This window comes from Nocardioides sp. (genome assembly GCF_014360585.1).
Classification (GTDB): domain Bacteria; phylum Actinomycetota; class Actinomycetes; order Propionibacteriales; family Nocardioidaceae; genus Nocardioides.
On record NZ_JACIXG010000024.1, the window covers coordinates 1 to 56,849 of the forward strand.

The window sequence follows — 56,849 nt, forward strand, 5'->3', positions numbered from 1 at the left end:
GGAAGCAGGCCGACGGCTCGCCCGTCCTGGTCGGCGTCTACCTCTCCGCGATGGCGGTGATCACCCTGATCTCGCTGCTGATCGGCAAGGAGACCAGGGACATCGCGCTCGAGGAGACGCAGGAGAAGGCCACCGCCTGAGGGTCTAACGTGGCGGGGTGCCCGTCAGGATCCTCTCCGCCGCAGACGTACGCAGCATCTTCACGCCCCGCCTCGCGCTGGAGTCCCAGCGCGAGGCGTTCACCCGGCTGGGAGCCGGGGAGGCCGTCCAGCCTCCTCGGCTCCTCGTCCCGGGGCCGGACGCGTCGGTCTCGTTCTGCTACTCGTCTCGGATCGCCCCCGACGCCCCCGCGGTGAGCAAGTTCGGCAGCGTCAACCCGGCCAACGCCGCCCGCGGCCTCGGCGCCGTGCACTCGGTCATCACGGTCCTCGACCCCGAGACCGGCGCACCACGCGCGATCATCAACGGCGACAGCGTCACCGGCCTGCGTACGTCGGCAGCGACCACCCTCGCCATGCAGCAGGTCGCACCCGACGCCAAGAGCATCCTCGTCGTCGGCACCGGCGCCCAGGCCCGCGCCCACCTCGACGCCTTCGCAGTGACCCACCCCGACGCCGAGCTCCAGATCCACGGCCGCAACCGGGCTGCCGCCGCCGAGCTCGCCGAGTCCCATCGCGCCACTGCGAAGCACGATCTGGAACCAGCCGTACGCAGCGCCGACATCGTCGTCCTCTGCACCTCGTCCCTCGCCCCGGTGATCGAGGACGCCTGGGTCACCGACGGCACCACCGTGGCCAGCGTCGGCTCCTTCGCTCCCGACCGCGTCGAGCTGCCGCCCTCGCTTCTGGGGCGCTCCACGGTCCTCGTCGACCATCGCCCGTCCGCGATGACCGACTCCGGCCCGGTCGTCGACGCCATCGCCTCGGGGCTGGTCACCCCCGACCGGATCACCGACCTCGGCGCGCTCCTGACCGGCGCCGACACGCTGGACCGCGCCCCGGCGGACGTACTCGTCTATCTCTCGGTAGGCGTCGGCGTCCAGGACGCCGCCGCAGCAGAAGTGATCCTGGCCGCTGCCGAGGCGCGAGACGCAGGCACCCAAGCCCACCTCTCCTGACCCCTCGACCGCGAGAGGTCAATTTCTGATCCGCCGCGTCAGCGCGGCGTCAGGAATCGACCTCTCGGCGTCAGATACCGACTACTCGGCGCCAGTCTCTGACTTCTCGGCGGCCAGGGCTGCGGTCACCACGTCCAGGAGCGGGAGGTCGGCCAGGTCGGCGCGGGTCACCCAACGTACGTCGTCGGTCGTGCCGTCCTGCTCGACCACCCGGGGCTCGGCACCATCGGGAACGGAGGCGGCGAAGATGAGGTGGACGCCGTGGAACTCCTCGTGGCGGCCGTTGGGGGCGGTGCCGACGACATTGACGTCGTGCACGTCGAGCAGCTCACCCACCTCGCAGGTGAGACCGCACTCCTCGGTCACCTCGCGCTCGAGCGCCTTGCGCGGATGCTCGCCGAAGTCGAGCCCGCCGCCCGGGAGCGTCCACGAACCCGAGTGGTAACCACGCGGCGAGATCCGGGTGAGCAGCACAGCGCCGTCCGTCGGCCGGGTGATGAAGGCGTACGCAGCCAGGCGCTGGTTGCGGGTCGGCTCGTGCATGTCGAGGGCATCGGTGACCAGCGGAGACGTCGGGATCTCACCGCTCGTGACGGCGGCCAGCGGCACCCAGGCCGCCTCGGCGGTGGAGCCGTCGACCTCCATCGTCTGCGGCGCGGGGGCGTCATGGGGCACCCAGCCGTCGTAGACGATCCGGATGGCGTGGGAGTTGACCCGCCGGCCCAGCCGCCAGGCCTTGGCCTGGTGAACGGAGTAGACCCGGGCGTCGACGCCGATCTCGACCGGCACCCCCGCCTCCTCGTAGACCTCACGCACGACCGCGTCACGCGGGTCCTCGCCGTGGTCGATGCCGCCTCCAGGGAGCGTCCACCGCTCCTCCGGCGTCACCTTCTCCGAGAGCCGGCTGAGCAGGATCTCCGGCTCCTTGCCCGCGCCGGCCCGGATGATGACGGCGTACGCCCCCACCCGCTGCACCTGCGGAAGCTTGCGTCGCCGCCCACCGCGGCCCCGGTTTCGCGTCGCCATCAGCTGAACGGGGGTCGGGAGTCGAGAGCCAGCGAGCGGCGACCGGCCCAGCGCCACACCTTGGCGGCCCGGTCACGGTCCTCGTCGGTGACCAGGTTGCCCATCCACCGCAGGGCCAGCGTCATCAGCCAGTCGGACCGCATCCCCGCAGGTCCGAGGGTGGACACCAGGCGCGGGTGGGTCGCGATCCCGGCCAGCCGGCGGGCGGCGGAGAACGCCTCCCCGTAGTGCTCACGCAGGGTCGCCGGCCAGGCCGTGGCCAGGTCCTCCCCGGCGACGATTGCGTCGGCGACCATCCGCCCCGTCTCCAGGCCGTAGTCGATCCCCTCGCCGTTGAGCGGGTTCACACATCCGGCGGCATCGCCGATCAGCGCCCAGTTGGCACCGGCAACACCGGAGACCGCACCGCCCATGGGCAGCAGCGCGGACTTCTCCGCCCGCAGCTCGCCCTGGAGGCCGAACTCTTCGCGGCACTGCTCGGTGTAGTGCCTCATCAGCGGCTTGATCGCGACCTCCGCGGGCCGCTTGGAGGTGGCCAGCGCACCCGCGCCGATGTTCACCTCGCCCGAACCCCCAGAAATCGGACCCAGCGGGAAGATCCAGCCATACCCCGGCAGCGCCGCACCGGACTCGTCACGCAGCTCGAGGTGGGAGGAGATCCACTCGTCATCGGCCTGGTCGGAGGCGATGTAGGCCCGCCCGGCGACGCCGTAGACGGTGTCGCGGTGCCACTCCCGGCCCAGCACCTTGCCCAGCGGCGAGCGCACGCCGTCGGCGACCACGACCGACCGGCAGGTGACCTCGTGCCCGCCCTCGAAGACCACTGCCGCGATCCGCTCGCCGTCCCACCGCACATCGACCGCGCGTACGCCGTCGACCGCCGTCGCGCCGGACTTGATCGCCACGGTGCGCAGGTGGTCGTCGAGCTCGGTGCGCGGCACCGCCGACCCCCAGGAAGGCAGCGTGCCGCCAGGCCAGGGCAGGTGCAGCGTCTGGCCGAACCCGTGCGCCCGCAGGCCCTTCGAGACCGGGTGCGCGCGCAGCCAGTCCTCCAGCCCGAGCCGGACCAGCTCGTGGGTCGCGCGCGGAGTCAGCCCGTCGCCGCAGGTCTTGTCACGCGGGAAGACGGCCGCGTCGGTCAGCAGGACATCGACCCCGGCACGCGCCAGCCAGGCCGCCGCGGCCGAACCCGCGGGCCCCGCCCCCACGACGAGCACGTCAGCTGACTGCGGAAGGGACGAGGTCATGCGCATATCTTCCCAGAACCGGCCAACGGACCACGAAAGAACCCTCACCTCAGCCCGAACCGAGCCCCTGCTAGGTTATTGCAAGTTCTTCGCATTAGATCCTGGCAGTGAGCTCGGAAGGCCCCCACGTGCACGACCCTCTCGGCGTACACCGCCGTCGCCGGCGCGCGACCATCTGGCTCCTGGGCCTCCTCGCGGCCACCGTGGCGACGATCGTCGTCGCGGTCGGGCTCGGCGCTGCGTACGTCAGTCCGGGGACGGTCGCCCAGATCCTCGGCCACCATCTCCTCGGCCTCCCCGAGGCAGGCTGGAAGGCCACCGAGGGGGCGATCGTGTGGAAGGTACGCCTCCCCCGCGTGCTCCTCGGCGCCCTGGTCGGCGCCGGCCTGGCCATCGCCGGCATGGCGCTGCAGGCGATGGTCCGCAACATGCTCGCCGACCCCTACCTGCTCGGGATCAACTCCGGCGCCTCCAGCGGCGCAGCGGCGGCGATCCTCTTCGGCGCGGGCACCGGGCTGGGGGCGTACGCCCTGCCGGGCTCCGCGTTCGTCGGCGCCCTGGCGGCGTCCTTCCTGGTGTTCGCTCTCGCGCGCAGCGGCGGCCGGGTCACCTCGCTGCGCCTGCTGCTCTCCGGTGTCGCCGTCGGCTACCTGCTCTACGGCCTGACCAGCTTCCTGATCTTCGCCTCGGGCTCGGCCGAGGGCGCGCGGTCGGTGATGTTCTGGCTGCTCGGCTCCCTCGGCCTGGCCCAGTGGAACGGCCTGCTCGCGGTGGTGGCGCTCGCGGTGATCGCCACCACGCTCCTGCTGACCCTGTCCGGCCGCGGCCTCGACGCGCTGGCGATCGGCGACGAGACCGCCCACACCCTCGGCATCTCTCCCGACCGCTTCCGCACCCTGCTGCTGATCATCGTGGCGCTGACCGTCGGCGTGGTCGTCTCGGCCGCCGGCAGCATCGGCTTCGTCGGCCTGGTCGTACCGCACCTGGCCCGTCGCGCCGTCGGTTCCGCCCACGCCGTGGCCATCCCGGCGGCCGCCCTCATGGGCGCGATCCTGCTCGTCTGGGCCGACGTGCTCGCCCGCGTCCTCCTCCAGCCCCAGGAGATCCCGATCGGGATCGTCACCGCGCTCCTGGGCGCACCGTTCCTCATCGTCCTGATCCGGCGTTTCTCGGCGCGCGACGTCTGACCACCACCCCATCACCAGGAGCCCCGACATGATCCGTCCCATGATCGCCACCGCAGCGCTCTTGCTGGCCACGACCACCGCGTGCGGCGCCGGCGCAGACGCGGCCGGCGACGAGGCCGCCGCCGAAGGCTTCCCGATCACCATCGACAACTGCGGCGCCGAGGTCAGCCTCGACGCCCCACCGGAGCGCGTCGTCATGCTGAAGAGCGCCGCGGTGCCCTACCTGCATGCTCTCGGCGTGATGGACCGGGTCGTCGCCCGGGCCGGTGACTACCCCGCCGACTACTACGACGCCGAGACCCAGGCCGAGCTCGACGACATCCCGCTGCTCACCGACGAGATGGACACCAGCGGTCACCTGCAGATCTCCAAGGAGGTCGTGATCGGCGAGGAGCCCGACCTGGTCCTCGGCGAGGTCGAGAACCTGTCCCGCGACACCCTCGACGCCGTCGGCATCGACCTCCTCGAGGAGCCGGCGATGTGTGCCGAGGGCGTCGCAGACCCCGGTTTCGACGACGTCTACAGCCAGCTGGAGACCTACGGCGAGGTCTTCGACCGCGAGGACGAAGCCGCCAAGGCCGTGGCTGACCTGCGTGAACGCGTCACCGAGCTGGAGGCGAAGAAGGTCGGCGAAGGACGCACGGCCGCGGTCCTCTACCCCACCGTCGGCGGCGGGGTGACCTACGCCTACGGGACCAGGTCGATGGCCCACCCCCAGCTGGAGGCGGCCGGCTTCGAGGACGTCTTCGCCGACGTCGACGAGCGCGTCTTCGAGGTCTCGACCGAAGATCTTCTCGAGCGCGACCCCGACGTGATCATCCTGCTCCACAACACCGGCGACCCGAAAAAGGTCGAGGAGTCGGTCACCCAGCTCGCCGGCGCCGAGGATCTCACCGCGGTCAGGAACGGCGACGTGATGGCGCAGCTGTTCAACTTCACCGAGCCTCCCTCGGCGCTCTCGGTCGACGGTCTGGAGCGGATCATCGAGAGGTTCGACCAGTGATCGAGGCCGGCGGCCTGTCCTGGACGTACGGCGCCACGACCATCCTCGAGGACGTCGACGTCGCCTCCCACGAGGGTCGGGTCCTGGGTCTGATCGGGCCCAACGGCAGCGGCAAGACCACCCTGCTCCGGCTGCTCTACGGAGCGCTTCGCGGCAGCGGCACCGTCGAGATCGACGGCGACGAGCTCACCGGGCTCCCTGCGAAGGAGGTCGCCCGCCGACTGGCGGTCGTCGTCCAGGAGTCCGGCACCGCTGACCCAAATTTTTCGGGCGCCCTGACCGCCGGCGAGATGGTGCTGCTGGGACGCACGCCGCACCTGTCCGCCTTCGCCAGGGCCGGCGGGCACGACCTGGAGATCGCCGCGGAGTGCCTCGAGCGCGTCGGCGGGACCCACCTCGGCCCACGCTCCTTCGCCGCCCTCTCCGGCGGCGAACGGCAGCGGGTGCTCATCGCCCGGGCGCTGGCCCAGGAGGCGACCCATCTGCTCCTCGACGAGCCGACCAACCACCTCGACATCCGCTACCAGCACGAGATCCTATCCCTGGTGCGCAAGCTCGGGACGACGGCGATCGTCGTGCTCCACGACCTCAACCTGGCGGCCCGCTACTGCGACGACCTGGTGCTGCTCGACCGGCGCGGCGTCGCCGCCCGCGGCACGGTCGACGAGGTGCTTCGCCCCGAGATCCTGGAGCCGGTCTACTGCATCGGCGTCGAGCGGCTCGAGCTGCGCGAGGAGATCCACCTCCTCTTCCACCCGTTGGGCTGAGCTCAGACCTCCGGGTCCGCCTCGATCCGTGTCTCCGGCGCGGTCTCGTCATCCGGGTCGACGCCGGGAAGATGCGCCTCCCAGAGCTCGACGTCCATCACGTAGAGCCGCAACGACGCCTCCCCGCGCAGCTGCTCGGGCCGAAACGCCCGGGCCGTCCCGATCAGCCGGCGGAACGCCACCGCGCAGCGCTTCTCTAGCTCGAAGTCGGGCACCTGGCGGGCCATCCCGGTGACGTACGCAGCGCTCGCCCCGGAGCCCGGCGGCACCGAGGAGTCGAAGATGACCCCGGCCACGCGCGGATCGCGGAGGATGTTGCGGGAGTGCTGGGCGTCGGGAGCCGAGACCCAGTAGAGGGCCCGGTAGCCGTCGTGCGAGAAGTAGACCGGCGACGTTCGCGGCCGTCCGTCGGGATCCGATGTCGCCAGCACCAGGTAGGCGACTTCGTCGACGATTCCACGGACGTGTCTGTCCAGATCAGCTGCCATACCCCTGAGGGTAGGCGACTTCGCCCGCGCTGCGCGCGGTCAATCTCGCGCGCAGCGCTCGACCTCGTTCACCCTCGTCTCAGCTGCGCCCCTTGTACGCGCGCGGCAGCTTGAACCCGTGCTGTGCCAGCACGTCGCGGAGCACGTCCGGCTTGTCGGTGATCAGTCCGTCGATCCCGAGGCCGATCAGGTGCTCCATCGTGGCCACGTCGTCGACCGTCCACGGCACGACCGCCATCCCGCGGGCGTGGGCCGCATCGACCAGCTCCTGGGTCGTGAACGGCACGTAGCCCGGGTCGGACACCGAGCCGCCCTGCGGATCCCCGTGAACAGGCGAGACCGCATCCGCTCCGAACGAGTCCGCGGCCGCGACGTACCGTTCCTGGAGCGATCCCTCGAAGTCGTCGATGTCGATCCCACCCAGCCACGGCGAGGCGCCCGGCTGTCCCTGCTGGAGGAACTGCTGTCCGTTGGTCAGCGCGACGATCGGCAGCCGCGGCTCGACCTCCCGGACCCGCTTCAGCGCACCCCAGTCGAAGCTCTGGATGGTGACCTGGTTACGAATGTGCGCCCGCCTGATCTCGGCCAGGACGGCGCGCACGAACTGCTCGCGCGGCGCAGTCTGCTCCGGCGCCCCTGCCTCGACCTTCGTCTCCACATTCAGCTCGACCTGGCCGGCGTGGTAGCTGTTGACCAGCGCGAACACCTCCGAGAGCAACGGCATCCGCTCCCCCGGCGACAGCTCCTGTCCGGGGAACTGCGGCTGTCGCATCGACCCACAGTCGATCGTCCGCACCTGGGCGAGCGTCAGGTCCTTGATGTAGGTCCGGTTCGGGACGTACGGGAACTCGGGGTCGCCAGGGAAGGCGGGCTCGGTGTCGACGCACTTGGCCGGGTTCGGGTCCCGATCATGCGTCACGACCGCGTAGCCGTCCTCGGTGATCTGCACGTCGAGCTCGAGGGTGCTGACCCCCAGCTCGAGCGCCCGCGCGAAGGCGGGCAACGTGTTCTCCACCGTCAGCGCGACGCCACCGCGATGCGCCTGGAGGTCGAAGGTACGCGGATCGTTCGCGGCGTACGCCGGTGTGCTGATCGCACTCGCCAGGAGCGCGACGGACACGAGGAGGCCTGCTCGGACACGTCTCATGCCCGCCAGGATCCCGCAGGCGGATGGCCGCTAGTGGAACGCGCGATGAGACAGGAGCGACACGTTCTTGTCCGCACACCCGGTCGTCTCGTGACGGACGAACTGGGAGTCGTAGGAATCCGGCACGTAGACCCGGAACCCGTCCACCTTGGTCGGCTTGCACTTCGAGGCCGGATAGTTCTCGGCCGTCGACTCCGCGACCTCGCTGACTGCCACCTGGCCGGGCTTCATGATCACCGTGCGCCACGAGCCCTTGCGGACCGCCGGCGCACCGATCTGGGTGCCGTCGTCGCCACCGACGTACGAGAGCCCGCCGAAGCCACCCAGGGCACAGGCACGGTCGGAGACGTTGGTCAGCGTGATCTCGCCGAACCGCGACCCCGCGCCCGAATCGGTCGCACGATAGCCGGCCTTCAGGTCGGCGTTGGTGCACTTCGGGGTCGACGGGTCTGCCGCCGCAGGCTCAGAAGAATCAGATGACTCAGTCCTCACCGGCGAACCCCCCGTGGCCGCCGGTGAGGACTGAGACGGGGACGGTGAGCTGCTCGCCCGGGTGGGATCCACGGTCCCGGAGGCAGATGGTGACGAGTCGACCGCCCCATCGTTCGTCGACGCGCAACCTCCCGCCGCGAGCACGCCGAGGATCCCGATTCCGACCAGCACCAGTCGTACGCGCAGCATCTTCGCTCCTCGAGTAGCAGATGCGGCCAGATGAACCCAGCCAGAAACTCATCGTCCCACCCCTGAGACGCGTGGCCCGGCCGGTTCGTTGCGTCGAGCCACGAAGAAATTTTCGCAGCCTCGAAAAGACCGAAGGCCCCGCCTCCGAGGGAGGCGGGGCCTTCAGCTGACTACTGGATCACGACTGGTAGGAACCAAAGTCGAAGTCGTCCAGCGCGACGGCCTGGCCGCCGGTGTTGCCGAACTCGTAGTCGTAGTTGTCGTAACCGGTGACGGAGTACGCCGCGGCGCGAGCCTCGTCGGTCGGCTCGACCTTGATGTTGCGGTAGCGCTCCAGGCCGGTGCCGGCCGGGATGAGCTTACCGATGATGACGTTCTCCTTCAGACCGCGCAGCGAGTCGGAGCGGCCGTTGATGGCAGCGTCGGTGAGGACGCGGGTGGTCTCCTGGAAGGAGGCCGCCGACAGCCAGGACTCCGTAGCGAGCGAGGCCTTGGTGATGCCCATCAGCTCCGGACGACCCGAGGCCGGCTTGCCGCCCTCGGAGACCACGCGCCGGTTCTCCGACTCGAAGTCGATCCGGTCGGCCAGGTCGGACGGCAGCAGGTTGGTGTCCCCGGACTCGAGCACCGTGATCCGGCGCAGCATCTGCCGCACGATGATCTCGATGTGCTTGTCGTGGATGGACACACCCTGGGACCGGTAGACCTGCTGGACCTCGTCGACGAGGTGCTGCTGCGTCTTGCGGACACCGAGGATACGGAGGACCTCCTTGGGGTCCGGCGTACCGACGGTCAGCGGCGAGCCGACCTCGACGTGGTCGCCGTCGCCGACCCGCAGACGCGAGCGACGCGAGACCACGTACTCCATGACCTCGGAGCCGTCGTCGGGAGTGACCAGGACCTTGCGGGCCTTGTCGGTCTCCTCGATCTCGATGCGACCGGCGACCTCGGAGATCGGCGTGACACCCTTCGGCGTACGCGCCTCGAAGAGCTCGACGACACGCGGCAGACCCTGCGTGATGTCATCGGCCGAGGCCACACCACCGGTGTGGAACGTACGCATGGTCAGCTGGGTGCCGGGCTCACCGATGGACTGGGCGGCGATGATGCCGACCGCCTCACCGATGTCGACGAGCTTGCCGGTGGCCAGCGAGCGGCCGTAGCACTTGGCACACGTACCCGTGCGGGCCTCACAGGTGAGGACCGAACGGACCTTGACCTCGGTGATGCCGGCGCGAACCAGCTCCTCGATCTTGACGTCACCCAGGTCCTCGCCGGCGACGGCGAGAACCTCGCCGGTCGACGGGTGCTCGATGTCGACCGCAGCCGTGCGAGCGTACGCAGCGGTCTCGGCGTTGTCGTCCTTGATGACGACGCCGCCCGTGTCGACCCCGATGACCTTCGGCAGACCGCGCTCGGTGCCGCAGTCGTCCTCACGGATGATGACGTCCTGCGAGACGTCCACCAGACGACGGGTCAGGTAACCCGAGTCGGCGGTACGCAGCGCGGTGTCGGCCAGACCCTTACGAGCACCGTGGGTGGAGATGAAGTACTCCAGGACGGAAAGACCCTCGCGGAAGTTCGACTTGATCGGCCGCGGGATGATCTCGCCCTTCGGGTTGGCCACCAGGCCTCGCATGGCGCCGACCTGGCGGATCTGGTTGAAGTTACCCGAAGCGCCCGAGGTGACCTGCATGAAGATCGGGTTCTTGCGGTCGAACGCCGCCTCCATGGCAGCACCGACGACCTTGGCGGCCTCGGTCCAGATCTCGACGAGCTCCTGACGGCGCTCCTCATCGGTGACCAGACCACGCTCGAACTGCTTCTGCACCTTGGCAGCCTGCGTCTCGAACGTCTCCAGGATCTCGGCCTTGTTCGGCGGCGTGGTGACGTCGTCGATGGAGACCGTGACACCCGAACGGGTGGCCCAGTGGAAGCCGTTGTCCTTGAGCGCGTCCAGCGATGCCGCGACCTCGACCTTGGTGTAGCGCTCGGCCAGGTCGTTGATGATCGCGCCCAGCTGCTTCTTACCGACCTCGTAGTTCACGAAGGGGTAGTCAGCCGGCAGGGTGTCGTTGAAGATCACCCGGCCCAGCGTGGTCTCGAGCACGAGCGGGTCGCCCGCGGCCCAGCCCTCCGGCACGTCGTAGCCGATCGGCGGGACGATGTCGTCGAGACGGATCTTGATCTTCGACTGCAGCGTGATCTCGAGGTGGTCGAAGGCCATGATGGCCTCGGCCGGGGACGAGAACGCACGACCCGCACCGACCTCGTCCTCGCGGTCGGAGGTGATGAAGTAGAGACCGATGATCATGTCCTGGGTCGGCATGGTGACCGGACGACCGTCGGACGGCTTGAGGATGTTGTTGGTCGACAGCATCAGGATGCGAGCCTCGGCCTGGGCCTCCGCCGACAGCGGCAGGTGGACAGCCATCTGGTCACCGTCGAAGTCCGCGTTGAACGCGGTGCAGACCAGCGGGTGCAGCTGGATGGCCTTACCCTCGATCAGCTGGGGCTCGAAGGCCTGGATGCCGAGGCGGTGCAGGGTCGGCGCACGGTTCAGCAGAACCGGGTGCTCGGTGATGACCTCTTCGAGGACGTCCCACACGACCGGGCGGGCCCGCTCGACCATCCGCTTGGCGGACTTGATGTTCTGAGCGTGGCTCAGGTCCACCAGACGCTTCATCACGAACGGCTTGAACAGCTCCAGGGCCATCTGCTTGGGCAGACCGCACTGGTGCAGCTTGAGCTGCGGACCCGACACGATGACCGAACGGCCGGAGTAGTCGACGCGCTTACCGAGCAGGTTCTGACGGAAACGACCCTGCTTGCCCTTGAGCATGTCGGAGAGCGACTTGAGCGGGCGGTTGCCCGGCCCGGTGACCGGGCGGCCACGACGACCGTTGTCGAACAGCGAGTCGACGGCCTCCTGCAGCATCCGCTTCTCGTTGTTCACGATGATCTCGGGGGCACCGAGGTCGAGGAGACGCTTGAGGCGGTTGTTGCGGTTGATCACACGACGGTAGAGGTCGTTGAGGTCGGAGGTCGCGAAGCGGCCACCGTCGAGCTGCACCATCGGGCGCAGGTCCGGCGGGATGACCGGGACGGCGTCGAGCACCATGCCGGTCGGCTGGTTGCCGGTCTTGCGGAAGGCGTCAACGACCTTGAGGCGCTTGAGCGCACGGACCTTGCGCTGACCCTTGCCGGTGGCGATGGTCTCGCGCAGGTTCTCGACCTCGGCCTCGATGTTGAAGTCCTCGAGACGCTTCTGGATCGCCGTGGCGCCCATGTGGCCCTCGAAGTACTTCCCGAACCAGGTCTTCATCTCGCGGTAGAGCAGCTCGTCGCCCATGAGGTCCTGGACCTTCAGGTTCTTGAAGGTGTCCCAGACCTCGTCGAGACGGTTGACCTCACGCTCGGTGCGGTCGCGCAGCTGCTTCATCTCGCGCTCGGCGCCGTCCTTGACCTTGCGCTTGACGTCGGACTTGGCGCCCTCCGCCTCGAGCGCGGCCAGGTCGGTCTCGAGCTTCTTGGCGCGGTCGTTGATCGCCACGTCGAGCCGGCTGGTGAGCATCTTGCGCTGCTGGTCGACCTTGGCCTCGAGCGAGGACAGGTCGCGGTGACGCGCGTCCTCGTCGACCGAGGTGATCATGTACGCGGCGAAGTAGATGACCTTCTCCAGGTCCTTCGGCGCGAGGTCGAGCAGGTAGCCCAGCCGCGACGGAACGCCCTTGAAGTACCAGATGTGGGTCACCGGAGCGGCGAGCTCGATGTGGCCCATCCGCTCGCGGCGTACCTTGGAGCGGGTGACCTCGACGCCACAGCGCTCGCAGATGATGCCCTTGAAGCGCACGCGCTTGTACTTGCCGCAGTAGCACTCCCAGTCCCGGGTGGGACCGAAGATCTTCTCGCAGAAGAGGCCGTCACGCTCGGGCTTGAGCGTGCGGTAGTTGATGGTCTCAGGCTTCTTGACCTCGCCGTGGCTCCACGCGCGGATCTCGTCCGCGGTGGCCAGGCCGATCTTGAGCTGATCGAAGAAGTTGACGTCGAGCACGATGGCTTCCAGTTCCTTCGTTAGTTCTTGGAAAGTTCAAAGGGGACTGAGGGAGGGAGGTACGCCGAGGCGTACCTCCCGCTCGTCAGACTTCCTCTACGGAAGAGGGCTCGCGACGGGAGAGGTCGATGCCGAGCTCCTCGGCGGCGCGGAAGACGTCTTCCTCCGCGTCACGAAGCTCGATCGCCGAACCGTCCTGGCTCAGCACCTCGACGTTCAGGCACAGCGACTGCATCTCCTTGACGAGAACCTTGAACGACTCCGGGATACCCGAGTCGGGGATGTTCTCGCCCTTGACGATCGCCTCGTACACCTTCACACGGCCGGGCACGTCGTCGGACTTGATGGTGAGGAGCTCCTGCAGGGCGTAGGCGGCGCCGTACGCCTCCATCGCCCAGACCTCCATCTCACCGAAGCGCTGGCCACCGAACTGGGCCTTACCGCCGAGCGGCTGCTGGGTGATCATCGAGTACGGACCGGTCGAACGCGCGTGGATCTTGTCGTCGACCAGGTGGTGCAGCTTCAGGATGTACATGTAACCCACGGCCACCGGCTCCGGGAACGGCTCGCCGGAGCGGCCGTCGAAGAGGCGGGCCTTGCCGTCGGTGCCGACCACACGCCGACCGTCCCGATTGGGGAGGGTCGCGCTGAGCAGACCGGTGATCTCGTCCTCACGCGCACCGTCGAAGACCGGGGTGGCCACCTTGGTGCCCGGGTCGGCCTTGTCGGCGTGGATCTTGATCAGGCGCTGCTTCCAGGCGCTGTCCTCGGGGTCCTCGGAGAGGTTGAGGTCCCAACCCTGCTTGGCGAGCCAGCCGAGGTGGAGCTCCAGGACCTGTCCGATGTTCATACGACGCGGGACACCGAGCGGGTTGAGCAGGACGTCGACCGGGGTGCCGTCCTCCATGAACGGCATGTCCTCGACCGGCAGGATCTTCGCGATGACGCCCTTGTTGCCGTGACGGCCGGCGAGCTTGTCACCCACGGAGATCTTGCGCTTCTGCGCCACGTAGACCCGAACCAGCTGGTTCACGCCCGGGGGCAGCTCGTCGCCCTCCTCACGGTCGAAGACGCGGACACCGATGACGGTGCCCTCCTCGCCGTGCGGAACCTTCATCGAGGTGTCGCGGACCTCGCGCGCCTTCTCACCGAAGATCGCGCGGAGCAGGCGCTCCTCCGGGGTCAGCTCGGTCTCGCCCTTCGGGGTGACCTTGCCGACGAGGATGTCACCGGTGGTGACCTCGGCGCCGATGCGGATGATGCCGCGCTCGTCGAGGTCGGCCAGCATCTCCTCGGAGACGTTCGGGATGTCCCGGGTGATCTCCTCCGGGCCCAGCTTGGTGTCGCGAGCGTCGACCTCGTGCTCCTCGATGTGGATCGAGGTGAGGTAGTCCTGCTGCACCAGACGCTGGGAGAGGATGATCGCGTCCTCGTAGTTGTGGCCCTGCCACGACTGGAAGGCGACCAGGAGGTTGGCACCCAGTGCCATCTCGGCACCCTGGGTCGCCGGACCGTCGGCCAGCGGGGAGCCGACCTCGACCCGGGCGCCCTCGTCGACCAGCGGCTGCTGGTTGACGCAGTTGCCCTGGTTGGAGCGCTCGAACTTCGCCAGCTTGTAGCTGGTGTAGGTGCCGTCGTCGTTGAGGGTCTCGATCAGGTCGGAGGAGACCTCCTTGACCACACCGGCCTTCTTCGCGAGGAGCACGTCACCGGCGTCGACAGCCGCGCGGTACTCGATGCCCGTGCCGACCAGCGGCGAGTCGCTGCGCACCAGCGGCACCGCCTGACGCTGCATGTTGGCGCCCATGAGCGCACGGTTGGCGTCGTCGTGCTCGAGGAACGGGATCAGCGCGGTCGCGACCGACACCATCTGGCGCGGCGAGACGTCGATGTAGTCGACCTCGTCGGCCAGGAGCTCGGAGACCTCACCGTCGCGCTGGCGGACCAGCACTCGCTCGGTCGCGAACTTCATGTTCTCGTCGACGGCCGCGTTGGCCTGCGCGATGACGTAGCGGTCCTCGTCGTCGGCGGTCAGGTAGTCGATCTTGTCGGTGACGACGCCGTTCTCGACCTTGCGGTAGGGCGTCTCGACGAAGCCGAACGGGTTGATCCGGCCGAAGGAGGCCAGCGAACCGATCAGACCGATGTTGGGACCTTCAGGGGTCTCGATCGGACACATCCGGCCGTAGTGCGACGGGTGGACGTCTCGGACCTCCATGCCGGCGCGGTCACGGGAGAGACCACCCGGGCCCAGAGCAGACAGACGCCGCTTGTGCGTCAGACCCGCGAGCGGGTTGTTCTGGTCCATGAACTGCGAGAGCTGCGAGGTGCCGAAGAACTCCTTCAGCGCAGCGACCACGGGACGGATGTTGATCAGGGACTGCGGCGTGATCGCCTCGACGTCCTGGGTCGTCATCCGCTCACGCACGACGCGCTCCATACGAGCAAGACCCGTACGCAGCTGGTTCTGGATCAGCTCGCCGACCGTACGCATCCGGCGGTTGCCGAAGTGGTCGATGTCGTCGGCGGCGACGTCGGTGACGCCGGCCGGCATCTCGAGCTGCGCACGCCCGTCGTGCAGCGCCACGATGTACTTGATCGTCGCGACGATGTCGTCGACGGTCAGCGTCTGCTGGTCGAAGGCCTCGGTCAGACCGAGCTTCTTGTTGACCTTGTAGCGACCGACCTTGGCGGTGTCGTACCGCTTCGGGTTGAAGTAGTAGTTGTTCAGCAGCGTCTGCGCGGCCTCACGCGTGGGGGGCTCGCCCGGGCGCAGCTTGCGGTAGATGTCGAGCAGCGCGTCGTCCTGAGCGGTGGTGCTGTCCTTCTCCAGGGTCAGCATCATCGACTCGTACTCGCCGAACTCCTCGCGGATCTGCTCGTTGGTCCAGCCGAGGGCCTTGAGCAGCACGGTGACGTTCTGCTTGCGCTTGCGGTCGAGGCGAACGCCGACCAGGTCGCGCTTGTCGATCTCGAACTCGAGCCAGGCACCGCGGCTCGGGATCAGCTTGGCGGTGTAGATGTCCTTGTCGGACGTCTTGTCAGCGGTGCGCTCGAAGTAGACACCCGGGGACCGGACGAGCTGCGAGACGACGACGCGCTCGGTGCCGTTGATGACGAAGGTGCCCTGTTCGGTCATGAGCGGGAAGTCACCCATGAAGACCGTCTGGCCCTTGATCTCACCAGTGTCGTTGTTGGTGAACTCCGCCGAGACATAGAGAGGCGCGGAGTAGGTGAAGTCCTTCTCCTTGCACTCCTCGACGGTGTACTTGGGGTCGTAGAAGACAGGGCTCTCGAACGAGAGGGACATCGTCTCCGAGAAGTCCTCGATCGGGGAGATCTCCTCGAAGATCTCCTGCAGACCGGACTTGTGAGACACGTCCTCGCCCGCTGCTTCGCGGGCGGCGACCTGCTCCTGCCAGCGCTCGTTACCGATCAACCAGTCGAAGCTGTCGGTCTGGAGGGCGAGGAGCTTGGGAAGCTCGAGAGGCTCTGAGATCTTTGCGAAAGAGATGCGGCGAGGGGTGGAGTCACCCGACGAGGTGCGCGCGGCCAAGAGGAATCCTTCGACAAGGTTCGCAGGTGGATTCGCAGCACGCCGACCACCGAACAGCCACCGGGCAGGCTGAGGGGCATATGAAGGCATGCGCAAAGCGCCATCGTACGCTATAAAAGCGCACTTCACAACACCGGGCCCAGTTAATAGTCCGGCGTACCTTCATTCACACCTATGGCGCCCGAGCTTCGGCGTTGGTGGTGCACTGCCTTGTCGAGCATCGCGGATGATCATGCGCCCCATCGGCACCCTGGGTCAAGCGTTCGAGCCAATCGGTCCGCCTCCCGGGAAGTTGTTCCAATCACTTGACAGGTAGCGCAAAGGCACGGCTGACCGGCCCCGATGAGGCCCGACGGCGAGCTAGTCCTTGCTGGGACGCGTCTCGACCTTGTCGACCAGCCACTCGTCGTCGACCTTGGCCATCGTGAGCATCGCGTACTCCTGATAGCCGATCGGGGTGCTCCGCTGGGCGTTGGTGACCTGGCGGTCGACCAGCACCAGGACCTGCACGGTCTCCTCGGAGACCCGGATGACGCCGGCGTCGACCGGCGGGAGCGTCTTCACCACGGTCTTCGTCTCGGGGACGTTGTCGACGAGCACGGCGAAGAGACGGTCGTAGTCCTCGCGGTAGTCCTTCGTCATCACCTCATGAGCCTTGCTCTTCGACTCGTCCATCTTGCTGTGGTCGTAGGAGAGCAGCGGGACGACGGCCTTCTTCGCCGCCTCGAGCGCTTCGCCGCCCTGCTCCTCGACCAGGAGCTTGTGGTTGCGGGAGATCTCCTTGCCGACCGCGCCCTCGACCGTGCTGGTCGTGACGTTGTTGTTGGAGACGGTGACGACCTTCTCCTGGCCGAAGAAGACCACCCCGGCGGCGACGACCGCGGCCAGAGCCAGGACGCCGGCGGCGGCCAGCCCCCACGTCGGGAGCACCGGCAGCGTACGACCGGCGGACTCCTTCACGTCGGCGTCAGCGTCGTCTGCGTCTGCGTCGTCGGCGTCCGGCTCCGGCTCGTCGTGTACGTCGGCGATCGCCCCTGCTTCGACGAAAACGGTCTCGTCGTCGAGCGCCTCCGCGTCCTCGTCGACCGCTGCCTCGTCGGTCGCTGCCTCGTCGGTCGCTGCCTCGTCGGTCGCTGCCTCGTCGGTCGCAGCTTCCTCGCGAGCGGCCAGCTCAGCGTCGTACGCAGCCCGCTTCTCCTCGTCCAGCAGGACGGCAGCGGCTTCGTTGAGGGTGCGGAAGCGACGGTCGGTCGGATCCAGATCGGCGATCGCGGCCTTCCACGCCGCGCGGATCTCGTCGGTGGCGGCGTCGGGCTCGACGTCGAGCAGGTCGTACCAGGTGGGCTGGCTCATGCCGGCACCTCCGTAGAGAGAACCCAACGATACGGAGCCGCCGGCATGTTGAGCCCGTGATTCACTCGCTGACGCTCGCTCATGGGGTCACCCCTTCGCTGGGCTCCGTGGTGGGAGCCTCCTCGGCCGGATACCAGTCGTCGACCAGCCACTTCCCGTTCTGCTTCACGAGCTCCACCTCGGTCCGGGCGAGCTGGCGTGCCGCCTCGACACGCTCCTCGGATCCCTCGGACTTCGGGTAGCTGATCGCGAGCTCTGCCACGACCAGCACGGTCGCGCTGTCCTCGTCGAGGCCGGCGACCGCAGTGCTGTGCACCTCGCTGGTGCGGCCGACGCTCTGCTGGACGACGGTGGCCTCGGCGAAGGCGACGTTGCTCAGGAAGTTCTTCTCGAACTTCGGGGTGAGCAGCTCACCGACCTGCTCGCGATACTCCGGCATCGTCTTCTTGTCGCTGCCTACGTCCTCGGGCCCGTAGGTGTTGACCCGTCCGACGAACTTGTCGGCCGCGGCCCTCACCTGCTCCCGCTGGCTCACCACGGACTCGTCGGCTCCGCGGGTCAGCTGCCAGCCGACGTAGCCGACGGCAGCGAGGATGACGGCGACCAACAGCGCCAGGATGCCCCAGCGGAGCTGGTTGGTCCGCTTGTCGCTCGCCCGGTCGGACGTAGCGCCGGTCTCCGCGTCGGGACCGGGATCGGTCGTGGTGCTCAAAGGATCACTTTTCCTGTAAAGGTGGCGGTCAGTCGCTCGGCGAGGAGCCAGTTCCGAGCATCATCACCGTACGCCGCCGACGGATCGGTCGATGCGGCAGCACTCCGGGACCCCGAGTCCGTGCGGCGGCGTGGCGGTCGGCTGGTCCGGCTACTCGGTCTCCATCGGCTGGAGGTAGAGCCACTTCCAGGCGTCGTCGCCGTAGGAGGACGGAGCCGCGGTCGAGACCGAGGCGTCCTCGGTGTCGCTCCAGGTGAGCTCGCCGGTCTTCGGGTCGAAGGTCGCGATCGAGCCGGTCTCACCAGCAGCCGCACGCGGCAGCTGGCTGGAACCGCGAGCGTTCGACTTGCTCGGGTCCTCGGTGCAGGAGACCTCCGTGTTGAACGGACGGCTCTCCAGATCCAGCGGGCTGCGCTTCTTCGTGCTCTCGTAGCCCTGCTTGCACGGCGTCTGGCTGGTCAGCGCCATCCCGAAGTGGGCCTGCGCCAGGCCGGGGTTGCCGACGTCGACGACCGCGAAGCTGCCCTCGACGACGGTCGGGAAGATCGAGAGCAGGTGCTTGAGGCCCGGGAGGTTCTTCCGGACGACCTTGCCGGTCACCAGCACCTCGTTGAGGAGCTCGCTGATCTCGACCTCGTTCTGCTCGAAGAACTGCCGCAGCTCGACGGAGCTGGCCGAGCCGCTCTCGATCAGCTTGATCAGGTCCTGGTTGGAGCCTGCCAGCGTGCCGGTGAACAGCTCCAGGTCGGACGCGAACGACTTGATCGCCGAGCTGCTGTCCAGCTGTCCCTGGAGGACGGTGTTGCTGTCCCGGATCAGCTGAGTGGTGAGCTCGAAGTTCTGGTCGGCGGTCTCCACGAAGGCGGTGCCGGTGTCGATGATGGTCTGCAGGTCCTGACCGGTGCCGGCGAAGCTCTTGCCGAGCTCGTCGACGGTCGTCGTGAGCGCCTTCTGGTCGACGGAGTTCACCGTCGTGGCGACGTCCTCGAGAAGCTTCTCGGTCGGCAGCGGCGTGGTCGTGGCGGCGCGGGCGATCTCCGACCCGTCCTCCAGGTAGGGCTCGCCCTTCGACTGCGGCTGCAGCTCCACGTACTGCTCACCGACTGCCGACCGGTTGCCGACCACGGCGAGGCTGTCGGCCGGGATCCTGTCCTGCCAGTCCTTGTCGATCTTCAGCGTCACGTCGACACCGGTGCGGTTGAGCACCAGCTCACCGACCTGGCCGATCTTCACGCCTCGGTAGTCGACCTCGGCATCCTCGTAGATGCCGCCGGACTGGGCGAAGTGGGCGACCACGACGTAGTGGTCCTTGATGAACAGGGACCCCAGGCGGGCATAGCGCGCACCGACGAAGCTGACCCCGACGAGGGTGATCAGCAAGAAGACCATCAGCTGCATCTTGGTCCGGCGGGTGATCATGAGACGCCCTCCTGGTGGGTGTTGCTCGAGGTGCTCAGCGCCGGGATCATCAACGAGGTAAGACCGGGGTCGAGCTCCTTGCTCAGCTCGTCGTACGTCACCGCGTGCGTCCCTGGGGTCGCACCGGCACGGCAGAACAGCATCAGGACGCACCCTGAGCCCTCTTCAGCGGTGCTCCCGCCGCCGTTGGGCGTGGCCAGCCCGAGCCCGAGGAGACCTTCGAGGGTCTTCCCGATGGATCGGAGCAGGCCTGTCACGCACTCCGCGGGCGCGTCCGACTGTCCGGTCAGCGCCTCCTGGCAGGTGTCGATCGCACCGGCCAGCCCGCCCTCGTTGCAGACGTTCGTGAGGTTGTTGAGCCAGTCGAGAGCGGTCTTCTCGTCGGGGAGGGTCTTGATATGGCGGTTGATCTCATCGAGGCCCCAGCAGGCGGTGTCACCGAGCCGCGGCGCGTTCTGGAGCAGCGTGTCGAGGTTGAGGTCGACGGTGACGTCGAGGTTGACGAAGTCGCCCTGGTGCAGGTTTCGGGCGGTCTGCGGCGAACCACCGACGGCCGCGTCGACGAACGGGTAGGTGAGGATCGTGTTCATCGACCGGACGAAGTCGTCGCCGGAGTCGGCCAGGTTCGAGAGGACCGGCTGAAGGTCCTTCACGATGCCGATGGTGTTGTCCTTGGACGCCCGGATGACGCGTACGCCGGTGTCGCCGAGCTGTTGGAGGGCCTCGAGCATCTTGACCAGATCGGCGCGCTGCGTATCGATGCTCGAGATCGCCGAGGGCAGCTCGTCGAGCGCGGCATCGATGGAGCCCATCTGTGCGTTGGTGGCCTTCGCCAGCGCATCGAGCGCCTCGATGGCCGCGACGATCTTCTCCTTGTTGTCGTCGAGCTCGCGCGCCAGCTGCTCCACCTGGCGAAGGACGGAGCGGGCCGCGTCCTCCCGACCGGCGAGCGCCTTGTTGAGCTCTGTCGAGATCGTCTTCAGCTGGGCTACGCCGCCGCCGTTGAGCAGCAGGCTCAGCGCACTGAAGACCTCTTCGATCTCCGGGTTGCGGCCGGTCTGCGACAGCGGGATGGTCGAGCCGTCGTCGAGCTTGGTCGGCTCGGGCTCGGCGGGACGCTCGAGGGCGACGAACTTCTCGCCGAGCAGCGAGGTCTGCTGGATGGAGGCCCGCGCGTTGCTCGGTAGGTTGACGTCCTTCTTGAGCAACATCTCTACGGTCGCGACGCCGTCATCGAGCCAGACCTTGTCGATCTTGCCGACGTCGATGTCCTCCAGCTTGACCGTCGACTGCGGCACCAGGTCGAGGACGTCCTGGAACTGTGCCGTCACCGAGATCGCGTCGTCGCCGGCGTCCACGCCACCCGGGAGCGGGAGGTCGTAGACGGAGAAGGTCCCGCAGCCGGTCAGCACCATGGCTCCGGCGATCACGCCGACGAACGTCTGGACGGCGCGCTTCATCGTGGTCCGCACAGCCCTCTTCGGATTCCGCTTCGGCATCATTCCTTCACCTCCACCAGGCCGCCGAGCGACATGTCGTAGGGGACCCCGTAGGACGAACCGGTGCCGAGACCGATCGCGGCGGACCGGTTGAGGCCCGGCAGCTGCCGGATCTGGGAGCAGGTCTCGGCGCTGCTGCCGTTCGTCGCCTGGTCCACGAGGCTGCACAGGAACGACGCCGGGTTCTCGAGGATCTCGTCGAGAACCATGGTGATGTTGGCGTTGGTGTCGAGCGTGCCGGTCTCCGGGTTGTAGGCCAGACCCAGGTTGTTGAGCGCCAGCGGCGCCGTCCGGAGGCTCTCGTCGAGCGCCTTGCGCTGCCGCACGAGCACCTTCGCGATCCGGTTCAGGCCCTGGATGTCCTCGCGCAGGATCGCCTTGTTCTCCCTGACGAACTGGGTCACCTTGGTCAGCGCCACCGAGAGGTTCTTCATCGACGCGGCGAGCTCTTCGCGCTCGCCCTCGAGCATCGAGGAGACCTCCGCGAGGGCTTGGGCGAAGTCACGTACGGTCTGGTCGTTCTCGGCGAGGGTGCCGACGAAGCCCTCGAGCTGCTCGGCGGAGTTGAAGAACTGCTCGTCGCGGTTGTCGAGCGTCTTGGTCAGCTTGCCGAGGTCGCCGACGGTCGAGTTGATCTTCTCGCCCTGCCCGCCGAGGTTCTTCGCGGTCTGCTGCAGCAGGTCGGTGAGGGCGCCGTTCTTGTTGGCGCCGTCCGGGCCGATCGCGACCACCAGGTCGTCGACGCTGGAGTAGATCTGGTCGAGCTCGACCGGGACCGAGGTCTTGGCGGTGCTCAGCACCGCGCCGTCGGCCAGCTTCTTCCCACCGTCGTACGCGGGGGTCGCCTGGACGTAGCGGTCACCGACGATCGAGGGCGAGATGACGACGGCCTTCGCGTCTGCGGGCAGGTGAACGTCGCGGTCGTACGTCATGGTGACCTTGACGTCGGTGCCGTTCGGCTCGACGTCGGTCACCTTGCCGACAGCGACACCGAGCACCCGCAGGTCGCTGCCCTCGTAGAGCGAGACGGTGCGCGGGAAGTGCGCCACCAGCGTCTTCTCGCCGGTGTCGCGCACCAGCGCCCACACTCCGACGCCGAGGACGAGCGCGCCGATGATGATCGGGACGATGATCTTGTTCATGCCGCCACCTCCGTAGCGCAAGCGCCAGGATACGGACGCGGCGGCATGAAGGGCCTCAAGTTCATTCGCTGACGCTCACTCATGGGGTCCTCCCTCCTGTGAGAGCCGGGACGGGAGGCATGTTCTGGATGTAGGTGTCCCACCAGGGGCCGTTGCCCAGGGTGTTGTTGAAGACCTTGTAGAACGGCGCCAGCAGCTGCAGCGACTTCTCCAGGCTCTCCTCGTTCTTCGTGAACACGTCGAGGATCACGTCGAGGCTCTCGAGCGCGGGCTTGAGGTCGGCTCGGCTGTCATCGACCAGCTGGGAGAGCTCCTTCGAGAGCTGCTGGGTGGAGATGAGCAGGTTGTGGACCGCCTCCCGACGCTCGACCAGCGCCGTGAAGAGCTGGTTGGCGTCGTTCATCAGGGTGATGAGGTCCTCGTCGCGCTCGTCGAGCACCTTGGTCACCCGGTCGAGCTGGGTCAGGAGCGACTCGATGCGCTCGTCCTTGGCGGCCAGGTTTCGCGAGAGGTCCGAGACACCGGTGAGAGCGGCCTGGAACTCCTCCGGCGTCGACCGGGTCAGGTCGGCGAGGGTGGTGAGCGCCGCAGCGAGCTGATCCTTGTCGATGTTGGCGGAGGTGTCGGCCAGACCCTCGAAGGCCTCGACGACGTCGTAGGGAGACTCGGTGCGGTCCACCGGGATGGTCGCGCCCGCCCGCATCTGGCCCTCGCCGGCCGGCTGCAGCTCGAGGAACATGTCACCGAGCAGCGTCTTCACCCGTACGCCGGCCCCGGAGGTCTCGCCGAAGTTGACCTTCTCGCGGATCTTGAAGCCGACCTTGACCTGGTTGCCGTCGAGCTCGATCGAGTCGACCTTGCCGACCCGGACGCCGGCCACCCGGACCTCGTCGCCGGTCTTGAGACCACCGGCCTCGGAGAAGTTGGCGTAGTAGGTGGTGCCGCCACCGATCAGCGGCAGGCTGTCGGCCTTGAAGGCCATCACCATCAGCATGACGAGGACGGCGATCGAGACGGCGCCGATCTTGACAGGGTTACGTTCACGGAAGGGAATCATCCGAGGTTGCACCTCGCTTGACCGGGCTTGTAGAGGTCGATGAACTGGTCCTTGCCCTCAGCGTCTCGGATCGTGCCGCGCATACCGCAGAGGTAGAAGTTGAACCAGCCGCCGTAGGTTGCCGTCGCACCGATCTTGTCCAGCTTGATCGGCTGGAGCTGGAGGGCGTCGTCGAGCTGCTTCTTGTCCTTGGCGACCTCGTCGGAGAACCGCCGAGCCTCGCGCAGGTCATTCAGCAGCGGGTCCTTCACCTCGTGCACCAGGTCCGCGGTCTCCACGGAGAGCGCCGAGATCTGGTCGAGCGACCCGAGGATCGCCTCGCGGTCGTTGTTGAGCCCGCCGACGAAGTCACGGAAGGTCACGATCAGCCTGGAGAGCTCCTTCTCCCGGTCGCCCACGTGCTCGAGCACCTCGGTGAGGTTGTCGATCAGGGCGTTGATGATCTGGTCCTTCTCGGCCAGCGTCGAGGTCAGCGAGGCCGTGTGGGAGAGCAGGCTCTCCAGCGTGCCGCCCTCGCCCTGGAAGACCTGGACGATCTCGTAGGAGAGGGTGTTGACGTCGTTGGGCGACAGCGCCTGGAAGAGCGGCTTGAACCCGTTGAAGAGAACCGTCAGATCGAGCGCCGGATGAGTCTGTCCGACCGGGATGGTCTGGCCCTCCTGCATCGCCGACGCGTCGCCCACCAGCTGGTTGGTCAGCGCGAGGTAGCGCTGACCGATCAGGTTGCGGTACTTGATCGTCGCCTCGGTCGTGGTCGCGATCTGCTGCGCGCTGTCCACCGTGAAGGTGACCACTGCGGTGCGCGCGTCGTCGGAGATCTCGATGCCCTTGACCGAGCCGACCTTGACCCCGGCGATGCGTACGTCGTCGCCCTTGTTCACGCCGGTGACGTCGGTGAAGACCGCCTTGTACTCATCGGTCCGGCCGAACGTGACGTTGCCGATCGTGATCGCGAGCAGAGCGGTGGCCAGCGTCGTGACGATGATGAAGACGACCAGCTTCCAGAAGTCCTGGAAGGTCTTGGCGTCGAAGAGCTTCGTTGCGCTCATTCGTAGCTCACCTCCGCTCCACGCGCGGCCGGACCGAGCATGAGCGCGCCGAGGTCGGGGACCTCGTCTGCGCTCATGCCCATCCCAGGGGCGAACAGCTCGTTGATGACATCGGCCTCGGCCGACGTACCGACATAGGACAGGGCCGAGTATTCAGTCGACCCGGTGGCGGAGCGCATGACGCCCTTTCCGGTGGGCTCGTCGACGCCGTCGTCCTTGTTGGGGAACGGGGCGAAGGGCTTGTCCTGGTTCCACGACGCGTTCGGGAGCTCGCCGCACTGGGGACCGCTGTCCTCGCCGTAGCGTGGCTTGTCCTTGGTCGAGTACGGACGGGTCAGGTGCGGGATGGTCTCCAGCGTGATGTGGACGGTGTAGTTGCGGAACACCTCGGTGAACTCGTCGGTCAGGATGTCCATGCCTCCGATCAGGCAGGGGAACATCGGCGCGTAGCGGGCCAGCGCCTGGGTGACCGGCCGGCCGACCTCACCGAGCTGGATCAGCGTGTCTTCGTTGTCGTCGAGGAACCCGTCGGCAGTGTTCGAGAAGGCCGTGACGTCGGTCAGCATCTTGTTGAGCTGCACCTCGCGGTCCTCGAGCGTGGTCGCGGTGACGATGGAGTTGCGGAGGATCTGGCCGATCTCCGGCAGCACGGCCTGGTAGGTGCCCGAGACCTCGGTGGCGAGCTCGAGATCCTCGATCAGCGCCGGGATCTCGGGATTCAGCCGCTTCAGGTAGGAGTCGAGGGTGTCGAGCGACTCGCCGAGCTTGTCGCCACGGCCCTCGAGCGCGGTGGCGAGCGCGTTGAGCGTGTTGTTGAGATCGGCCGGCTGGATCGTCCGCAGCAGCGGGTAGAGGTCACGCAGCACGGCCTGGACCTCGGTGGCCATCTTCGTCTTCTCGATGACGGCACCCCTCTGGATCGACTCGGTGAACTCGGTCTCGGGCGGGACCAGCGAGACGTACTTCTGTCCGAAGAGGGTCTTGGGGAGGATCGCCCCGGTCACGTCGGGGTGGACCTTGCTGATCTCGTCGGGGAACAGCCCCAGGGTCAGCTCGGCGCCCTCGTCGGTCGGCTTCATCTCGAGGACCTCGCCGACGATGAGGCCGCGGACCTTGACGTCGGCACGGTCGGGGAGCTGGAGACCGACGCGGTCGGCCTTGAGAGTGATCTCCTCGAAGTTGCCGAACTTGTTGGTGAACTGCGCCCAGGTCAGGGTGAGCGCCGCGAGGACCAGCGCGATGAAGACGACCCCGAGGACCTTCCCCTTCTGCCTGCCCCAGGCGAGCGCCGCGGCGCTCCGCTTGCGCGGAGCGGGCACGTGGTGCTCGACGCCGTCACGGCTGAGTGTCTGAGTCATCCTGCCAACCTCACCGTCGTCGTGCTGCCCCAGATCGCCATCGACAGCATCAGGTCGAGCACGGAGACGGCCACGATGCTCGTACGCACCGCCTTGCCGACCGCGACACCGACGCCGGCAGGACCGCCGGAGGCGTTGTAGCCGTGGTAGCAGTGGATCAAGATCACCACGATCGCGAAGATCAGCACCTTGCCGAAGGACCACAGCACGTCCACGGGCGGCAAGAAGGTGTTGAAGTAGTGATCGTAGGTGCCGGCGCTCTGGCCGTAGAAGAGGATCACGGTGAACCGGGTGGCGACGTACGAGGACAGCAGACCGACCACGTAGAGCGGGACGATCGCGATCAGCCCGCCGATCATCCGGGTCGTGACCAGGAAGGGCAGCGACGGGATCGCCATCACCTCCAGCGCGTCGACCTCCTCTGAGATCCGCATCGCGCCGAGCTGGGCGGTGAAACCGCAGCCGACCGTCGCCGCGAGCGCGATCCCCGCGACCAGCGGGGCGATCTCGCGGGTGTTGAAGTAGGCCGACACGAAGCCGGAGAAGGCCGACGTGCCGAGCTGGTCGAGAGCGGTGTAGCCCGACAGCCCGACCTGGGCCCCGGTGAAGAAGGTCATCGCCAGGATGACGCCGACGGTGCCACCGATGACGGCCAGCGCGCCGGAGCCGAGGGTGACCTCGGCCAGGATCCGGAGGATCTCCTTCTTGTAGCGTCTGAGCGTGCGCGGGAACCACGCCACCGCGCGCAGGTAGAAGCCGAGCTCGTCACCGAGGTGGTCGAGGCTCTTGGCCGGCTTCTCGTAGATCGACTTGATGGTCGCCATTCGTCTCGCCCTCCTAACCGGACTTGCTCGGGATGATCTGCAGGAAGATCGCGCTCATCACGAAGTTCACGATGAACAGCAACAGGAACGTGATGACGACCGACTGGTTCACGGCGTCGCCCACGCCCTTGGGGCCACCACCGGCGTTCATGCCCATGTACGAAGCCACGATCGCCGCGATCAGACCGAACACGAGCGCCTTCGCGAGGCCCTGCCACAGGTCGGCCATCTGCGCGAGCGCGGTGAAGCTGGCCAGGTAGGCACCTGGGGTGCCGCCCTGGATGATGACGTTGAAGACGTACCCGCCCATGACACCGACGATCGAGACCAGGCCGTTGAGGAAGACCGCGATCATCATGCAGGCGAGAACCCGCGGGACCACCAGACGCTGGATCGGGTCGATGCCCAGAACCATCATCGCGTCGAGCTCTTCACGGATCTTCCGGGCACCGAGGTCTGCGGCGATCGCCGAGCCGCCGGCACCCGCGACCAGCAGAGCGGTCGCGATCGGAGCGGCCTGCTGGACGACCGCGAGGACCGCGGCCGAGCCGACGAAGGACTGCGCGCCGAACTGGGCCACGAGGCCACCGACCTGCAGCGCGATGACCGCACCGAAAGGGATGGCGACCAGCGCGGTCGGGACGATCGTCACCGACGCGATGAACCATGCCTGCTGGATGAACTCGCGGAACTGGAAGGGGCGCCGGAAGACGGCTCGCCCCACATCCAGCGCGAACGCGAAGAGCGAGCCAGCGGTCCCGATCGGCTTCAGGGCCCTGGCGGCGGTCAGAGATGACATCAGTGAGGAGCCTTCGTTGGATCAGCTTTCATGCCGCCCGGCGCCATTGCCGCATCTGCCTGGAACGAGCCCGGAGGCGGGGTGACACCGTTCTCCCGGCACCAGGCGCCCGGCGGGCGCTGGTACTTGCGCGGGATGCCGTTGGACGGCTCGAGCTGCATCGGGATCGGCGGGAGCGGCGGCAGACCCATGTCCTTCTCGGCGGCCAGCTCGTCGGCGTCCTTCTCCTCGGACATACCGATCGGGCCGATCGTCTGAGCGTTGAGGAACTGCCGCACGACGGGCTCCTCGGAGCTCAGCAACATCTCGCGGGGACCGTACATGGCCAGGTGCTTGTGGTAGAGCAGGCCGATGTTGTCCGGCACCGTACGCGTCGAGTTGATGTCGTGGGTCACGATCAGGAACGTCGCGTCGATCTGCGCGTTCAGGTCGATGAAGAGCTGGTTGATGAACGCCGTACGCACCGGGTCCAGGCCCGAGTCGGGCTCGTCGATCAGCAGGATCTCGGGGTCGAGGACCAGCGCACGCGCCAGACCGGCACGCTTGCGCATACCGCCGGAGATCTCACCGGGAAGCTTGTTCTCGGCGCCGATGAGACCGACCAGGTCCATCTTCTCCATGACGATGTTGCGGATCTCCGACTCGCTCTTCTTCGTGTGCTCACGGAGCGGGAACGCGACGTTGTCGAAGAGGTCCATCGAACCGAACATGGCGCCGTCCTGGAACAGCACGCCGAACAGCTTGCGAACCTCGTAGAGGTCCCTCTCCGAGCAGCTGGCGATGTCGACGCCCTCGATGACCACAGAGCCCGTGTCGGGCTTGATCAGACCGATCAAGGTCTTGAGGAGCACGGACTTACCTGTGCCGGACGGCCCGAGCATCACGCTGATCTCGCCCGCAGGCAGCGTCAACGTGACGTCTTTCCAGATGAGCTGCTTACCAAAGCTCTTGGTCAGCCCTTCGATCTTTACGTCTACACCCATCCGGGCCGGCTCCCTTCCTGTTCGCGGGGGTCTCCCTCAAGTCCCCTACTGCCCAACTAACGGCAGAGTGTGACAGTGGTTACGCATTTCCCGCGACACGCGTCACACTTTTGTAAACCATAATGGCCTGCGAACGGTGACGGTGATCACCACCCGAGACGAAGTCCCCCGCTTACACCCGACGATCGGATCGGCGACCGGTCGTGGCTGGCGTGTGTTCAAGATAACGAAACAAACCGCAGGGGGCTACTCCCGAGTAGCCCCCTGCGGTTCGAACGATCACAAAGCCGCACTGCAGCTTGACCGACCTGTGGCGGAACTGTTTCCGCAATGTAGCAAGCCCGGGTCCGGCGGAATTCGCCGAACCCGGGCTGAGCTAGGGCCGAAGCCCTCAGATCACTTGACAGTGACGGTGGCGCCGGCGGCCTCGAGGGCCTCCTTCGCCTTGTCAGCGGTCTCCTTGTTGGCGGCCTCGAGGACAGCCTTGGGGGCGCCCTCGACGAGCTCCTTGGCCTCCTTCAGACCGAGGGAGGTCAGAGCGCGCACCTCCTTGATGACGTTGATCTTCTTGTCACCAGCGGCCTCGAGGATGACGTCGAACTCGTCCTTGGCCTCCTCAGCGGCAGCGGCCGGGGCGCCCGGGGCGCCGGCAGCGGCAACGGCGACCGGAGCAGCGGCGGTGACGCCGAAGGTCTCCTCGAACTCCTTCACGAACTCGGAGAGCTCGATGAGGGTGAGCTCCTTGAACGCGTCGAGCAGCTCTGCGGTGGTGAGCTTAGCCATGATGGCTTCCTTTCTTGGTGGCCCTCTGCGTTTTGGTTTGAGTACGCAGCAGGGCCGGGTTACAGGTGGTGGTTAGTTACGACCGGGGCGATTACGCCTCGGCCGGAGCCTCCTCGGCGGCGGCCGGCTCAGCGGCACCACCTGCGAGGATCGAGGGGTCCTCCGCGGCCTTGGCCTCGAGAGCGGCAGCGAGCTGCGCGGTCTTCGTAGGCAGGGCGTTGAAGGCGTAGAGCGCCTGCGACAGCGACGCGGTCATCGCGCCGGCAAGCTTGGCGAGCAGGACCTCGCGCGACTCGAGGTCGGCAAGCTTGCCCACCTCAGCAGCGTCGATGGCCTTGCCGTCCAGGTATCCACCCTTGATGACAAGGTTGGGGTTGGCCTTGGCAAAGTCACGCAGACCCTTGGCCGCCTCGACGACGTCACCCTGGATGAAGGCGATCGCGGTCGGGCCGGTCAGCAGGTCGTCGAAACCCTCGATGCCGCTCTGCTTGGCGGCGATCTTGGTCAGCGTGTTCTTGACCACGCCATAGTTGGCGTTCTCACCGAGCGAGCGGCGAAGAGTCTTCAGCTCGCCGACGGTGAGACCACGGTACTCGGTGAGCAGGGCGCCGCTCGAGGCGCTGAACTTCTCAGCGATCTCCGCGACGGCAGCCTGCCTTTCAGCCCGCGCCATGGGTCTCCTTCTTCCGGGAATCGATCCCCCCGGCGACGGGCCCGCGAATGACAAACGCCCCGAGCGCAGGCTCAGGGCGTGACGTAAGATCTCGTCTTGCTCTTCACCTACGCGGGCCGTCCGCATCCTGCGGAACCTTCGATCAGGTGCATGCACACCTGACAACCGGCGGTCTCTGGTTTCAGACAACAATTATGCGTACGCCGCGAGGCGCAGCCAAATCGGCGGGCAGTAGGTTTGCGGCATGGAGAGCCACACCTTCGGCAGGATCAGGCGCTCGGCGTCGGTCATCGGTCTCGGCACCTGGCAGCTCGGCGCCGACTGGGGCGAGGTCAGCGAGTCGGACGCCCTGGCGGTCCTCGAGGCCGCGGTGGGTGACGGGGTGACCTTCCTCGACACCGCAGACGTCTACGGCGACGGCCGCAGCGAGCTGGTGATCGGTCGGTTCCTCCGCTCGCACGACGACGTCTTCGTCGCGACCAAGATGGGGCGCCGGGCGGAGCAGGTCCCCTCGAGCTACACGCTGAGCGCCTTCCGCGAGTGGCTGGATCGGTCTCGATCGAACCTCGGGGTCGACACGATCGACCTGGTGCAGCTGCACTGCCCGCCGACGGAGACCATCGAGTCCTCGGCCACCTACGACGCGCTGGACACGCTGGTCTCCGAAGGCGTCATCGCGGCATACGGCGTCAGTGTGGAGACCTGCGACCAGGCCCTGGCGGCGATCGCGAGGCCCAACGTGGCCTCCGTCCAGATCATCCTGAACGCCTTCCGGCTCAAGCCGCTGGACCGCGTTCTTCCGGCAGCCGCGGAGGCCGGCGTCGGGATCATCGCGCGAGTGCCGCTGGCGTCGGGGCTGCTGTCGGGCCGCTACTCCGAGTCCACGACGTTCGCCGATGACGACCACCGCACGTACAACCGTCGCGGCGAGGCCTTCGACGTCGGCGAGACCTTCTCCGGCGTCGACTTCGCCACCGGCGTGAAGGCCGCTCAGGAGTTCGCCGCACTGGTGTCCGAGCACGGCCCCTCAGGCGCCTCCCCGGCTCAGGTCGCTCTCGCCTGGGTCGCCCAGCAGCCCGGCGTCACCACCGTCATCCCCGGCGCCCGCAACCCGGCCCAGGCCCACGCCAACTCGGCCGCCGGCTCGCTCCCGCCGCTCTCCGAGGAGCTGCTCGGCGGCGTACGCCGGATCTACGACACGCACTTCCGCGAGGCCGTCCACTCCCGCTGGTGACGCACCCCAGCCGAGACGTCAGCCCGGTCGGCCGAAGCGTCAGCCCGGTCGGCCGAGTGGGCACCGTATTGCCGATTCGGCCGACCTGAGTGACGTCTCGGCCGACCTGAGTGACGTCTCGGCCGACGGGAGCGACGTCTCGGCGGGCGAAAAAATAGTGAGCATTGGTAAGGAATCCGGCAGAGTAAAGGGGTGACGACGGAGACGACGCCCGGGGAGTTCCGGTTCCGAGACATCGCGGTGGTGGCGTACGCACCCTCGATCGTCAGCGCCATGGGGCACGGCGCGGTGATGCCCGTCCTGGCGCTGCGGGCCACCGACCTGGGCGCGGACGCGTCCATGGCCGCGTTCGTGGTCGCGCTGCTCGGGATCGGTTCGCTGGCCACCTCGCTGCCGGCCGGGTCGCTGGTGGCGAGGATCGGCGAGCGGCGTACGTTGATGGGCGCCGGGGCTCTCGACGCGGTCGCGATGACCGTGGCGTTCCTCAGCAGCTCGGTGGCCGTGCTCGCCGTCGCAGTGTTCGTGAGCGGGATGAGCTGGACCGCGTTCCTGATCGCGCGGCAGGGCTTCCTCATCGATGCGACCCCGCTCTCCCACCGGGCGCGGGCGATGGCGCTGCTGGGCGGTTCCTTCCGGATCGGGGTCTTCGTCGGACCGCTTCTCGGCGCCGGGCTCATCCACGTCTTCAGCCTCCACGTGGTCTTCCTGTTCGCGGCCGCGATGTCGCTGTGCTCGGCGGTGATCGGTGGCTGGATGCCCGAGCTCGGCCGAACCCGATCCCGTGAGCACGTCCATCTGAGCGTACGCAGCGTGCTGTGGGCGTACCGCCGGACCTTCGCGACGCTCGGCGTGGCCGTCGTGATCATCGGGATCTCGCGGTCCGTACGGATCGGCCTGCTCCCGCTGTGGGCCGACCACATCCACCTCGAGGCCTCGGTGGTCTCCCTCCTCTTCGCCGGCGCCGCGCTCGTCGACATCGCCCTCACCTTCCCCGGCGGCTGGCTGCTCGACCACAAGGGACGCCAGATCGTGGCGGTCCCGGTGGTGCTCTCCGTCGGCATCGGCTGCCTGCTGCTGCCCCTCACCGACTCGGCACTCACATTGGGTGCCGTGATGGCGCTGATCGCGATCGGCAACGGCCTTGGGTCGGGGATCGTGATGACGCTCGGCGCCGATGCCGCGCCGGCCGACGGTCGGGCGCAGTTCCTCGGGGGCTGGCGGCTGTGCGGCGACATCGGCGGCACCGGCGGGCCGCTGCTGGTCTCCGGTCTGGCCGCGGTCTTCTCGATCGCCGCCGCGCCGGTCGCGCTCGGGGTCTTCTCGCTCGCTGGGGCGGTCTGGGTCGGCCACTGGACCGGCCGCGCCGACCGGCTGCGGCTCACCGGGCACTGACGAGGCTCGCCGCTGGTCGACCGATCGACCTAGGGGACGATCGCGCGGGTCAAGGCCTCGTCGAGGGCTGCCGAATCGCCGGTGACCTTCAGACCGGCGGACCTCGGAGACAGGCGGCCCCACAGCAGGAGGGCCAGGTCCCGGGCGGAGCCGGAGACGTACACCTTCTGCACCGCGTTCGGAGCCCCGAGCGCCCAGGTGTGGCCGGTGTCGGTGGCGGTGAGCTCGATGCGGGTCACGATCTTCCGGGCGCGCTTCAACGCGATCTGCCGCGGGTACATGACGGTCAGCACCTCGTCGGCTGAGTCGGCCCAGAGCTCCGGGGTCGCCTCGGGCGTGGAGAGGCCGAGCGCCGAGCGGATGTCCCAGAGGTGGACCAGGGTCTCGTGCACCTGACGTCGGAACCAGAAGGAGACCGGCCCACGACCGTCCTCGGTCAGCCCGTTGAGGATCCGGCCGGTCGCGTCCGGTCCCAGTCCGGAGAGCGTCTCGCGCAGCTCGGCGGCCTGCGCCTCGTAGGTCGCGATCAGGTCCAACGGGACCGGCAGCGCCTCCGCGTCCTCGTCGCGCGCCATCGCGGCCGCCCAGTGGTGCACCCCGGCCAGGTGGTCGGCGAGGTCACCGACGGACCAGTCGTCGCACGACGGCACCGGCCGGTCCGGGTCGGCCTGCTTCAACGCGGCCGCGAACTCGGACTGCAGCTCTCCCAGGATCACGAAGTAGTCATCAGGCGTCGGCACGACGCAGACCCTACTGGCAGCGCGCCAGCACCGCGGCGAGCCGTTCCTCGAGCCGCACCAGCATCGCCCGATCGGACCAGATCGGCGAACGACCCGGTGGTGGCAGGAATCCGACGACGTCCATCACGTCGAAGTACGGCTGCGGCTCTCTCCCGGTCCGCGCGACATAGTCGATGGCGAATGCGTCCGCCGGCACGTTGCCCTGACGAACGGCGATGTTCGATGCGCAGTGCGCCACGTCCAGCCACGCCGGCCCGATGGATGTCTCCACCCAGTCGACGACCCCGCTGATCCGGTCCCCCGACCAGAGCACGTTTCGCAGAGCGAAGTCACGGTGGATGAAACACGACTCGTACGCGGGCGGAGCCGTTCGCAACAGGGCGAACGCGTCCTCCCACAAGCCGCGATCGACAGCCCAGTCGGGGACGACGAACTTCGCCTCCCAGGCCCACGACTGATAGATCCGCACCGGGATGGTCGGCTCGATCGCATGGATGTCGGCGAGCAGCTGCGCGAGCAGACCGAGCGAGTCGGTGTCCGTCCTCAGCTGGTCGACCTGCCCGGGAAGCAGCGTCATCAGGTGTGCTGGATGCTCACAGCGTTCCCCCTGACGGTCCAGGGCAAGTGACCGCGGCGCGGGCACTCCACTTCCCTCCAGCATCTCCTGGATCTCGGCCTCTCGACCGTTGAGTGCCGCCCCGTGCGTACGCCACGGTTCGTTGGTCGTGAGCCGCAGGACCGACTCGGATCCAGAGTCGGTTCGCACGCGGCAACCCTAGAAGGTAGTTCGGGACGTTCCTGCCCATTACTCGCCGGTAGATGGACAAGAACGTCCCGAACTACTTCTGGCGAGCGCGATGCGCGGCCGCCTTCACGCGACTCTGGCAGCGGGTGGAGCAGAAGCGGCGGCCGGCGTTCTTGGATGTGTCGACGAAGACCCGGTCGCACGGGTCGGCTTGGCAGACGCCGAGGCGGCCGGCCAGGTCGGAGCCGATGGCCAGCGCCAGACCGGCAGCGATACCCGCGCCCCAGCCGACCACGAGCCCGGACTCGCGTCCGTGGAAGTGGAGCGCCCAACCTCCCCCGCGCGCCCGGTCGAGCTGCGGGACCGAGCCCATCTCCCGCATGAGCGAGTTGACCTGGGTCGCAGCGGCGTCGAGGTCGCCGTTCGCCGCAGCCTCGAACACCACGCGGAGCGATCCGGCCAGCGCGACCAGCCCGTCGGCTGCGGCGTCGTCGACCCGCGGCTGATAGTCGGGACGGGCCAACAGGCCTTGTACGACCCCGGCGCGCTGCCCGAGCGGTGGCGGCTCGACGGCGCGCGTGCCGTCGTGACCGGCGGTCAGGGCGTTGACGAGCTTGCACGCCTGCTCCGTCACCGTGTGCACGTGACTGTCGAAATGTATTTGACCAGTCACCAGAGCTGGATCTACGGTCTCACTCATGACCGTCATTCAACCATTGACCAGTCACCAACGCACGCGATGGCCGCGGGCTCTCGTCGCACTGGTCATCGCCCGGGCGGTCAACCGGCTGGGCTCGTTCGCCATGGCGTTCCTGGCGGTCACCCTGGTCGAGGTCCACGGCGCCTCGCTCACGACCGCAGGAGCCGTGGTGGCCGTCTTCGGCCTCGCCACCATTCCCTCTCGGCTCCTCGGCGGCTGGCTGGCCGACACCGTGGGCCGACGACCGACGATCGTCGCAGGACTGGTCGCCTGCGCAGCGGCTCAGCTGGTCATCGCCGCCTCCCCCGGAGTCCTCGGTGCGCTCGTCGGCGCGACGCTGCTCGGGCTGGCCTATGAGATCTACGAGCCCGCCTCTCAGGCGCTGATCGCAGAGTGCGTCGAGCCGGAGCGGCGGCCGCAGGCGTACGGGCTCTACGGCGCAGCGATGGCGGTGGCCGGCGTCGCAGCAGGTGCGCTGGCGGCGGTCGTGGGCGGCGTCGACCTCCGACTGCTCTTCGTCGCCGACGCCCTCACCTGCCTGTCTGCGGCGGCGCTGGTCCTCGCGCTCGTACGCGACACCAGCGGGCCACGCTCGCCCCGGGACAGGTCCGGCGCAAGCCCCTGGCGTGACCGCCGGCTCCTGACGATGCTCGCCCTCGGCACCGGCTTCGCCACCGCGTGGATCCTGAGCACGGTCGCCCTCCCCCTCACCGTCTCCGCTCGCGGACACGACGCCGCCGCGACCGGCTGGCTGCTCGTGGTCGCCGCGCTGGTCACGATCGCCGGCCAACGCCTGCTCCGCGGCGCCGCCGGGCGGCCGTTCCCGCTGATGCGCGCGGGACTGGTCCTGATGGCGGTCGGCTTCGCCGTGATCGCGTACGCAGCGCCGTTGCCGTTGCTGGCCCTCGGCTGCGCGATCGTCGCCCTCGGCGAGGTGCTCCTGCTCGGCCCGCCGATCGCCCTGGTTGCCGGTCTGGCGACCGACGTCACCAGAGCGGGCTACCTGGCGGCGTACGGGACCTGTTGGGGCATCGCACAGACGATCGGGCCGATGCTCGCGACCGGGCTGATGTCCCTCGGGACACCGATCGTCTGGCTCGCGGGCGCAGGTCTCTGCCTCGCCCTCGCGGCGGTCACGGCCGCTGTCGCCCGCGTCTGTTCACCGAGGGTGACCCGGTGAACAGACGCCTCAGAGCACGCGGGCCAGGAACTCCTTGGTGCGCTCATGCTGCGGGTCGCCGAGGACGTCGGCGGGGAGGCCCTCTTCGACGATGACGCCACCGTCCATGAAGACGACCTTGTCGGCCACCTCGCGGGCGAAGCTCATCTCGTGGGTGACGACCATCATCGTCATGCCCTCGGCTGCCAGATCCTTCATGACGGCCAGAACATCACCGACCAGCTCCGGGTCGAGCGCGGAGGTGGGCTCGTCGAAGAGCATCATGTCGGGGCTCATCGACAGCGCTCGCGCGATGGCGACGCGCTGCTGCTGGCCGCCGGAGAGGTGAGCAGGATAGGCGTCGGCCTTGTCCGAGAGCCCGACCTTCTCCAGGTTGGTTCGAGCGATCTCCAGCGACTCGGCCTTACCGCGCTTGAGCACCTTCTCCTGCGCGACGGTCAGGTTGCGCAGAGCGGTCATGTGCGGGAACAGGTTGAACTGCTGGAAGACCATCCCGATCCGGGCCCGCAGCCCGTCCACGTCGGCGTCCGGGTCGGTGATCTCCTCGCCGTCGACCAGGATCGTGCCGCTGGTCGGCTCCTCGAGGAGGTTCACGCAGCGCAGCAGCGTCGACTTCCCGGAGCCCGAGGGCCCGATGACACAGACGACCTCTCCGCGCGCGATGTGGAAGTCGATGCCCTTGAGCACCTCGTTGTCACCGAAGTACTTGTGCAGGTTCTGTACGTCGATCACTGCCGCGCCGCGCTCGGCAGCCGGTGTCGTCTCGGTCTGGGTCATCAGCGGGCCTTCCCGGACTTGGCTTCCATGCGGCGTACGACGATCGAGAGCGGCACCGTGATCAGCAGGTAGCACAGCGCGATCGTGACCATCGGGGTCAGGTTGGCGAAGGCGTTCATGTTCTCCCGGCCGAACGCGGTCAGCTCGTACTCGTCCAGGGACAGACCGATGACGTAGATCAGCGAGGAGTCCTTGGTGAGCAGGATCAGCTCGTTGGTCAACGGCGGCAGGATGATGCGGAACGCCTGCGGGATCACGATCGTGACCATCGCGCGCGTGTGGGTCATGCCCAGGGTGCGGGCCGCTTCGTACTGCCCCTTCGGCACCGCCTGGATGCCCGCGCGGATCGTCTCGGCCATGTAGGCGCCGCCGACCAGACCGAGCGCCAGCGTCACCGTGGGGATGTTGCCGAGGTTCACACCGAAGGCGATCGGCAGGCCGAGGCCGAGCACCAGGAAGACGACCAACGCCGGCAGCCCACGGAAGAGCTCGATGATGCCGGTGGAGATCCACCGGTAGGGACCCACGCTCGAGAGCCGCATCAGCGCCAAGACCAGTCCCAGCGCCAGACCGAAGACGAAGCCGCAGGCGGTGTAGACGATCGTGTTCTTGAGCGCGATCAGGATGACATCGGGAAACAGCTGCGAGGCGATGTCGATGTCGAGGAACGCCCGCCTGATCTCACCCCAGTCGGCGATCAGGGCGAGGACGACGACCAGCAGCACCAAGATGGCGTACTGGATGTAGCGGACGAGCGCCGCGCGTTTGCGCGGCGACATCCGCTTCTTGGGAACCACTGCCGCGTCAGTCACTGCGCGGCAGCCTCCCCGAACCACTTGGCGTAGACCTCGTCGTAGGCGGCCTTGTCGTTGATGCCCTTGTTGAGCGCCTCGAGCAGCTCGTCGTTGCCGCCCTTCTTGACGGTGAAGCCGTACGCCTCACCGGTCTGGAACTCGCTGGTGATCTCCATCTCCGGGTTGGACTTGACGAAGTCGTAGAGCAGACCGTTGTCGTTGACGCCGGCGTCGGCCTTGCCGGAGTTGACCGCCTGCATCATCAGCGCGGAGTCCTCGAGGGTGATGATCTTGGTGTCCTCGGGGGCGTTCTCCTTGACGTAGTCGGCCCCGGTGGTGGCCTCCTGGACCGCGACGGTCTTGCCGGCGAGATCGTCGAGCGAGGCCAAGCCGGCGCCCTTCTTGGTCATCAGCGCCTGGGTGGCCTCGAAGTAGGGCTCGGTGAAGTCCATGACCTTCTCGCGCTCCTCGGTGATCGTCATCGCACCCGCGGCGACATCACACTTGCCGGAGTTGAGCGCCTCACCGGAGACGATGGTCTCCCAGCCGATGTTGACGACCTCGGTCTCGAGCTTCTCGGCATCGGCCGCGATCTTGAGCACGTCGATGTCGAAGCCGACGACCTCGCCACCCTCGTTGAACTCGAACGGCTTGTAGGGCAGGTGCGTGCAGATGGTCAGGGTGTCGGCCTTGACCAGCTTCGCGCCCGACGGCGACGTGCCCCCCTCGTCGCCACCGCCGCAGGCGGCGAGCGCCAGGGCGAGGGCGGGAACGGTCAGGGCAGCAGCGAGCTTCCGCAGATTCATGCGGGGCACTCTACGTGTCTTTGGCCACGTTGAGCCCGGGACCCTCGCCTAGAGGCGCCATCGTGGCGAGATTGTGAGTCAGCCGATAACCCCTGCCCAGAAGGCGCAGTGGCTCGCCGCGGCGGTGTCGACCGTTAGGATTCCCGCCTTCCCCGGCGCGAGCTGAAGCACGTCGCCAGAGTCTCGGAAGGCCGGCCAGCGCGGAGCGCGCGGCGCGACCGGACGCCCGTGGTGGGCGAACGAGGTCCAGTAGGCGACCATCGTGTCCGACAGCTCCTGCTGCGGCTCGTCGAGCTCACCCAGCAGGCCCGGGAACAGGTAGGTCAGCTCCGTGGCGTGCTCGGCGCCCTCGTCATAGCCCGGCATGTCGATCAGCGGCGGCGCGCCCCGGTCGGCGAACTGGTAGGCGAAGACCGGCACCCCGGCTGCCTCGAGCTTCGCGAAGGCATCCTGGTGCGCGCAGGTGGACAGCCCACCGGCCGAGTCGGTGCGAATGGCCGCCAGCGCGTGCCGCGGCTCGTCGAAGGCGCTGGCCGGGTAGAGCTCGAGGACGGCGTCAGCGGCGGGGCCATAGGTGCTGCGTACGATCTGCTCATACTGCTCCACCGTGATCGGCCGCGGATACTCGAGCCCGACATAGAGCCGCATCTCGTCCAGGGTCGAGCCGTGCATCACCGGCATCCGGTTGAAGTGGCCAGAGTCGATGGCATCGGGATAGGTCCGCGGCAGCACCCGCGGGTCGCCGACGACCGGACCGGCGTTGAGCCCCTCAGCACCGAAGGCCTCGACCAGGTCCTTGGCCGGGGTCGCACGCAGACACTCCGCGACGTCGGCCGCGTCGCCGCAGCCCACCGCGTCGGCGAGCCGACGGCCCTCGGCCTCGGCACCCGCATCGCTCCGGGCCCCGGCCGCGCAGCTCCCGCTCTGCGGGATCGCCTTGTGGAACAGGCCTGCAGCGGCGGGCGAGGCGATCTGGGCGCAGGTGTCGATCGACCCGGCAGACTCCCCGAAGACCGTCACGTTGCGCCGGTTACCACCGAAGGCGGCGATGTTGCGCTGCACCCAGCGCAGCGCGGCCTGCTGGTCGAGCAGTCCGTAGTTGCCGGACTCGTACGCCCCGTCCAACCCGGCATGCGCGAGCCAGCCGATCGCGCCGAGACGGTAGTTGACGCTCACGACGACCACGTCACCGTCGACGGCGAGCTTGCTGCCGTCGTAGCCGGTGCTGGAGCCGGTGGTGTTCCCTCCGCCGTGGAACCACACCATCACTGGCAGCTTCCGCTTACCCGGCTTGTTCGGGGCGAACACGTTGAGGAACAGGCAGTCCTCGTCGAAGGTGGACTCACCTCCGTACGCCGGAGCCAGCTGCGCGCACTGGCTACCCGGTTCGGTGGCGTCCCGCACCCCGGTCCACGAAGCGGCCGGCGCCGGGGCGCGCCAGCGGAGCCGGTCGACCGGCGGGGCGGCGTACGGGATCCCCTTGAACGTCCGGAAGCCGTCGTGGGCGACACCGCGGACCGCTCCCTTGTCGGTCACGACGACTGGGTCGAGGGCGTCGGGTGGCGCTGCTGCCGCGGCAGACAGGCCTGTCGCAGTGAGGGCTGCGGCGGCGAGGATCGGGACGAGAACACGAAGTCTGAGCACCGAGGTTCCTTTCGTCGACCTTCCGACCCTAGGGTCCCGGCACCCTCGTCCGGCAGTGACAGAGGAACAGAAAGAAGACGTACGCAGCGCACAAATGCATCGAGCGCCGCCGCCCGGTCTGGGCGACAGCGCTCGATGCTTAGGTCACACGTGAAGGGTCGATCTCGACCCGCGGTCGCGGCTTCGCAAGCTCAGCCGCGCGCTCGCTCGATCCCTTCGCGTTGTGTCCCTGCTCGTTCCTCGCAGGGTCACAGGCTCAGGCCTCGTCCTCACCCGCGACGTTCTTGATGCGGTTGGGGTCGACCTGGACACCGGGGCCCATGGTGGTCGAGACGGTGACCTTCTTCAGGTAGCGGCCCTTGGAGGAGGACGGCTTCAGACGAAGCACCTCCTCGAGAGCAGCGGCGTAGTTCTCAGCGAGCTGGGCCTCGGAGAAGGAGGCCTTGCCGATGATGAAGTGAAGGTTGGCATGGCGGTCGACCCGGAAGTCGATCTTGCCGCCCTTGATGTCGGACACGGCCTTGCCCGGGTCCGGGGTGACCGTGCCGGTCTTCGGGTTCGGCATGAGGCCACGGGGGCCGAGCACGCGGCCGAGGCGGCCGACCTTGCCCATCATGTCCGGGGTCGCGACGACGGCGTCGAAGTCGAGCCAGCCACCGGAGACCTTCTCGATCAGCTCGTCGCCACCGACGACGTCGGCGCCGGCCTCGCGAGCGGACTCGGCCTTGTCCGGAGCAGCGGCGAAGACGATGACGCGCATCGTCTTACCGGTGCCGTGGGGCAGGCTGACGGTGCCGCGCACCATCTGGTCGGCCTTACGGGGGTCGACACCGAGACGCATGACGACGTCAACGGTCTCGTCGAACTTCTTCTTGCTGGAGCCCTTGGCGATCTTGATCGCGGCCAGCGGGGCGTAGAGCTCGTCCTTGTCGAACGTCTCTTCCGCCGCGCGGTAGGTCTTGCTGCGCTGCATGATGATTCCTTAAGTGGTTAAGAGGAGATGTGGTTAGCGAGCCAGCGCGGCTCTCCCACGTTTCAGTCGGTGGTGACGCCCATGGAGCGGGCGGTGCCCTCGACGATCTTCATCGCGGCGTCGATGTCCTCCGCGTTGAGGTCGGGAAGCTTGGTGGTCGCGATCTCGCGCACCTGGTCCTTGGTCAGCTTGCCGACCTTGTCCTTGTGCGGGACGGACGAGCCCTTCTTCAGACCGGCGGCCTTCTTGATCAGCTCGGCGGCCGGCGGGGTCTTCGTGATGAAGGTGAAGCTGCGGTCCTCGTAGATGGTGATCTCGACGGGGATCACGTTGCCGCGCATGGCTTCGGTCTGGGCGTTGTACGCCTTGCAGAACTCCATGATGTTGACGCCGTGCGGACCGAGCGCGGTACCGACCGGCGGGGCCGGGGTCGCGGCGCCGGCCTGCAGCTGCACCTTGACGAGCGCTGCGATCTTCTTCTTCGGAGGCATTCTTGAGATCTCTTCCTTCTCGTGGTCATGACGAAGCCGCTTTTGCGTTCGGCCTCTGCCACCTGCTGTGTTGCTCTCGCAACTGGTCAATTGTCCGTGATCGAGGTCGGATCCACGAAATCTGCACGCAGGTTCACTGATCGGACCCCTCTTCGTGACGGCGACCACACGTCGCTGACATACTCCCCCCGGGATTTACAAAGGGAGCTCAATTGTTCAATCGACGCCGTCTGTCCATGTACGCCGCACTCGTCCCGCTGACCGCGCTCTCGGCCGCCTGGACCGCTGCCGCCACCGGGACCGGGTTCGATCCCGACGAGCCCGTGAAGCTGCCCGGCGGGGAGATCATGGCGACCTCGATGATCGAGCAACCCGCGAGCGTGACGGAGCCCGCGCCGGCCCAGGGGGCTCGCGAGGGCGCCCGGACCGGCACGGTCGCCATCGCGATGGCGCAGGGCAGCGGCATCCCGATGACCGCACTGGCCGCCTATCAGCGCGCGGCCGCCGTCGTCACCACCGCCGACCGGGCCTGCGCCCTCGACTGGAATCTGCTCGCCGCCGTCGGGATGGTCGAGTCCGACCACGGACGTCTGAAGAGCAGTCGCCTCGACGACGCCGGCAAGGCCTCCCCCGCCATCTACGGCCCGGCGCTGACCACCGCGGCCGGCGACCCCGCACCCGACACCGATGCCGGCGCGGTCGACAAGCTCACCAGCGGAGACCGGGCCGTCGGACCGATGCAGTTCATCCCCTCCACGTGGCCGCTGGTGGCGGTCGACGGAGACGGCGACGGCGTACGCGACCCGCAGGACATCGACGACGCCGCCCTCGCCGCCGCGGTCTACCTCTGCTCGGGCGAGGAGGACGTCTCGACCACCAAGGGGCAGCGGGCCGCGCTCGCGCGCTACAACCGCAGCGAGGCGTACGTCGCCACGGTCCTGAAGATCGCCAAGGGCTACTCCGACAGCCCCTACGGCAGCGACGACATCGAGCTCGCCGCCGCCCCCGCGCACACCGAGCCGAGCCCCACCGCGCGCGGGCCGAAGGCGAAGAAGAGCTCGGACGGGAAGCCGGGCAAGAAGCGCCCGGACAACACCACCCAGTCGAAGCCGAAGCCGACGGCTGGTGCGGACCCGGACGAGAAGCCGAGCTCGAGCCCCTCGACCACACCCACCCCCAGCCCCACCCCGACCGACGACGGCAGCTGGGCCTCGATCCCCGAGCGACGTGGGATCTGCGCCGCTGAGCTGGCCGCCCGCTTCCCCGACCTCGCGCCGGGCTGGGACACCAACCGCGCCATCGACGCCTGCGGCGTCCGACTGCTCGGCCGGACCGTCACCGAGACCAGGGCCGACGCCCCCGGAGTCGTCACCGACATCACCGGGTACGTCGAGTGGCTGATCGACACGCTGCCGTAGACGGCGCGCTGTTGAACGCCCTGCACCCTGATGGGCGCAGGGCGTTCAGACGCGCTCAGTAGGTGGTGTCGCCGTTGCAGATCATGCGGATGTCCGACTCCGACTTGACCGAGGAGTAGAGGCGTACGTCGTCGACAGCACCGTGCCACTTCTGCGACTCCTCGCCCCCGACCCAGCCGGACCCGACCCGCACCGGGCCGGCGGACGACGGCCCGGTCGGCTCGAAGGCCGCCGAGGTCGCCACCGGCACACCGCTGTCGGCCGGGAACGCGTCCGGCGGAGTTCCGATCGCACAGGTGTAGAGGGTCATCTCCTTCGCCGATGCGTCCCAGACCCCCGACAGGTGGACCCACTCTCCAACGGCGACCGGGCGGGCGGAGGTCACCGCCGTCCGAGGGGTGGTGTCGTCCGACTGCATCCAGAACCCGAAACAGGTCGTCATGCCCTCAGGGCAGTCGCCCGAGGCGAGTCGACCCAGCTGAGCAGCGCCGTTGACCTCGCCGCCCTGCGAGACGGCTGCCCTGGTCACCGAGGACGTGTCGTCGACTCGGACGAAGGCGGACATCGTGAACGACGCCGAGGCGTCCAGCACGGCACCCTGGGTGGTCGCACCACTGTCATCGCCGTCGAATCCCAGCGCCAGGTCACCGGGGAAGTCGTCCGGGAAGAACGCCCGGAACGTCCCGTCGGTCCGTTCGACACCCTCCGGAACGTTCAACGGGTGTGCGCCTCCAGGAGCCGAGTCGAGCTCCGGGCTTGCGCCCGTATCCATACGCCAATAGGCGCCCGTGGACACGGACTCGACACTGAACCGGTAGAGACGCGAGTCCGAGACGTTCCCGGCCCGGTCGATCGCCTCGACGCTCAATCGATGCGAGCCCGAGGTCGACGGGGTGAACGTCGCGGTTGCCGACGCACCGATGGCGGAAGGCTCCACGACCGCGGGGGTCGTCCCGTCGAACGAGTAACGAAATGCCTCCGTGTCGCTCGAGCCGGCGAAGTCGAACGTGCCGGAGGTCCCGACTCCACCCGAGATCTGGTCCTCGGGATAGGTCGTGGACGTGACCACCGGGGCATCCGGCCGAACCGTGTCGACAGTGAACTCGCACGGAGCTGCCCACGGGCCCGGCCGGTTGTTCGTGTCCCGGCCCCTGGCTCGCCAGGTGTAGGTCGCCCCGTCGGTCAGCGTGCCCTCGGGCACCGTCACGGCGTGCGTGGAGCCCGAGGCCGCGGCGGCGTCATAGCCGCTGCTCCACACCGACGACCCGCCGGAGAGCACCTCGAACCTCGCCGCGACATTGTGGTCGTCCGGGTCCGCGAACGTCGCCGACAGCACCGGGGTGGTGTCCCTCAGGTACGACTCACCCGGGCACGTCGTCTCCGGGCTCGTCGACATCTCCGTCGGCGCCGAGGGCGCGGCGTTGAAGGCCGACGCCGACGCGGGATGGGCGCTCACACCCAGACCACACAACGCAGCACTCACGACAGCGAGAACGGACAGGCGCATCACACCACTCCAACCATGATCAGAACGACTCAGTAGGACGCGGAAACGACCCCGCGTCAGCGGTCCAGTCCGCAGGCGGCTGCGCGGCCCCGGATCGCCACGTCATCCTTCCCGAGGTCTGTTGATGATCGGCATGCCAGCGGCATCTGATTCGCATGCCGTTGGATTGCGGTTTCATGTCAGAGGGGCCCTAATGATCCGCCCAGCGCTGCACAGAGGGCAACATTCGACCATGCTCCTCGCAGTACCGGCAGCCCCCACCCGCTACAGGAACAAGCACATCGTCATCGACTCCCTCGACGGGCCGCTCATCTTGGATCTCGATGGAATCCGCCTGTACCGCGGCGACGAAGAGGTGGCTCTGACGATCACCGAGTTCCTCATCCTCGGCACCCTTGCCGAGCAGGCCGGGGCGGCCGTGGAACAGAGGCTTCTGCTTCGCGCGGCATCACGGTTGAAGCACCCGCTCCACCGACGCAACCTTCCCCCGCACATCCGGCGGCTCAGGACGAAGATCGAGGTCGATCCCAGCCAGCCGGCGCTCCTCAAGACTGTCCGCGGGTACGGGTATCGGCTCGACGTGCGGTGAAGGCCGGGCCTTTGCGTTCCGGATAGGCTCGCCACAAGGCCACAGTCGTCCAGGTCATTCTCGACACTGGCATGGTGGCAGACCCGAGGCGGCGGCGCATGGCCACACCCGGCGCGGTTCGATCGGCCTCGGAGAACGAGGCCTGGTGGAAGTCAGCGGTGGTCTATCAGATCTACCCGCGAAGCTTCGCCGACTCCGACAACGACGGCATCGGCGATCTTCCGGGCATCGTGGACCAGCTGGACTATCTCCAGGAGCTGGGGATCGATGTGATCTGGCTGTCGCCGGTCTATCGCTCGCCCCAGCAGGACAACGGCTACGACGTCAGCGACTATCAGGACGTCGATCCCCTCTTCGGCACCCTGGAGGACCTCGACCGGCTGATCGCCGCGGTGCACGTACGGGGCATGAGGCTGATCATGGACCTCGTCGTCAACCACACCTCGGACCAGCACCCCTGGTTCCTCGCCTCGCGCGCCTCGCGTGAGGCACCCACCTCCGACTGGTACTTCTGGCGCGACGCCCGGCCGGGGACCGTGCCAGGTGAGCCGGGGTCGGAGCCGAACAACTGGGGGGCGTCCTTCGGCGGCCCGGCCTGGAAGTGGGTGCCGGAGCGCGGCCAGTACTACCTGCACCTGTTCGACCCGTCCCAGCCGGATCTGAACTGGGACAACCCGGACACCCGCGAGGCGATCTTCACCATGATGAACTGGTGGCTCGACCGCGGGATCGACGGCTTCCGGATGGACGTCATCAACTTCATCTCCAAGGATCCCGAGATGCCCGACGGGCCGCTCAACCGCGACGGCTACGGCGACGGGATGCCGCACTTCAGCTACGGGCCCCAGATCCACGCCTACCTGGCCGAGATGAAGCGCCGGGTCTTCGACCCACGGCCGGACACCTACCTCACCGTTGGCGAGATGCCGGGTGTGACTCCGGAGCAGGCCCGCGAGTTCACCCACCGCGAGCACGGCCAGCTGGCCATGGTGTTCCAGTACGAGCACGTCTTCCTCGACGCCGAAGGCGACAAGTGGACCCAGCGCCGGATGAACATCAACGACCTGCGGGACACGCTCGCGAAGTGGCAGACCGCCCTCGGCGACTCCGGATGGAACAGCCTCTACTGGAACAACCACGACCAGCCCAGGGTCATCTCCCGCTACGGCAACGACACCACGTACTGGCGCGAGTCGGCCACCGCCCTGGCGACCGTGCTGCACCTGCACCGGGGCACGCCGTACGTCTACCAGGGCGAGGAGATCGGGATGATCAACGCCCCGTTCGCCGCGCTGGACGAGTTCCGCGACATCGAGTCCCTGGACTACTACGCGAAAGCCGTCGGTACGCACCACGAGGACCCCGCCGACGTGCTGGACACCCTGCGGCGCCGGAGCCGGGACAACTCGCGCACACCGATGCAATGGAGCGCCGCGCCTGGTGCCGGCTTCACCACCGGAAATCCCTGGATCGGACTCAACCCCAACCACAGCTGGTTGAACGTCGCCGCGCAGCGCGGGACGCCAGGTTCGATCTATGAGTACTACCGAGCGCTGATCGCCCTGCGCCACCGGCTGCCGGTCGTCGTGGACGGCAACTTCGTCGCCGTCCACACGGGTCGTGACCAGATCTACGCGTTCCGGCGCCACCTGAGCGACACGACTCTCACCGTCCATGCGAACCTGTCCGACCTGCCCGTCTCCTTCGACCGCGACGACCTGGCGGATCGTGACCTGGTGCTGACCAACTACACCCCGAGCCGGAGCAGGCCCGGTCGGCTGGAGCCCTGGGAAGTTCGCGTCCACGTGCGGTGAGGGTCCACCGGCTACGCTGGAGTCAAGACTGCAGGACACCTGTCGCCCGCCGCGGACACCGCGGAGGCACACGGCAGCGGTGTCGGCAGCAATCCGCAGACAGTTGGCAGATGCCTTCGTACCGCGACGATCGTCAGAAGACAATCGGAAACATCTACTTCGTCTGGAACCCCTACCAACCACTGCCGGCAGGCACCGGGGGAACCGAGAACTACACGATCGGGCACGTCCGCGAGCTCAACCGCCGCGGTATCAAGGCCCATGTCGTCACCATCGGGGTCGGCCTGACGGACGGCCGCGACGAGTTCACCGACATCCCCTTCGTCTCGTTGGCGTCCGTCGCTGACGTCGACGACCTGGACGGGGTGGTGATCTTCGTGGCCGAGTTCCCCGTCGTGGCCACCAGACGACCGGCGTACCAGATGCTGCACGTGCCGCCGCCGGGCGCCGACGTCGACCGAGTGCGGATCGCCGCCACCATGCAGGACCGGTCGCTGATCGCGACCAGCCGGTTCGCCGCCGGGCTGTGGGCCGAGTTCCTCGACGTCGACGTGGACACGATCAGCATCGTCTACCCCTACGCCGAGCTCTGCTTCAGCACCGAGGTCCGACCTCCCGCCGACGACGCCGAGATCCGCATCCTCTACGCCGGCCGGCTGAGCCCGGAGAAGGGGATCTACACCTTGCTGGCGATGCTCGACCTGGTCCCCGCCGGCCGGGACCGGTCCTTCACCTGCACGGCCACGACCGCAGGCGCCGACAAGCCGCACGGCCGCAACATCCAGCGCGTCCTCGAAGCCCATCCCAGGGTCCGGGTCGTCCCCCGTCGGACGACTCCGCGGTCGATGGCCACGCTGATGGCCCAGCACGACATCATCGTGATGCCGTCCAACAGCCAGTACTGGCACGAGACCTTCGGCATCGTCTCGATCGAGGCCCAGCACTCCGGTTGCCGCGTCGTCGCCTCCGACGACGGCGGGCTCCCCGAGACGGACTGCGGCTCGATCACTCTCGTCGCGCCGGACAACCCGGCCGCGCTGGCACGAGGCATCCACGACGCCACGGCACTCGGCCCGGTCGACGAGCTCGTCAGGATCAACGCCGCTGCTCGGTTCACCGTCGACCACTCTGTCGACGGGCTCATCGACGTTCTCCTGATGCCGTCCTCGATCACGCCTGCTGCCGTCGTACGGGACCTGGAGACTCTCGTTCTGCTGCCGGCAGCCGATGATCCGCGGGAGCTCGCCACGTTGCCGACGCCGGTCTGACCGGGTTCGCCAGGAAACACATCAGGCCCCTTGCTCGCAGATGCGGACAAGGGGCCTGATTGTTACGGGAAGGTCGGTCTCGACCCGCTTACACCACTTCGCAAGCTCAGTGGTGACGCTCGCTCGACCTCTTCGCGTTATGACCTGCGACTTCGTCGCAGGTCATAGGCTCAGACCTTCTCGATCTGGTTGAACGAGAGCTCGACCGGGGTCTCGCGACCGAAGATCTCGACGAGCGCCTTGACGCGCTGGGACTCGGCGTTGAGCTCGGTGATGGTCGCGTGCAGCGTGGCGAAGGGACCGTCGACGACGGTGACCGAGTCGCCCTCGGCGAAGTCGACGACCTCGACGGGCTTCTTGGCGGTGGTCGCGGAGCCACCGGTGGAGGACGCGGCCTCACCAGCGGCAGCAGCCTCGGCCTCGGCCTGGGCGACGACGGCCGGAGCGAGCATGTTCTCGACCTCGGTCATCGACAGCGGCACCGGCTGGTGGCTGTGGCCGACGAAGCCGGTGACCGACGGGGTGTGGCGTACGGCGGACCAGGACTCGTCGGTGAGGTCCATGCGGACCAGGACGTAACCCGGGAGAACGGTGCGCTTGACCATCTTGCGCTGGCCGTTCTTGATCTCCGGGACCTCTTCGGTGGGGACCACGATCTCGTGGATGTAGTCCTCCATGTTGAGGGAGACGATGCGGTTCTCCAGGTTGGACTTCACCCGGTTCTCCATGCCGGAGTAGGTGTGGATCACGAACCAGTCACCCGGCTTCGCCCACAGCTCCCGGCGGAACACCTCGAGCGGGTCGTCGTCAGCAGCCTCAGGGGCCTCGCCATCGACGATCTCGTCGAAGGACGCCTCGCCCTCGTCCACGCCGGCGTCGTCGGACTCGCCCGACTCGTCAGCCTCTTCGAACTCAGCCTCTGCAGGCACGTCGGAGGCGGCCTCGGCCGTCTCGAGGACCTCGGTCTCCTCGGTGTAGTCCTGCTCAGACACGTCCTGCTCCAAACCGTTGATTGTGTGTATCGGGTGTGCTCCGCGGGCCGGGGCCCACGCGATCACGCGTCGCGGCCGCCGAACACCCAGAACATCAACTTGCCGAACCCGAGGTCAAGGCCCGCGACGATGGCCATCATGACCAGGACGAAGACCAGAACCACGATGAAGTACGTCGTGAGCTGCTGCTGCGTCGGCCAGACGACCTTGCGGAGCTCGGCCACGACCTGACGGTAGAACGTCGGGAGACTGGTGCGCTTCTCCGTCTTCTTCTCGTTCGGAGTCGGGACTGCCTTGCTGTCCGTCACGCCGCCACCTTCTCTCGAAAACGTTTCCATCGCTGGTCCGGCTTTGCAGGGCACGAGGGACTTGAACCCCCAACCTTCGGTTTTGGAGACCGATGCTCTGCCAGTTGAGCTAGTGCCCTACGGAGGTCTGCATCAGCGGCGCGGTTGAGGGCGCAACTAACCATGTGGGAAGACCACCAACGGTGAGTCTACGCACGCGGCTCAACACGTTCCAAACCGGGACCCCTTGACCCATAGGATTGCTGGCATGACCTCAGATCCCCGCCCCCTCGCCGAACTCTCGCGCGAGGAACTCGAAGCGTTCGCAACGGAGCAGCGCACGGCGTACGACAGCCTGGTGGCCAAGGGCCTGAAGCTGGACCTGACCCGGGGCAAGCCCTCGGCCGACCAGCTCGACCTCTCCGACGGCCTGCTCCAGCTCCCGAAGTCGACGACTGCCCCGGACGGCACCGACACGCGCAACTACGGCGGTCTGGCCGGCGGCATCGAGATCCGCGAGATCTACGCCGAGCTGCTCGGCCTGGAGACCGGCCAGCTCATCGCCGGCGGCAACTCGAGCCTCACCATGATGCGCGACACGCTGATGTACCTGTGGCTCCACGGCGGCGTCGACAGCGAGCGCCCGTGGGGTCGCGAGGAGACGGTGAAGTTCGTCTGCCCGGTGCCCGGCTACGACCGCCACTTCACGCTGCTGGAGTGGTTCGGGATCGAGATGGTGACCGTGCCGATGGGCGCCGACGGCCCCGACGCCGAGGCCGTCGCGGCCCTGGTCAAGGACGACCCCACGATCAAGGGCATGTGGCTGGTCCCGACCTACGCCAACCCGACCGGTGACACCACCTCGCAGGAGATCGCCGACCGGCTCGCGTCGATGCCGACCGCGGCTCCCGACTTCAAGATCTTCTGGGACAACGCCTACGCGCTGCACCACCTGACCCCGGCCGAGACCAAGACCGCCGACATCGTCTCGCTGGCCAACACCGCCGGCAACCCGCACCGTCCGCTGGTCTTCGCCTCGACCTCCAAGGTCACCTACGCGGGCGCAGGCGTCGGCTTCTTCGGCGGGTCGAAGGAGAACGTCGCCTGGTGGCTCGGTCATCTCAGCCACGGCGCGATCGGCCCGGACAAGGTCAACCACCTGCGGCACGCCGAGTTCTTCGGCTCGGCGGCCGGTGTCCGCGAGCACATGGCCAAGCACCGCGAGCTGCTCGCGCCGCGGTTCGCGGCCGTCGAGGACGCGCTCACCGACGAGCTCGGAGCGCTCGGCGTCGCGACCTGGACCAAGCCCGCCGGTGGCTACTTCGTCAGCCTCGACGTCCTCCCCGGCACCGCGACCCGCGTGATCGAGCTGGCCAAGGGTGCCGGCGTCGCCCTGACCCCGGCCGGCTCCGCCTTCCCCGCCAAGGTCGACCCGGAGGACACCAACATCCGGCTCGCCCCGTCCTTCCCGCCGTTGGAGCAGGTCAGCGGCGCCATGGAGGTCGTCACCGTGTGCGTGAAGCTGGCCGCTGCGGAGAAGCTGCTCGCGTGAGGGAACGACGCGACCTACGTACGCTGCCGAAGGCGCATCTGCACCTGCACTTCACAGGTGCGATGCGCCATCAGACCCTGCTCGAGCTGGCCACCCGCGACGGGATCCGGCTGCCCGAGCAGCTGGTCGCGGACTGGCCGCCGACGCTGAGCGCGGCCGACGAGAAGGGCTGGTTCCGGTTCCAGCGGCTCTATGACGTGGCGCGCTCGGTGCTGCGCACCGAGGCCGACATCCGGCGGCTCGTCATGGAGGTCGCCGAGGACGACGTACGCGACGGCGGCAGGTGGCTCGAGATCCAGGTCGACCCGTCGGGCTATGCGGCGAAGTTCGGCGGGATCACCGCCTTCACCGACCTGGTCCTCTCGGCCGTCGCCGACGCCGAACGGGCGACGGGGCTCGGGATCGCGGTGATCATCGCCTCCAACCGCACCCGGCACCCGATGGACGCGCGCACGCTGGCCCGCCTGGCCGGACAGTACGTCGACCAAGGGGTGGTCGGCTTCGGGCTCTCCAACGACGAGCGGCGCGGGCGCACCGAGGAGTTCGACCACGCCTTCCAGATCGCCGAGCGAGCCGGCCTGCGGCTGATGCCCCACGGCGGTGAGCTGCGCGGGCCCGAGCACATCCGCACCGTGCTGCGGTCGCTGCACGCGACCCGTCTGGGTCACGGCGTACGCGCTGCCGAGGACCCGGCGCTGCTCGACGAGATCGTGCGCGCGGGGGTCGCTCTGGAGGTCTGCCCGACCTCCAACGTGTCGCTCGGCGTCTACTCAGACCTCACCTCGGTGCCGCTGCCGCAGCTGCTCGACGCCGGCGCGACCGTGGCGCTGGGCGCTGATGACCCGCTGCTGTTCGGGTCCAGGCTGGCGGCTCAGTACGCCACGATGCGGGCCGCGCACGAGCTCACCGACGAGACCCTCGCCGACCTGGCGCGGATGTCGGTGACCGCCTCGACGGCGCCCGAGTCGACCAAGAAGGGTCTACTCGCGGAGATCGACGACTGGCTCAACGCGCCCTCACAGCCCACGGATTGACTGAGTTAAGACAGAATGTCGGACATGACGAACCCGTCCGACGATCAGTCCGACCCCAACAACCCGGCCGACGGCTCCACTCCGCCTGCGCCGAGCCCGGCCGAGCCGGGCCAGCCGACGTACGGCCAGACCTACGGTGAGCAGCCGCCCAACCCCTACGGCGGCGCGACCTACGACCAGAAGCCGCCGGCGGTCGGCTACGGACAGACTCCGCCGCCGCCCGCCTACGGCGGTCAGCCGAACTACGGCGGCCAGCCGGGCTACGGTCAGGCGCCCTACGGCGCTCCGGGCGGGTACCCCGGGCCGGTCGGCACCCCGGACTCGGGGGCGACCACGGCGATGGTCCTGGGCATCATCGGGCTCGTGGGGGCGTTCCTCTGTGGCCTGCCGGTCGTCCTCTCGCCGTTCGCCCTGTTCCTGGGCCTGAGCGCCAAGAAGCGGATCGACGCTTCGGCCGGTGCCCTGACCGGCCGCGGCAACGCGCAGGCGGGCTTCATCCTCGGCATCATCGGCACCGTCCTGCTGATCCTGAGCATCCTGCTGATCATCGTCATCGTCGTCATCGGGTTCAACGGCGGATTCGACAACCCGTCGAGCTACGACAGCTACGAGCCGTACGACAGCGAGTTCTGAGGGATGACGAGCACACCACCACCGGCGGCTACCAGCCTCCCCCCGCGCCCTACGGCTTCCCGCAGCCTCCGCCCCACCCCGAGGCGAACTCGGCGATGGTCTTCGGGATCGTCGGCCTGTGCCTGTCGGTCATGTGCCTCGGGATCGGCGTCTTCATCGCCCCTTTCGGCTGGATCAAGGGCAAGCGGGTGATGGCCGAGATCGACGCCAACCCGGCGGCCTACAGCGGCCGTGGCAACGCTCAGGCCGGGTTCATCACCGGGCTCATCGGGACGATCTTCGGAGCGCTCTACCTGCTCTTCATGATCGTCTACGTCGTCTTCATCATCGTGATGATCGTCGTCGCCGCCAACGAGAGCGACGTGACCACGTTCGACAGCGTCAACGCGATCCTGAGCAGCCGAATCTGACGGATGGACTGCGACTACTTCACCTCCGGTGCCTGTCGCTCCTGCCGCTGGCTGGAGATGGCGTACGCCGACCAGCTCGCGCAGAAGCAGCGACGGGTCGCCACGGCGCTCGCGTCGGTCGGGCTCGACGAGGAACGTTGGGAGGAACCGGTCTCCAGTCCGGAGGCCGGTTTCCGCAACAAGGCGAAGATGGTCGTAGCCGGCTCGGTGGAGGCCCCGACCCTGGGGATCCTGTCCCACGACGGTCTCGGTGTCGACCTGCTCGCCTGCGGGCTCCACACTCCTGGGCTGCAGGCCGCGCTGCCGGTCCTGTCCCGGTTCGTCACGACAGCGCGGCTCACGCCCTATTCGGTCCCGGAGCGGCGCGGCGAGCTCAAGCACGTGATCGTCACCGAGGCGCCCGGCGGTGAGCTGATGGTGCGGTGGGTGCTGCGCTCCACCGAGGCGCTGTCCCGGCTGCGCAAGCACCTTCCGGCGCTGCTGGACGAGCTCCCGATCGGCGTCGCCTCGGTGAACATCCAGCCGGAGCACAAGGCCGTCATCGAGGGCCCCGAGGAGATCTTCCTGACCGCCCGCGAGACCCTGACGATGGAGGTCAACGGGATCGGCCTGCGACTGCGTCCACACTCGTTCTTCCAGACCAACACCGCCGTCGCGGCCGCGCTCTACCGCCATGCCCGCGATCTGGTCTCCTCGGTGTCTCCGGGCTCGGTGTGGGACCTCTACTGCGGCGTCGGCGGCTTCGGCCTTCACGTCGCCGCGCCCGGGCGGGAGGTGCTCGGCGTCGAGGCCAGCGAGCAGGCCATCGAAGCCGCCGCCTCGACCGCCGCCGAGCTGGGCCTGCCCGGCACCAGCTGGGTGGCCGGCGATGCCGCTGCGTACGCCGTCTCCTCCGGCTCCGCACCCGACCTGGTCATCGTCAACCCGCCGCGGCGCGGCATCGGCGCCGCGCTCGCTGGGTGGCTGGAGCAGTCAGGCGTCGAGCACGTCGTCTACTCCTCGTGCAACGTCGACACCCTCGCCCGCGACCTGCGCGACATGCCCTCGCTGCGACCGGTCTCAGCGCGACTGCTCGACATGTTCCCGAACACCGATCACCACGAGGTGCTCGTACTCCTGAACCGAACCTGACGCCGAGTCGGCTCGTTCTGACGCGCCGACTCGGCAGGCTAGAGGGAGACGCCGAGCATGACGGGCTCGTTGACGAGCACGATCCCGTACGCCGCCTCGACCCCGTCACGCACCTCTCTCGCGAGGACGAGCAGGTCCTCGGTCGTGCCCTCGCCGCGGTTGGTGAGGGCCAGCGTGTGCTTCGTGGAGAGGGAGACGCGGCCGGCCAGGCCGTCGGGCGTGTGGCCCTTCTTGAACCCGGCGTGGTCGATGAGCCATGCAGCGGAGGTCTTGACGGTGCCGTCAGGCTGCGGATAGGCCGGAGCGCCCTCTGGCACATCCTCCGGCGCGACGACGGGGTTGGTGAAGAACGAGCCCGCCGACCAGGTGTCGTGGTCGGCCTCGTCGATGACCATGCCTTTGCTGCTGCGCAGGTTCAGGACGGCCTCACGGATCTGCTTGGACGGCACCCGGGTGCCCTGCTCGACGCCGAGGGCGCCGGCGAGCTGGGCGTACGCGATCGGGGAGCCCGTCTCGCCGTCGGTACCGAGCCGGAAGTCGACCGAGAGAACCACGTAGCGCCCGGGCGTGGCCTTGAACCGCGACCAGCGGTAGCCGAACCCGCACTCCTCAGCGGTGAAGCTGCGCACCTCGCGGCGCTCGCGGTCGAACACCTTGACCGAGGTGATGGTCTGGGAGACGTCCTGGCCGTAGGCGCCCACGTTCTGGATCGGGGTGGCGCCGACACTGCCGGGGATCCCGGAGAGCGCCTCGACACCGCTCCAGCCCTTGTCGACGGCGGTCGACACGAAGTCGTCCCAGGTCTCGCCCGCAGCCACCGTGACGAGTACGCCGCCCTCGACCGTCTCCACCGACACGCCCGTGGTCGCCAGCTTGATGACGGTGCCCGGGAAGCCCGCGTCGGCGACGACCAGGTTGCTGCCGCCGCCGAGGAGCAGCACGTCCTTGCCGGCCACGTCGGCAGCGGTCACGGCCTCGATGATCTCCGTCTCGGTGGTCGCGGTGACGAACTCCGCCGCCGGGCCGCCGAGGTGGAAGGTGGTGTGCCGGGCCAGGGGCTCAGACACGTACGGAGACCTTCGGCATGCCGAGCACCTTCTGGGATTCCCCGGTGGTCGAGCCTGTCGAGACCACGGTCAGGGCGATCGTCGCCAGCCCGTCCTCGACCGACTTGACGGTGCCGCTGATGGTCACCGAGGTGCCCTCCTCGTCATCGGGTACTACGACCGGGTTGGTGAACTTGGCACCGAAGTCGACGACCTCGGCACCGTCGGTCCACTCCGAGACCGCTCGAGCGACCAGAGCCATGGTGAACATCCCGTGGGCGATCACCCCGGGGAGGCCGACGGCGGTGGCGATCCGGTCGGACCAGTGGATCGGGTTGAAGTCACCGCTCGCACCGGCGTAGCGAACCAGCGACGCCCGGGTCACGGGGTAGGTCTTCGGGGCCAGCTCGGCGCCGGCCTCCAGCACGGTGTCGGACATCAGGCGACCTCCGCCGCTCGGTGGACCAGGGTGGCTGAGGTCGTGCACACGAGCGCGCCGGACTCGTCGGTGATCTCGGAGACGGTGCCGATGATGTCGTTGCCGCCGATCTGACGCAGCGAGGCGACGCTCAGGGTCGCGGTCAGCACGTCGCCCGGAGCGATCGGCCGGACGTAGGAGAACTTCTGCTCACCGTGCACGATCCGCGACAGCTCGACCTCGACATCCTCGAGGAAGGCGTTCATCGCGTCGAAGGCGAGCACGATCGGGAACGTCGCCGGGACCCGGTCGCCGCTCTCCCAGCTCATCCCGGTGGCGGCAGCGAGCTCCCGCACCTTCTCGTCGGTGACCCGATAGGGCCTGGTCGGAGGAAACGCGCGCCCTACGAGCGACCCATCAACTGCCATGCGTACAACTCTAGTGGTCCGCCGAGAAGTCGCCCCCGTCGGCCGAAGCGTCACGTACGTCGGCCGAGTTGGGATCGGTCTGCCAACTCGGACGACCGAAGTGACGTTTCGGCCGACCGGAGTGACGCTTCGGCAAATAGACGAACGCCCCGCCTCCCGAAGTGCGGGAGCGGGGCGTTCGGAGCGCTGATCAGCGTCGCGCTCTACCTATGAAGACAGACTTCAGCGGGTCTCTCGGTGCGCCCGGTGGCAACGGCACCGCGGGCAGTACTTGTTGAGCTCGATACGGTCGGGGTCGTTCCGACGGTTCTTCTTGGAGATGTAGTTCCGCTCCTTGCACTCGGTGCAAGCGAGGGTGATCTTCGGACGAACGTCGCTGCTCTTGCTGGCCACAGGAGTTTCCTTACGGTGCTGATCGAGGTGTTGCGGTCTTTGGCGGTAGCGGGGGCGGGGATCGAACCCGCGACCTCACGATTATGAGTCGTGCGCTCTAACCGCCTGAGCTACCCCGCCTCAACAGGAATCAGGCCCGCAACATTCCTGCTGCGGGACCCGAACTCCAGAGCCCCTTTACGGAATCGAACCGTAGACCTTCTCCTTACCATGGAGACGCTCTGCCGACTGAGCTAAAGGGGCGTTGCGTGAGAGAACATTACGGCAGGGGCGCCACGCTCACAAATCGAGGCGATCCTTCCGCGGATCACCCACATCATCGCAGGTCAGCGGGGTCCTCGGCGAATCCGCCGGGCTCCCAGATGCGCGCGAAACCCATCGCCTCCTCGAGCTCGTAGGACAGCTCGAGCAGCATCCGCTCCTGTCCCGGCGCCGCCCCGAACATCATCCCCTGCGGCAGCCCGGCCAACGTCTGCTGAATCGGCAGCGACACCGCCGGCCCACCGACGACGTTCTGCCACGGCGTGAA

Annotated in this window: 53 protein-coding genes and 3 tRNA genes (1 of these 56 running past the window's edge); 16 read left to right on the plus strand and 40 right to left on the minus strand. The window is 67.9% G+C overall.

Annotated elements, in window-relative coordinates:
• The first annotated feature begins 157 nt into the window (after window positions 1-157).
• Window positions 158-1,117: an ornithine cyclodeaminase family protein gene (locus H5T77_RS10105; RefSeq protein ID WP_292648455.1), complete on the plus strand. Its 960-nt coding sequence runs from the start codon at window positions 158-160 to the stop codon at window positions 1,115-1,117.
• 81 nt (window positions 1,118-1,198) lie between these two features.
• Here the strand turns inward: H5T77_RS10105 and H5T77_RS10110 are convergent, their stop codons facing one another.
• Window positions 1,199-2,143 carry an NUDIX domain-containing protein gene (locus H5T77_RS10110; protein WP_292648456.1) on the minus strand — a complete coding sequence of 315 codons (945 nt, stop codon included), beginning with the start codon at window positions 2,141-2,143 and terminating at the stop codon, window positions 1,199-1,201.
• Window positions 2,143-3,390, minus strand: a complete 1,248-nt coding sequence (locus H5T77_RS10115; RefSeq protein ID WP_292648459.1) for a geranylgeranyl reductase family protein — start codon at window positions 3,388-3,390, stop codon at window positions 2,143-2,145. The genes H5T77_RS10110 and H5T77_RS10115 overlap by 1 nt, the downstream gene beginning before the upstream one ends.
• Window positions 3,391-3,518: 128 nt before the next feature.
• On the opposite strand from H5T77_RS10115, the gene H5T77_RS10120 reads away from it, so the two are divergent.
• The 3 genes from H5T77_RS10120 to H5T77_RS10130 are packed head-to-tail and all read left to right on the plus strand — an operon-like array spanning window position 3,519 to window position 6,347.
• Window positions 3,519-4,577, plus strand: a complete 1,059-nt coding sequence (locus H5T77_RS10120; RefSeq protein ID WP_292648462.1) for a FecCD family ABC transporter permease — start codon at window positions 3,519-3,521, stop codon at window positions 4,575-4,577.
• A gap of 28 nt (window positions 4,578-4,605) precedes the next feature.
• A complete protein-coding gene (locus tag H5T77_RS10125; RefSeq protein WP_292648465.1) occupies window positions 4,606-5,580 on the plus strand; it encodes an ABC transporter substrate-binding protein in 975 nt (324 codons plus the stop codon).
• The gene (locus tag H5T77_RS10130; RefSeq protein ID WP_292648467.1) at window positions 5,577-6,347 is read left to right on the plus strand and encodes an ABC transporter ATP-binding protein; all 771 of its coding nucleotides are present in this window, start codon (window positions 5,577-5,579) and stop codon (window positions 6,345-6,347) included. Before H5T77_RS10125 ends, H5T77_RS10130 begins: the two co-directional genes overlap by 4 nt.
• 2 nt (window positions 6,348-6,349) lie before the next feature.
• Here H5T77_RS10130 and H5T77_RS10135 read toward each other — a convergent pair whose 3' ends face one another.
• The 18 genes from H5T77_RS10135 to rplJ form a co-directional block, all read right to left on the minus strand.
• Complete coding sequence (locus tag H5T77_RS10135) at window positions 6,350-6,835, minus strand: pyridoxamine 5'-phosphate oxidase family protein (RefSeq protein WP_292648468.1); 486 nt, start codon at window positions 6,833-6,835, stop codon at window positions 6,350-6,352.
• A gap of 79 nt (window positions 6,836-6,914) precedes the next feature.
• The gene (locus H5T77_RS10140) at window positions 6,915-7,982 is read right to left on the minus strand and encodes a glycerophosphodiester phosphodiesterase family protein (RefSeq protein WP_292648470.1); all 1,068 of its coding nucleotides are present in this window, start codon (window positions 7,980-7,982) and stop codon (window positions 6,915-6,917) included.
• Window positions 7,983-8,012: 30 nt separating this feature from the next.
• Window positions 8,013-8,474: a DUF4232 domain-containing protein gene (locus H5T77_RS10145; protein ID WP_292648472.1), complete on the minus strand. Its 462-nt coding sequence runs from the start codon at window positions 8,472-8,474 to the stop codon at window positions 8,013-8,015.
• A gap of 367 nt (window positions 8,475-8,841) precedes the next feature.
• Window positions 8,842-12,717: a DNA-directed RNA polymerase subunit beta' gene (locus tag H5T77_RS10150; protein WP_292648474.1), complete on the minus strand. Its 3,876-nt coding sequence runs from the start codon at window positions 12,715-12,717 to the stop codon at window positions 8,842-8,844.
• 85 nt (window positions 12,718-12,802) lie between these two features.
• Window positions 12,803-16,273 (minus strand): DNA-directed RNA polymerase subunit beta, encoded by a 3,471-nt coding sequence (rpoB, locus tag H5T77_RS10155; protein WP_292648476.1) that lies wholly within the window; start codon window positions 16,271-16,273, stop codon window positions 12,803-12,805.
• Between the two features lie 360 nt (window positions 16,274-16,633).
• The gene (locus H5T77_RS10160) at window positions 16,634-17,626 is read right to left on the minus strand and encodes a J domain-containing protein (protein WP_292648478.1); all 993 of its coding nucleotides are present in this window, start codon (window positions 17,624-17,626) and stop codon (window positions 16,634-16,636) included.
• Between the two features lie 79 nt (window positions 17,627-17,705).
• Entirely contained in the window at window positions 17,706-18,338 is a 633-nt protein-coding gene (locus H5T77_RS10165) for a hypothetical protein (RefSeq protein WP_292648480.1), read from the minus strand.
• 150 nt (window positions 18,339-18,488) lie between these two features.
• A complete protein-coding gene (locus H5T77_RS10170) occupies window positions 18,489-19,757 on the minus strand; it encodes an MCE family protein (protein ID WP_292648482.1) in 1,269 nt (422 codons plus the stop codon).
• The gene (locus H5T77_RS10175) at window positions 19,754-21,256 is read right to left on the minus strand and encodes an MCE family protein (protein ID WP_292648484.1); all 1,503 of its coding nucleotides are present in this window, start codon (window positions 21,254-21,256) and stop codon (window positions 19,754-19,756) included. Before H5T77_RS10175 ends, H5T77_RS10170 begins: the two co-directional genes overlap by 4 nt.
• A complete protein-coding gene (locus H5T77_RS10180; RefSeq protein ID WP_292648486.1) occupies window positions 21,256-22,398 on the minus strand; it encodes an MCE family protein in 1,143 nt (380 codons plus the stop codon). Before H5T77_RS10180 ends, H5T77_RS10175 begins: the two co-directional genes overlap by 1 nt.
• A gap of 79 nt (window positions 22,399-22,477) precedes the next feature.
• Window positions 22,478-23,455, minus strand: a complete 978-nt coding sequence (locus tag H5T77_RS10185; protein ID WP_292648487.1) for an MCE family protein — start codon at window positions 23,453-23,455, stop codon at window positions 22,478-22,480.
• Entirely contained in the window at window positions 23,452-24,504 is a 1,053-nt protein-coding gene (locus H5T77_RS10190; RefSeq protein ID WP_292648488.1) for an MCE family protein, read from the minus strand. Before H5T77_RS10190 ends, H5T77_RS10185 begins: the two co-directional genes overlap by 4 nt.
• A complete protein-coding gene (locus H5T77_RS10195) occupies window positions 24,501-25,862 on the minus strand; it encodes an MCE family protein (RefSeq protein ID WP_292648489.1) in 1,362 nt (453 codons plus the stop codon). The genes H5T77_RS10190 and H5T77_RS10195 overlap by 4 nt, the downstream gene beginning before the upstream one ends.
• The gene (locus H5T77_RS10200) at window positions 25,859-26,686 is read right to left on the minus strand and encodes an MlaE family ABC transporter permease (protein WP_292648491.1); all 828 of its coding nucleotides are present in this window, start codon (window positions 26,684-26,686) and stop codon (window positions 25,859-25,861) included. The genes H5T77_RS10195 and H5T77_RS10200 overlap by 4 nt, the downstream gene beginning before the upstream one ends.
• 13 nt (window positions 26,687-26,699) lie before the next feature.
• On the minus strand, window positions 26,700-27,485 hold the full coding sequence (locus tag H5T77_RS10205; protein WP_292648493.1) for an MlaE family ABC transporter permease: 786 nt from the start codon (window positions 27,483-27,485) through the stop codon (window positions 26,700-26,702).
• Window positions 27,485-28,468 (minus strand): ABC transporter ATP-binding protein, encoded by a 984-nt coding sequence (locus tag H5T77_RS10210; RefSeq protein WP_292648496.1) that lies wholly within the window; start codon window positions 28,466-28,468, stop codon window positions 27,485-27,487. Before H5T77_RS10210 ends, H5T77_RS10205 begins: the two co-directional genes overlap by 1 nt.
• Window positions 28,469-28,864: 396 nt before the next feature.
• Window positions 28,865-29,251, minus strand: coding sequence for a 50S ribosomal protein L7/L12 (rplL, locus tag H5T77_RS10215; RefSeq protein ID WP_179660967.1), 387 nt, complete (start codon window positions 29,249-29,251; stop codon window positions 28,865-28,867).
• 91 nt (window positions 29,252-29,342) lie between these two features.
• Window positions 29,343-29,924, minus strand: a complete 582-nt coding sequence (rplJ, locus tag H5T77_RS10220; RefSeq protein WP_179660966.1) for a 50S ribosomal protein L10 — start codon at window positions 29,922-29,924, stop codon at window positions 29,343-29,345.
• Window positions 29,925-30,168: 244 nt separating this feature from the next.
• Here rplJ and H5T77_RS10225 point away from each other — a divergent pair, with 244 nt between their 5' ends.
• On the plus strand, window positions 30,169-31,158 hold the full coding sequence (locus tag H5T77_RS10225) for an aldo/keto reductase (protein WP_292648504.1): 990 nt from the start codon (window positions 30,169-30,171) through the stop codon (window positions 31,156-31,158).
• 192 nt (window positions 31,159-31,350) lie between these two features.
• Window positions 31,351-32,550 (plus strand): MFS transporter, encoded by a 1,200-nt coding sequence (locus tag H5T77_RS10230; protein ID WP_292648507.1) that lies wholly within the window; start codon window positions 31,351-31,353, stop codon window positions 32,548-32,550.
• Between the two features lie 29 nt (window positions 32,551-32,579).
• Here the strand turns inward: H5T77_RS10230 and H5T77_RS10235 are convergent, their stop codons facing one another.
• From H5T77_RS10235 to H5T77_RS10245, 3 genes are all read right to left on the minus strand, one after another.
• Window positions 32,580-33,290, minus strand: a complete 711-nt coding sequence (locus H5T77_RS10235; RefSeq protein ID WP_292648509.1) for a maleylpyruvate isomerase family mycothiol-dependent enzyme — start codon at window positions 33,288-33,290, stop codon at window positions 32,580-32,582.
• Window positions 33,291-33,300: 10 nt separating this feature from the next.
• On the minus strand, window positions 33,301-34,056 hold the full coding sequence (locus H5T77_RS10240) for an aminoglycoside phosphotransferase family protein (protein WP_292648511.1): 756 nt from the start codon (window positions 34,054-34,056) through the stop codon (window positions 33,301-33,303).
• Between the two features lie 73 nt (window positions 34,057-34,129).
• Complete coding sequence (locus H5T77_RS10245; protein WP_292648514.1) at window positions 34,130-34,735, minus strand: CGNR zinc finger domain-containing protein; 606 nt, start codon at window positions 34,733-34,735, stop codon at window positions 34,130-34,132.
• Here H5T77_RS10245 and H5T77_RS10250 point away from each other — a divergent pair.
• The gene (locus H5T77_RS10250; RefSeq protein WP_292648516.1) at window positions 34,734-35,915 is read left to right on the plus strand and encodes an MFS transporter; all 1,182 of its coding nucleotides are present in this window, start codon (window positions 34,734-34,736) and stop codon (window positions 35,913-35,915) included. The two genes, H5T77_RS10245 and H5T77_RS10250, sit on opposite strands and share 2 nt — an antisense overlap.
• A 9-nt stretch (window positions 35,916-35,924) precedes the next feature.
• On the opposite strand, the gene H5T77_RS10255 is transcribed toward H5T77_RS10250, so the two are convergent.
• The 6 genes from H5T77_RS10255 to rplK form a co-directional block, all read right to left on the minus strand.
• The gene (locus H5T77_RS10255; protein WP_292648519.1) at window positions 35,925-36,692 is read right to left on the minus strand and encodes an amino acid ABC transporter ATP-binding protein; all 768 of its coding nucleotides are present in this window, start codon (window positions 36,690-36,692) and stop codon (window positions 35,925-35,927) included.
• Complete coding sequence (locus tag H5T77_RS10260; RefSeq protein ID WP_292648521.1) at window positions 36,692-37,504, minus strand: amino acid ABC transporter permease; 813 nt, start codon at window positions 37,502-37,504, stop codon at window positions 36,692-36,694. The genes H5T77_RS10255 and H5T77_RS10260 overlap by 1 nt, the downstream gene beginning before the upstream one ends.
• The gene (locus H5T77_RS10265) at window positions 37,501-38,292 is read right to left on the minus strand and encodes a transporter substrate-binding domain-containing protein (protein ID WP_292648524.1); all 792 of its coding nucleotides are present in this window, start codon (window positions 38,290-38,292) and stop codon (window positions 37,501-37,503) included. The genes H5T77_RS10260 and H5T77_RS10265 overlap by 4 nt, the downstream gene beginning before the upstream one ends.
• Window positions 38,293-38,370: 78 nt before the next feature.
• A complete protein-coding gene (locus H5T77_RS10270) occupies window positions 38,371-39,936 on the minus strand; it encodes a carboxylesterase/lipase family protein (protein WP_292648527.1) in 1,566 nt (521 codons plus the stop codon).
• A 256-nt stretch (window positions 39,937-40,192) separates the two neighbouring features.
• Complete coding sequence (rplA, locus tag H5T77_RS10275) at window positions 40,193-40,909, minus strand: 50S ribosomal protein L1 (protein WP_292648530.1); 717 nt, start codon at window positions 40,907-40,909, stop codon at window positions 40,193-40,195.
• Between the two features lie 62 nt (window positions 40,910-40,971).
• Window positions 40,972-41,400, minus strand: a complete 429-nt coding sequence (gene rplK / locus H5T77_RS10280) for a 50S ribosomal protein L11 (RefSeq protein ID WP_141802520.1) — start codon at window positions 41,398-41,400, stop codon at window positions 40,972-40,974.
• A gap of 212 nt (window positions 41,401-41,612) precedes the next feature.
• On the opposite strand from rplK, the gene H5T77_RS10285 reads away from it, so the two are divergent.
• Window positions 41,613-42,818: a lytic transglycosylase domain-containing protein gene (locus tag H5T77_RS10285; RefSeq protein WP_292648537.1), complete on the plus strand. Its 1,206-nt coding sequence runs from the start codon at window positions 41,613-41,615 to the stop codon at window positions 42,816-42,818.
• A 55-nt stretch (window positions 42,819-42,873) separates the two neighbouring features.
• Here the strand turns inward: H5T77_RS10285 and H5T77_RS10290 are convergent, their stop codons facing one another.
• Entirely contained in the window at window positions 42,874-44,325 is a 1,452-nt protein-coding gene (locus H5T77_RS10290; protein WP_292648540.1) for a LamG domain-containing protein, read from the minus strand.
• 232 nt (window positions 44,326-44,557) lie between these two features.
• Between H5T77_RS10290 and H5T77_RS10295 the strand changes: the two genes are divergently transcribed.
• From H5T77_RS10295 to H5T77_RS10305, 3 genes are all read left to right on the plus strand, one after another.
• Entirely contained in the window at window positions 44,558-44,914 is a 357-nt protein-coding gene (locus H5T77_RS10295; protein ID WP_292648542.1) for a winged helix-turn-helix domain-containing protein, read from the plus strand.
• Between the two features lie 98 nt (window positions 44,915-45,012).
• Complete coding sequence (locus H5T77_RS10300) at window positions 45,013-46,728, plus strand: alpha-glucosidase (protein ID WP_292648545.1); 1,716 nt, start codon at window positions 45,013-45,015, stop codon at window positions 46,726-46,728.
• Between the two features lie 110 nt (window positions 46,729-46,838).
• Window positions 46,839-47,996 carry a glycosyltransferase family 4 protein gene (locus H5T77_RS10305; protein ID WP_292648547.1) on the plus strand — a complete coding sequence of 386 codons (1,158 nt, stop codon included), beginning with the start codon at window positions 46,839-46,841 and terminating at the stop codon, window positions 47,994-47,996.
• A 170-nt stretch (window positions 47,997-48,166) separates the two neighbouring features.
• Here H5T77_RS10305 and nusG read toward each other — a convergent pair whose 3' ends face one another.
• The 3 genes from nusG to H5T77_RS10320 all read right to left on the minus strand — a co-directional run bounded on the left by nusG (window position 48,167) and on the right by H5T77_RS10320 (window position 49,415).
• Entirely contained in the window at window positions 48,167-48,988 is an 822-nt protein-coding gene (gene nusG, locus H5T77_RS10310; RefSeq protein WP_292648550.1) for a transcription termination/antitermination protein NusG, read from the minus strand.
• 62 nt (window positions 48,989-49,050) lie between these two features.
• On the minus strand, window positions 49,051-49,326 hold the full coding sequence (secE, locus tag H5T77_RS10315; RefSeq protein WP_292648552.1) for a preprotein translocase subunit SecE: 276 nt from the start codon (window positions 49,324-49,326) through the stop codon (window positions 49,051-49,053).
• A gap of 16 nt (window positions 49,327-49,342) precedes the next feature.
• A tRNA-Trp gene (locus H5T77_RS10320) sits at window positions 49,343-49,415 on the minus strand.
• A gap of 128 nt (window positions 49,416-49,543) precedes the next feature.
• On the opposite strand from H5T77_RS10320, the gene H5T77_RS10325 reads away from it, so the two are divergent.
• The 5 genes from H5T77_RS10325 to rlmC all read left to right on the plus strand — a co-directional run bounded on the left by H5T77_RS10325 (window position 49,544) and on the right by rlmC (window position 54,035).
• Window positions 49,544-50,827 (plus strand): aspartate aminotransferase type Ic, encoded by a 1,284-nt coding sequence (locus H5T77_RS10325; RefSeq protein ID WP_292648554.1) that lies wholly within the window; start codon window positions 49,544-49,546, stop codon window positions 50,825-50,827.
• On the plus strand, window positions 50,824-51,861 hold the full coding sequence (locus H5T77_RS10330) for an adenosine deaminase (protein ID WP_292648557.1): 1,038 nt from the start codon (window positions 50,824-50,826) through the stop codon (window positions 51,859-51,861). The genes H5T77_RS10325 and H5T77_RS10330 overlap by 4 nt, the downstream gene beginning before the upstream one ends.
• Window positions 51,862-51,885: 24 nt before the next feature.
• Entirely contained in the window at window positions 51,886-52,494 is a 609-nt protein-coding gene (locus H5T77_RS10335; protein ID WP_292648559.1) for a DUF4190 domain-containing protein, read from the plus strand.
• Between the two features lie 95 nt (window positions 52,495-52,589).
• Window positions 52,590-52,904, plus strand: coding sequence for a DUF4190 domain-containing protein (locus H5T77_RS10340; protein WP_292648561.1), 315 nt, complete (start codon window positions 52,590-52,592; stop codon window positions 52,902-52,904).
• A 3-nt stretch (window positions 52,905-52,907) separates the two neighbouring features.
• Window positions 52,908-54,035, plus strand: coding sequence for a 23S rRNA (uracil(747)-C(5))-methyltransferase RlmC (gene rlmC, locus H5T77_RS10345; RefSeq protein ID WP_292648563.1), 1,128 nt, complete (start codon window positions 52,908-52,910; stop codon window positions 54,033-54,035).
• 38 nt (window positions 54,036-54,073) lie between these two features.
• On the opposite strand, the gene H5T77_RS10350 is transcribed toward rlmC, so the two are convergent.
• The 7 genes from H5T77_RS10350 to H5T77_RS10380 form a co-directional block, all read right to left on the minus strand.
• Window positions 54,074-55,102, minus strand: a complete 1,029-nt coding sequence (locus tag H5T77_RS10350; RefSeq protein ID WP_292648565.1) for a UDP-N-acetylmuramate dehydrogenase — start codon at window positions 55,100-55,102, stop codon at window positions 54,074-54,076.
• Window positions 55,095-55,520 (minus strand): MaoC/PaaZ C-terminal domain-containing protein, encoded by a 426-nt coding sequence (locus tag H5T77_RS10355; RefSeq protein ID WP_292648567.1) that lies wholly within the window; start codon window positions 55,518-55,520, stop codon window positions 55,095-55,097. Before H5T77_RS10355 ends, H5T77_RS10350 begins: the two co-directional genes overlap by 8 nt.
• Entirely contained in the window at window positions 55,520-55,927 is a 408-nt protein-coding gene (locus H5T77_RS10360) for an FAS1-like dehydratase domain-containing protein (protein WP_292648568.1), read from the minus strand. The genes H5T77_RS10355 and H5T77_RS10360 overlap by 1 nt, the downstream gene beginning before the upstream one ends.
• A gap of 222 nt (window positions 55,928-56,149) precedes the next feature.
• The gene (gene rpmG / locus H5T77_RS10365) at window positions 56,150-56,320 is read right to left on the minus strand and encodes a 50S ribosomal protein L33 (protein ID WP_292648570.1); all 171 of its coding nucleotides are present in this window, start codon (window positions 56,318-56,320) and stop codon (window positions 56,150-56,152) included.
• A 46-nt stretch (window positions 56,321-56,366) separates the two neighbouring features.
• Window positions 56,367-56,440, minus strand: a tRNA-Met gene (locus H5T77_RS10370).
• Between the two features lie 50 nt (window positions 56,441-56,490).
• A tRNA-Thr gene (locus tag H5T77_RS10375) sits at window positions 56,491-56,563 on the minus strand.
• Window positions 56,564-56,636: 73 nt separating this feature from the next.
• Window positions 56,637-56,849, minus strand: the 3' portion of a protein-coding gene (locus H5T77_RS10380) for an amidase (RefSeq protein WP_292648571.1). 1,218 nt of this gene lie beyond the right edge of the window; the window shows 213 of its 1,431 coding nt (coding positions 1,219-1,431); the start codon falls outside the window, past its right edge; the stop codon is at window positions 56,637-56,639.

Bases quoted from the DNA above. Each gene is read 5' to 3' on its own strand.
- H5T77_RS10355 (WP_292648567.1), bottom strand. From the start codon at position 55,520: ATGTCCGACACCGTGCTGGAGGCCGGCGCCGAGCTGGCCCCGAAGACC.
- H5T77_RS10160 (WP_292648478.1), bottom strand. From the start codon at position 17,626: ATGAGCCAGCCCACCTGGTACGACCTGCTCGACGTCGAGCCCGACGCC.
- H5T77_RS10195 (WP_292648489.1), bottom strand. From the start codon at position 25,862: ATGACTCAGACACTCAGCCGTGACGGCGTCGAGCACCACGTGCCCGCT.
- H5T77_RS10205 (WP_292648493.1), bottom strand. From the start codon at position 27,485: ATGTCATCTCTGACCGCCGCCAGGGCCCTGAAGCCGATCGGGACCGCT.
- H5T77_RS10185 (WP_292648487.1), bottom strand. From the start codon at position 23,455: ATGATTCCCTTCCGTGAACGTAACCCTGTCAAGATCGGCGCCGTCTCG.
- H5T77_RS10255 (WP_292648519.1), bottom strand. From the start codon at position 36,692: ATGACCCAGACCGAGACGACACCGGCTGCCGAGCGCGGCGCGGCAGTG.
- rplA (WP_292648530.1), bottom strand. From the start codon at position 40,909: ATGCAGCGCAGCAAGACCTACCGCGCGGCGGAAGAGACGTTCGACAAG.
- H5T77_RS10290 (WP_292648540.1), bottom strand. From the start codon at position 44,325: ATGCGCCTGTCCGTTCTCGCTGTCGTGAGTGCTGCGTTGTGTGGTCTG.
- H5T77_RS10135 (WP_292648468.1), bottom strand. From the start codon at position 6,835: ATGGCAGCTGATCTGGACAGACACGTCCGTGGAATCGTCGACGAAGTC.
- rplL (WP_179660967.1), bottom strand. From the start codon at position 29,251: ATGGCTAAGCTCACCACCGCAGAGCTGCTCGACGCGTTCAAGGAGCTC.
- rplK (WP_141802520.1), bottom strand. From the start codon at position 41,400: ATGCCTCCGAAGAAGAAGATCGCAGCGCTCGTCAAGGTGCAGCTGCAG.
- H5T77_RS10110 (WP_292648456.1), bottom strand. From the start codon at position 2,143: ATGGCGACGCGAAACCGGGGCCGCGGTGGGCGGCGACGCAAGCTTCCG.
- H5T77_RS10115 (WP_292648459.1), bottom strand. From the start codon at position 3,390: ATGACCTCGTCCCTTCCGCAGTCAGCTGACGTGCTCGTCGTGGGGGCG.
- H5T77_RS10200 (WP_292648491.1), bottom strand. From the start codon at position 26,686: ATGGCGACCATCAAGTCGATCTACGAGAAGCCGGCCAAGAGCCTCGAC.
- H5T77_RS10140 (WP_292648470.1), bottom strand. From the start codon at position 7,982: ATGAGACGTGTCCGAGCAGGCCTCCTCGTGTCCGTCGCGCTCCTGGCG.
- rlmC (WP_292648563.1), top strand. From the start codon at position 52,908: ATGGACTGCGACTACTTCACCTCCGGTGCCTGTCGCTCCTGCCGCTGG.
- H5T77_RS10300 (WP_292648545.1), top strand. From the start codon at position 45,013: ATGGCCACACCCGGCGCGGTTCGATCGGCCTCGGAGAACGAGGCCTGG.
- H5T77_RS10180 (WP_292648486.1), bottom strand. From the start codon at position 22,398: ATGAACAAGATCATCGTCCCGATCATCATCGGCGCGCTCGTCCTCGGC.
- H5T77_RS10305 (WP_292648547.1), top strand. From the start codon at position 46,839: ATGCCTTCGTACCGCGACGATCGTCAGAAGACAATCGGAAACATCTAC.
- H5T77_RS10245 (WP_292648514.1), bottom strand. From the start codon at position 34,735: ATGAGTGAGACCGTAGATCCAGCTCTGGTGACTGGTCAAATACATTTC.
- H5T77_RS10265 (WP_292648524.1), bottom strand. From the start codon at position 38,292: ATGAATCTGCGGAAGCTCGCTGCTGCCCTGACCGTTCCCGCCCTCGCC.
- H5T77_RS10360 (WP_292648568.1), bottom strand. From the start codon at position 55,927: ATGGCAGTTGATGGGTCGCTCGTAGGGCGCGCGTTTCCTCCGACCAGG.
- H5T77_RS10170 (WP_292648482.1), bottom strand. From the start codon at position 19,757: ATGATCACCCGCCGGACCAAGATGCAGCTGATGGTCTTCTTGCTGATC.
- H5T77_RS10325 (WP_292648554.1), top strand. From the start codon at position 49,544: ATGACCTCAGATCCCCGCCCCCTCGCCGAACTCTCGCGCGAGGAACTC.
- H5T77_RS10125 (WP_292648465.1), top strand. From the start codon at position 4,606: ATGATCCGTCCCATGATCGCCACCGCAGCGCTCTTGCTGGCCACGACC.
- H5T77_RS10225 (WP_292648504.1), top strand. From the start codon at position 30,169: ATGGAGAGCCACACCTTCGGCAGGATCAGGCGCTCGGCGTCGGTCATC.
- H5T77_RS10210 (WP_292648496.1), bottom strand. From the start codon at position 28,468: ATGGGTGTAGACGTAAAGATCGAAGGGCTGACCAAGAGCTTTGGTAAG.
- H5T77_RS10250 (WP_292648516.1), top strand. From the start codon at position 34,734: ATGACCGTCATTCAACCATTGACCAGTCACCAACGCACGCGATGGCCG.
- H5T77_RS10295 (WP_292648542.1), top strand. From the start codon at position 44,558: ATGCTCCTCGCAGTACCGGCAGCCCCCACCCGCTACAGGAACAAGCAC.
- H5T77_RS10190 (WP_292648488.1), bottom strand. From the start codon at position 24,504: ATGAGCGCAACGAAGCTCTTCGACGCCAAGACCTTCCAGGACTTCTGG.
- H5T77_RS10335 (WP_292648559.1), top strand. From the start codon at position 51,886: ATGACGAACCCGTCCGACGATCAGTCCGACCCCAACAACCCGGCCGAC.
- secE (WP_292648552.1), bottom strand. From the start codon at position 49,326: ATGGAAACGTTTTCGAGAGAAGGTGGCGGCGTGACGGACAGCAAGGCA.
- H5T77_RS10175 (WP_292648484.1), bottom strand. From the start codon at position 21,256: ATGCCGAAGCGGAATCCGAAGAGGGCTGTGCGGACCACGATGAAGCGC.
- H5T77_RS10340 (WP_292648561.1), top strand. From the start codon at position 52,590: ATGGTCTTCGGGATCGTCGGCCTGTGCCTGTCGGTCATGTGCCTCGGG.
- rplJ (WP_179660966.1), bottom strand. From the start codon at position 29,924: ATGGCGCGGGCTGAAAGGCAGGCTGCCGTCGCGGAGATCGCTGAGAAG.